Source organism: Aquiflexum sp. (genome assembly GCF_041751335.1).
Classification (GTDB): domain Bacteria; phylum Bacteroidota; class Bacteroidia; order Cytophagales; family Cyclobacteriaceae; genus Aquiflexum.
The window spans coordinates 1-43,505 of sequence record NZ_JBGSXS010000067.1; the positions used below are offsets into that span (position 1 = coordinate 1).

The following is a 43,505-nucleotide window of genomic DNA, read 5'->3' on the forward strand; positions in this document are numbered from 1 at the left end:
TCTTTCGGAATTGGTTATGGGAAGAGTTTTATTACCAAGGAATACAGTTATGATACCGGAGGATATTTGATAACTTCATTAGGAGGAAATATCACGATAAGCAGGAAATTTTCATTGGTTTCGGATCTATTAATCAATACAAAAAGGCGAGCAGTGGCAGCAGGATTACTGGCAGCAAGGGGAAGGTTTAATAATTTTTATATTGAAGGGGGAATTACACTCCCTAGACGACCATTTCCTTATTTAGGATTTGGCTCCAACATTTTAAGGAAATAATCAACCCCAAATCCCCACGGGCACAATCTCCAGCACATGACCAAAAGGATCTTCAAAGTAAAAGCTTTTCTGTTTGTCTCCCCATTCCTGTTCATGGGTGATGGTGATTCCTCTTTCCAACAAAACAGATTTGGTTTTTAGGTAATCTTTTTTTCCCACTTCAAAAGCAACATGCTGCTTTCCAATGGCATAATGAGGGGGGAGATTTTCTTCATCTTTGGTGGCTTCAGGGATAAAGCATAGCAAAACTGAAGTACCACATCTGAAAAAAATATGCCTATTCCCGACCTTGGAGATAATAGGCATCTCTAAAATTTCTCCATAAAAGTTTTCTGCTAAATCAAGATCGGAGATATATAGGCAGGTTTCTTTGATTTGGGTATATATCATAATAAAATTAGTGGTTATCCGCTTCTTTGCCAGTAACCCAATATTCTACTTCAAACAGACCTTCTGCCTGTCCAATAGGTAAGGAAGTCCGAAGTCGGATGTCCGAAGTGCCGGGCATTTTAGTTTCCCAGCGAGAACTATATTGCATTAACATTATATTGGCATCATTGCTTCTATACAGTTAAAATTTACTAAAAATTTATTCTTGGTTCAATGTGAATGTGGGGTATAGCTTTATGTTGTTTTAATGTTTGGATTTTTTGGCTTGAACGGCAAGTACTTATTAAACGAGATTGTTAATTTTCATTATTTCCCTTACCTTGTAGTTTGAAAAAAAATATGAAATATAAACTATACCTTTCAGCCCTTTCTTTATTGTCCTTTTTGCTTTTTTCAAACTGTAATGAAAAAGTTGAAGAATCCGGTGATTCTCAAGAAGCCTTTGTTGTCAGCAATAAAATAAAATCATTTGAATTGCCCGCCGAAATCGGCCATTTCAATATGCAGTCATTTCAGGATGAAAATTCATTTCTCTATTTTTTTGATTATAAAACCAATGCGCTTTTGATTTATTCTTTGGAAAATGATCAATTAGAAAAGCACTTTGTTTTTGAAATGGAAGGCCCTAATGGACTTGGGGGCAATGTCCTTGGTTTTTATGCAGAAAGCCCAAATGAACTTTATTTTTCTACAGGAGTAAATACCATTTTGAAATATGATGGTAATGGAATACTTCAGGAAAAACTTTCCCTGAATACTAAATCCCTCGAAAAGGATGGTGCAAGTTTATTTTCAAATATTTTTATCAAAAACGGGGATGATTTTTATTTTGCGGCATTCCCGATGGTTTTTGCATGGACGGAGTTAAGCCCCGAGGAATTGACTAAGATTCCTAATCTTTTGAAATACAATTTGGATGAGAAAGATTTTATTCCAATGAGCTACTTTCCTGATGAGTTTGTAGGCACTAATCTCAATAAATCTATATTTCCACTTCTGAGCAAAGGTCCGGATGGGACTCCCATGATCAATATGAATTTCAGGAATATTTATCATTTTAAGGATGAGGAGATCCTTTCAAGCCCGGCTGCACATTCCAAGTTTCCCCACGACCCGCCTTTGTCTTCAAGCCCTAATATGTTTGAAGATATGCCCGAAATCATGAGAATGGTGAGTTATACTGATATCTATACATCCTTGATTTATCTGGAAGATCTGGATATGATGGTAAGGGTGGCAAAGTATGAAGATATACCTGAAGGCGAGTTTGGACCTGAAATCCATATTGCCTCCAAGTGGGGTTTGGTTTTTTTGGATGCTGAATTCAATAAAATAGGGGAGTTGGACCTGGAGGAAAACCAATTCAATGGAACCTACGTTTTCGGCAATCAAGAGGGGATTTGGGTTTCCACAGATCACCCTGATAACCCCGAGCTTTCAGAGGATTATTTGAGATTTAGGTTGATTTTGTTGAATGATGACCGATGACCGATGACCGATGACGCGTTTAAATTTTCATCCATCTTTAAAGAGGTTAAATAAACCTTTTTCTAAAAATTCTCTGATATTAATCAAAATGCCCTTTGGAAATATCATCGTTCAATCTACAGAAAAAAATCTCTCACATTTACTCTGATTCCAATTGGAAAATTGACCAGTTTAAATCGTTCGAGCCATGCCTCCGGCAGGAAATCATAAGGCACTTCGGGGAACCTTAGCTCCATCCAGGTCCCGGCAATAAATTACCGGGCTATTACAATCGGTATCGGTCATGTCCGCCTGAATGACCAGTTGGAAAGGCCTACGGCATTCTGCCTTTATATTCTCGCTCCTTGGCTCCCCGATAATCATGGCAGGCTTTAGTTTTTGAGTCCAGCGTCTCCTTAGATGTCTCCTGCCGTCGACATGACAAGGAAAAGTCTCTATCATTCTTTTAACTTTTCTGTTTACCCAAACTTAACAGGTGTCTCTATTTTCTTGGTTCTCGGTTCTCGCATCTCGCCTCTAATCTCTCGCTTCTCGCATCTTGTTTCTTGTTTCTAATTCCCCATCTCGGCTCTCGCTTCTCGCATCTCACCTCTGACCCAACATCGGTCATCGGTCATCCAACATCAATCATCTACCCATTCCCCTCCAAATAAAACCCCTGCAAAATATATTGCAGCTGTCCGTATTCAATCAGGAAAGCGTCGTGGCCGGAGGATGAATGGATTTCGTGGTAGGATCCTTTTTGGACGTGTTTGGCTATAAACTGGGATTCTTCTTTTAGAAACAACAGGTCACGGTCAACTCCGATTGCCAATACTTTTGAGGGTATTTCTGAGAGGGCTTTTTCCATTCCTCCTCTGCCTCTTCCGATGTCGTGGCTGTCCATGGTTTTGCTTAACACCCAATAGGAAAATGCATTGAAGCGATTGGCCAATTTTTGTCCTTGATATCTCAGGTAGGATGAAATGCGGAAATTGTCCAGTTTCTCATCTTTGTCGGATTGTTTCAGTGCAAAATCTTCAGGATGCCTATAGGAGAGCATGGCAATTGCCCGGGCTGCTTCCAATCCTTTTTTTCCGGCATCGGGATGGTTTTGCCCCCAAGTACTGTCCGCCTCGATGGACATTCTCTGCGTTTCGTTGAATCCAATGGTCCAAGGGGAAGTTTTTGGATTGGAGGCAAGGATAATGGTGTTTTTGACTTTGTTTTGAAGTAGGTGCGCCCATTCCAAGGCTACCTGACCACCCAAGGAGCCACCGATAATAGTGTTGGCCTGAGAAATGCCTAAATGTTCACGCAGCTTGTCCAAGGATGCTGCTAAGTCTCTTGTACTGAGGTTGGGGAAATCATAGTAATAAGGTTTACCTGTTTCTGGATTAATGGAAAGTGGATTTGTAGAACCATAGCAGGATCCCAAAAGATTGGCGCAAACAATAAAGTATTTTGTAGGATCATAAAATTTGTCTTCCCCCACAATTCCGTTCCACCATTCCTGTACATTGGCATCTCCGGTAAGCGCATGGATGACCCATACCACATTGTCTTTTGAGGTGGTCAAATGTCCTTGGGTGGTATAAGCAATTTCAAATCCCGGCAGAGATTCTCCGGATTCCAGTTCAAATTCACCTTCATGCTTGTAGGTTTCATGCGCCATATCTATAATCAGGTAATTACTTTCTAAATTCATTGTACTTAACTAATGGGTAATGAAACCTGGCAGGTCTTCAAGACCTGCCAGGTTTATTTTTAAGTTTTAGGCGATACTATCAAAAGCCTGCTGCAAATCTGCTTTGATATCTTCTATATGTTCGATCCCAAGGGAAATTCTTAATTGGGTAGGAGTAACACCTGCTGCAATCTGCTCCTCTTCACTCAGCTGTTGGTGGGTAGTAGCGGATGGTTGGATGATTAATGTTTTAGCATCGCCGACATTGGCCAAATGAGATATCAATGTAAGGTTATTGATGAAATTGGAAGCATCTTCTTTGCTGCCTTTCAATTCAAAACTTAAAACACCACCAAAACCATTTGGAAGGTATTTCAAGGCAAGTGCATGGTAAGGGGAAGATTTTAACCCGGGATAATTTACTTTTTGTACCTGAGGGTGCTTTTCCAACCATTCGGCAATCGCCAAAGCATTGTCCACAGTTCTCTGAACCCGCAGTGACAGTGTTTCCAGTCCCTGTAATAAAAGGAAGGAGTTAAACGGACTCAATGCAGGTCCAAAATCCCTTAATCCTTCAACTCTTGCCCTGATTGCAAATGCGACATTTGGCAATCCTAATGGATTATTATCACCAAAAACTTCCCAGAATTTCAGGCCATGGTATCCCTCGGATGGCTCGGTGAACTGTGCAAACTTGCCATTTCCCCAATTGTAATTGCCTCCATCGACGATGATCCCACCAATGGAAGTGCCATGGCCACCGATCCATTTAGTGGCAGAAGCGGTCACGATGTTGGCACCGTGTTTTAAAGGTTGGAAAAGATAGCCGCCTGCACCGAAGGTATTGTCTACGATTAAAGGCAGGTCATGTTTTTTAGCCAATGCAGCTATTGATTCAAAATCAGGAATATTGAATTCCGGATTGCCTATGGTTTCCAGATAGATGGCTTTGGTCTTGTCATCGATGAGACCTTCAAAATCTTTTGCATGGTTTCCTTTTGCAAACCTTGCTTCGATGCCTATCCTCTTGAATGCGACTTTGAATTGATTGTAAGTACCACCATACAAAAAGGAAGTGGAAACAAAGTTTTCTCCTGTCTGAAGGATATTGTTTAAGGCCAAAAACTGTGCTGCTTGTCCAGAGGCTGTAGCAAGGGCGGCAACGCCACCTTCCAAAGCGGCCATTCTTTGCTCAAACACATCAGTGGTCGGGTTCATGATCCGGGTGTAAATATTTCCAAACTCCTTCAGCGCAAATAAGTTGGCACCGTGCTCGGCTGAGTTGAAGACATAAGAGGTGGTCTGATAGATGGGAACTGCCCTTGAATTGGTTGTGGGGTCAGGTGCCTGTCCGGCATGTAATTGAAGCGTTTCGAATCGGTAAGTTGACATAATTGATGATGTTTATAGGTTAAATTGAAGATACAAATTAGTAAATCCCATAGGATAAATGGGGTTGATGTAAAAGTTTATTTTAACCAACGCATATAACAACAAAACCAACAACATTGGCAAAATGGAGTTGTGATTTGGTAGAAAACTTTGAAATTGGGAATTGCTTTTTTCGGATTCATCATGTCTGGAATTTATATTTCCAACTGGGAATATGCCCATTTGGCAGGAATTGGCACCTTTTCAACGAATCGAATGGTTGCCAGAGGGTCATCGAGCCTGTCTCTAACCTCTTCTGTATAAATCCCAACACTTACATAAAAAGTGCAAGGATGTCACAAAGTAAAATCCGAAAGCTTGTATATGCAAGGGAATGGGGGATTTATTTTCAATATCACCAATGGAAGTGGTAAAGCCCGTGTTGGAACCAATCAGGCATCAGGTTCTTTAGTCATCAAAAATGGAGCTGCAAATACCTTCAGAGGAGAAGTAAGCTCCGGAAAAATTGAAATTGAAAATTTAAGCTGGATTTTCAGTTCAGAGCAAAGAGTAAGAAAATCTGCCATGTCCATAATCGGTAATCAGACAATTTGATTTCGGATTATAGGTATTGGCAGGGTTTTTATTTTTTTACTATTAAAGATTTTTTCAATTATGTAATTGAGGGTGGTTAATCAGATCCCAATAATATGAGAGAATTTTCTAATAAGAACCCTTTGTTGAGCATTAATAATAAAAAATTTGAGGCGATTTGATAACCGGATTTAAGAGCGATTGTCTTAACTTTTATCAACAGCCAAGTGATTGCCTTGGATTATAATTGGTTTTAGAGCTGAATCTCACAAAAGTAATCTGTCAAGGATGTCAATCCTATAAACCTGATTTATTTCAATTTTATAACATCAATTTTTTCTTCAATGCCTTCAACTTTCATTACGTAACCATTAGAAGTCTTGTAAATGATAACTTGAGGGCTGTATGTATAATGGTACATATACGCATATGATGATTGTTGCCAAATCTCACCGTTCATCATTTTAAAAATTGTTTCTCCTTCCCATCCTTCAAAGTTACCATCAATTTTATTCTCCATAACATTTTCTAGTTTTCTACAAATAACCGGATCTTCAAAATCTTCAATGATAAGTTTATAGTCTAATCACTTTTGATAGATTTTCACTTCAGGGCTTAGGGTTAATACTAATTGGAGTGTTAAATCATTCACAATGTAATAATCTCCATTAAGTGTTTTGAATATATATCCCTGTGAAATAGTCCCATTTATACTTCCATATAAAGATGTCGTCTCAATATATTTCCAAGAATTCTGAGCGCTTGAAAGAAACGTTGGGATAGTAAGGAATAACAGAATTCCGAGTGTCTTATTTCTCATCGTTATTCGCAGTTCTTAATTACTTTTTGTAATTTCTTTCTCAAATTAATCCAATTCTCTGAATCCCAATCAGCCGAAATTAGGTTATTAGTATAGGAATTTAAAGTTTTTTTCATTTTTATCAAGAATATTGTGGCATTTATGCTTTTAGTTGAATCTTCAAATATCTTTCCTTTTCTTTGTATTTTCCAGCCACCAGTTGTTTCGGATTGATGTAGAATCCCACACCATACATGCTTATAAAATTGACTTGCATTGTCTTTAAAGTCCACAAACTCTTTTTCTCTAATCAAAAATTGTTTAAAAGCCTCTTCACTTCTATTTTTTGTACTTTCCCATCCATTTTTGTATGATTCAATAGACTCAATCATTAGACAACATACAGCCATTATGCTAAAACCGTTTTTTTGTGTCTTGTCTAAATTATTAATTGGATCTATGTATCTTTCACTAAAAGTTAATTGATGAAAGCAGCAATTTCTTCCTTTTTGGAATTTTCTAAAAGATCTTTTAATTGATCTGAATTAACAGTTGATGATAGTAATGTCATTTTATATACAGACCTCAGTGATACTTTCAATTAAACATTTCGTTAAATTTGATGCACTCTTTGGCAGTTTGTTGTTTACTGGATTTAACCGTAAGGAAGGAGGTAGTTCAATTTGCAATGGTTTCCATCTTTCGTCAGTTATCGTTGCTGATTTTGTTCCTTGAAAATACAGCTTTCTAAAGTCGCCTAATGCAACATACTTATTGAGTTCCTCGTAGCTTGATAATTTGGTTTGTAAATTTGAGGCAAACAATTGTGAAAAATCATTTCTTGTCAAACTACCGGCTGTGATTTCAATTAAATTGTCCGAGATGGATTTAGCACCATGTCCATGAATTTCAATTAAATATTTTGGTGCCCATTGTGCAATCTGCATTGAATAGTCAGTTCTCAGATTCTTGTTAGGGTCAACCCTATAGTTGCAAGCAATAATTGAAGATATTTTTAGTGCCTCAGCAATATGCCTTGCAATAAACCCGCTATTTTCATCTGCGTTAGGATGTTCAACGCAAGGTAGATTTTTTACACCACCAACAGAATGATGGGGAGCTCCAATCACTATATCTTTTCTCTCTCTTTCTTCTGTCAAGAGAATGGATGGAGTTTCAAGAAATAAAATTTGCTCTGTCATTATTATTCTTGTTAATCTAAATCCAAGGGTTGCTGTAAAGAACTTTAAGCATCGTTTTAATTGTTGCTTTGGAAAATTCAGCCAGTTCTTTTTCATAATACTCAGGTCTTTCAAGAAGTTCATTATCGTTTGTGGGGTCGTTAACATGCACCCACTTATTTCTATATTTTCTTAATTCATGAAGTTCTTTTGTCCGTCCACTACCTAAGTTTGCCTTTTCTATCAAGTCATAAAAACTCCAACCTTTTGTTTCTATTGAATTGAAATAGTCGAAACGTAAATGACTTTCTTTAGCGGTTTGTGACGCAAGAATGGACGCAAGGTAAGCACCAAAACAAAAAGCCGTTTCAGCATCCTTGGCTAAAAAAGTAGTCCACTCGGAAAGTACAACTCCTCCTATGAGGAGTTCTTCGTCGAGTTGGTTTATGTAGTCCCATTTTTGTTCTTCTGTCATGTTCATTTACGTCTATGTAATGTTTAAAATGAACCCAAAAATAGCCTATAGGCTATTTTTTCCTCAAAATCGAAAAGAATTCCAGATTTGAATGGTTTCCAATGAATTGTTGATTATTTATAATTATCAAACCTACAAAATCCCAATTTCCCAAAAAATACCCTATATATGGTATTTTTACCAAAATAATTCAAAAGGGAACAATTTACTCATAGGGCAGGCTAATGCTTTGAACCATTATGTTCTATTTTGTGGTGATAGTATTAGAATAAAATTATCAAAGCAGCTACTCACAATTAGTATTAATTTGAGAACTGGTTAGGTTTATTTCCTACCTTAAATATTGGCAATTACCTAAAATAAATAGGATATGCTTAGGGATGACAGCCAGACTTCTCTACAATCTATAAAAATTTGTAATACGGAGGCTGCATTTCATTTATGACTTGGGAATAAGTATCCCCTACAAATGAATCTTTTCTATCTTAACCGCAGTTCCTGAGGAGATTACCATCAGCATACCATCTCTGATAGTCTCATAATCTTGGTCAATGCCAACTATCACATTTGCGCCAAATGCCTAGCCCGGCATTTCCATCTCGGACTTGGTTGTGGCTTTTATGGTGCGAAGAATGGTTGAATGCTTTCCGGATTCAATTTTTAAAACCTGCTTGATGTCGGTGTTAGAGAAGACCTTCAATTTTTATTGAGACCAATTCTAATTGTCCTGTAATTTTTTAACATACTTACCAAAAACTATTTGAAATTCTCTGTCTCTTTTCTATACCTAAACAAGTTGTGTGGCAGATCTGGTTAGAATATTACCAAATTTGTATATTAATTATCATTAAATATATTTGTTTAATAAGCGGTAAAACAATCAATATGACAAACCCCGAAAAAGTCAAAGATTATCAGGACAGGCATGTTCGGTGGGCAAATGAGTCAAGGAAGCAGCTTTCCTTTTACAATAACCTGTTGCTTACATTGTCGGTAGGGTTCTTGTCGATTTCATTTTATAAATACACTTTTAATGGTATTCATTTTTCCTGGGCAAGTTTTGATTGGTCTTTTACTTTTCTTGTTGTTTCAGTCATTGTAATTACTATTTCCATTATGGTCGGCTTGTTTGTGGCAATTAATAGGCTTCAGGATTTTCGGGTAAGCAGGCAAATCAGTTTTACTCGTTTTAGGATTTATAAACATTCTAATGAATTTCTTAAAGAAAGGACACCTGATAAATTTAATTATTGGAAAAGATTGGCCTTGGCATTTTATGATTACCCAACCATTACGATAGAGGAATGTAAAGCGTATAAAACTGCCGGCAGTGCGGAAAGAAAAAATACAAGATTCAAATTCAAAGAACTCAGAAATATTTCTCACAATCTTGGAAGAACCACATGGAAACTTACCGTGCAACAAACATTATGTTTTGCTATTGGTATTGCTTTTTACATATTGAGTATATTGACAAAGTAAATAAAATCCGACTGCTTAAATGAAAAAAATTACAGGTATAATATCGCTAATTGGTTGTTTTGCAGGGATAACATTACTTTTTATTTGGATGTATATGTTTAATTACAGTTATACTAATCATTTAGACTCATTAGCTATTGTTTTCTGTTTATTAGGGATCTATTATGTAGTTGCAACTCGATTTGATTTAGCTTCATCCCCTTCAACTGTTTTAGAAAACCTTGAAAAAGAAAATAATTTTGTACGAAAGCAGATAGAGAAAAGAAGATTGCTTGCAAAACTCGATAACATGGATAAGAAATAACACTATGAAAAAAATTGCGGGTATTGGTTTGTTTATTGCATCATGGGTATTGGTTATTTATTATTTCTTTTTTGGTTATGAATATTTATATGATTATTTAAATGATTATGGAATAGTGGACATTGATGATATATTGTTTATAGCATGGAATACGAGTCTTTCAATTTCATCTGTTTCAGCAATATATTATGTTGTTGCAACCAAATTTGGGAACGAAGTAAACGACAATGAAAAAATTGATATAGAAACTCGAATCATTAAAGCACAAATAGAGAAAAAAGAACTGCTTGCAACGCTTGAAGCTTTAGAGAAAAATGGATAAATGTATCCCACTGGATGTTGAATTGGCGTTTGGCTAGGTGTAATTTGCAATTACACCTTTCTATCCAATTGAATTTGCAATTTTTTTTCGGGAGTTGAATTGAGACTGTGGAAGACATTTGGCTGCGAATTATCCAATTTAAAATTGGTAAGAATAAAAGGGTGTAGTTTCAAACTACCCCCAGTAACCTCCGTAAACCTAAACTTCACCAAGAAGGAGAGTTAAACCTGCCATGTCCATAATCTGTAATCAGACAATTTGATTTCGGATTTGGCAGGTTTTTCATTTTTTTCAACAATTAAAAATTTTTAGAACCCCCTACAAATGAATCTTCTCAATCTTCACCGCTGTACCCGAAGAAGTCACCATCAGCATGCCATCCCGGATGGTCTCATAGTCCAAGTCAATTCCGACAATGGCATTCGCTCCAAAAGCCCTTGCTTGCGACTCCATTTCAGACATGGCAGTAGCTTTGGCTTCACGCAGTACCCGTTCGTATGCACCTGAACGTCCGCCTACAATATCAGTTATACTTGCAAAAAAATCTTTGAATACATTTGCTCCGATAATGGTCTCACCTGAAACTATTCCCAGGTAGGCAGTGATTTTATAACCTTCTAAACTTGGTGTTGTGCTTACAATCATGGTTTTATGGATTTAAAATGGGAAAATTCATCATGCTTTCAACTTCTTTGATATTTGGTGTGATTTTGCCAATGACCCTTTTGGTCCTCAGGTATCTGTTCAGTTCGTATTCGTCATAATCAGGACTTTCTTGATCAAAGCTACTGATCCTGACCCTTCCCCGGGAGTGGATAAATGAATTGTCGCCGATCCACATCCCAACGTGCACGACCCTTTCTTTTTTGTTTCCGGTTGCCTTTTCACCAAAAAACAACAGATCGCCCACTTCAAGGTTTTCCCAACTTTTGTCTTCATCCACTTCTTCACCTTCCCAAATTTGTTGTGATGCATCTCTTGGGATGACCTGACCATTCAGGAAATATATGGTTTTGGTAAATCCGCTGCAATCAACCCCTTTGATGGATGTACCGCCCCAAAGATAGGGAACTCCCATCATGGCTTTGGCAGTTTGGATCAGATTTTCAGAATTGAGTTTTCTGCTTTCGTTCCAAGCTTCAAATGGCATCAATTGGTCATTTTTCACAAAACCAACCCTGCCATCGGGAAGCAGGATTTCCTGATGGTTAGATTCAGTCCACTCAAGGGAGATAATATTCCCTGCAACCAAATCACTGATGATCTCCTTTTCATCTCTATCTGCATAGGCAAAACCACTGTAATCTGTAAAGACTGCTTTTGGAAGTTGGTTCCAGTCAGAAAGTTCTTGCTCATCCATGACCTGAATGCCGCCGGAATCAACCCATGAAATATATTGATCGGGCGTTTGGACCAAATACCAAGAACTTTCTTTTTTCAATACTTTGAGCGGAGTACCCAATAAAGCCTGTGTTGCCAATTCTGCGGAGTGCTTGGCTGCACTTCTGATATTGGCTACGGAAATGGTCACTACCGCAAATGTCTTTCCTTCAAGAGAAAGATCTGGCAGGATTTTTACTTGATCGTCGAACTGTATATTCAAACCATCCAGTTTTCCTTTTAGGATTTGTAAGGCTTCCATCTGATCTGTTTCACCGGAAAGGATACCATTTGACCACTCGATTTCCCAAACAGCTACCCTTTTGTCAGGTGCATATTCAGATTTGATATCAAGGATCAATTTTTCTACCTGTCCACTATTGTCTTCCTGGCATGAAAGTAAAATGATGAATAGGATGAGCGTAAGAAATCTTGAAATATAGTTGGTCAAGGAAATAGCGGTTTAGACGTTTTCGGTATAAAAAAACCGCGGTAAATCTTACCGCGGTCTAAACTTAAATCAGTTTCCGTTTTTTTCCAAACCGGGAGACCTTTCCAAGAACTCCTGGTACAATTTGATATGCCTGTTGCTCATCGGGACGCGGTAGCCATCGATGAATACATGGCTGATCTGTGTTTTGGTTTCAAAAGGATCACCTGTCGAAACAAACAATGTTGCATCCTTTCCTGTCTCAATTGAACCCAATCTGTCCGCTACTCCAAATACTTCCGCAGCGTTGATGGTCACAGATTTCAGTGCTTCTTCTTTGCCCATGCCGTAAGCAGCTGCAAAAGCTGCATTGAAGGGAAGATTTCTAGTGTTCTCTGCATCATTACTTCTGATGACTACTTTTACTCCGGCTTTGGCCATTTTCCCGGGATTGGTATAAGCAGCATCATACCGGTCAGAAGGACGAGTTGGTATAGAAAGCATTGGTCCTGTTACCACAGGTAGTTTGGCTTCAGCGATTTTATCAGCCACTCTCCAACCTTCCGCTACCCCCATTAGGATGGCTTTGACATTTTTGGATTGGATCCAGTCTACAGCAGCAATAATATCAGCAGCTGCATTTACTTCAACCAACAAGGGCAATTCCCCTGCGATTACTTTGGAAAGCTGATCCATTTCCGGGTAAAATTGGAGTTCTGCTTTGGCATTCTTGAGTTGATGATAGGTAGTCGCTCTTTCCCAGATTTCATTTAAGGTTTTTTGGGCTTTTTCGGCTTCTTTTTTGATATCCTCATCAGATCTTCTATCCCATGTACTTCTTCTTGCGGAGGAAGGGAAATTAAGCACAACACCCTTGAACCCGGCATACATCTGATCAGGGGTGTAACCATTGAGATTGATCAAGGCTGCAGTTCCGGGGAATAATCCGCCTGATGGCATTGCCAATGTGGTTGTCACACCACTGACCCTAGTAACTGGAATAGCGACTGAATTGGGATTGACGGCCATCAATGCCTGCATGTTTGGAGTGACCTGACCGATTTCAGCAAAATCCTGGGTTTCAGGTAATGAGTTGACTTCGACAAGTCCCAACCTGCTGCCACCATCCATCATACCGGGATAGATGAATTGGCCGGTACAGTCAATTACCTCGGCATCTCCTGCCAAAAGGTTTTGGCCCACCGCTTCGATTTTGCCATTGACTATCAGCACGCTGCCATGTTCAATGATACCTTTGGTAACGGTTTGAATAGTGGCGTTTTGCAACAGGAATTTCCCGTTTCTAGGCTTAATGAATTCTCCGTCAAATTGCGCATTTGCCAATAACGGCAGCATGATAAGGGAGAATGTATAAAAGATATTTTTAAGATTCTTCATTTTCATTTTTGATTAAGGGAAATTAATGGGTGTGATCGAATAAGTTTCTCCCAAAATTGGTAAAGAAAAAGTCTACACCATGCATACACCTGTGGTCATGTTCTTTGAGGAAAATCGGCTCGATGATATCTGTTGCACTGACCTTAAGTCTCATGTCATTGTCGTCTTCATTGATGTCAAAATACTTGACCCCATCCACAAAGGTCATTTGAGGAATGGCATATACCGAAAGCGGATGTCCCTCAAAAATCACGAGGTCAGCCTGTTTTCCGACTTCAATGGAACCCACTTTTTCAGCGATACCCAATTGTTTGGCAGGATTGATGGTGATCAAAGCCAATGTCTGATCATCATCCAATTGACCGTATCGTTGGGCTTTGCCAGCTTCATGGTATAAGTGCCTGATCAATTCCCCTGAATCCGAATTGATGGATGTGATCACACCGTTCTCAGTGAGGATGGCAGCATTGTAGGCAGTTGAATAATATACCTCAAACTTGTAAGCCCACCAATCCGCAAAGACCGATGCTCCCATGGTATATGCTGCCAATTCAGGAGCGACCTTAAAACCTTCATTGACATGGGAAAACACAATGTTTTTAATCCCAAAATCCCTGCAGGTATTGATCAAAGCATATATCTCATCCGCCCTGTAAGAGTGGCAATGTATAATGACTTTCCCATCAAGGATATCTACAAGTGTTTGCAATCTCGTGTCATATTTTGGAGGGATCGGTGTTGCTCCTTTTTTCTTAAGGTCAGTATTGTAGGTTTCCCAGGATTTTTTGTATTGAATGGCTTCATTAAAACCATTTCTAATTACTGCTTCTACACCCATTCTGGTCTTGGGCTGAATTCCATTACCTCTACCATGAACCCTAGTCGGATTTTCACCCAATGCAAACTTAATCGTTCTTGGCGCTTCTTTCATAAAAAGGTCTTCAGGATTTACTGATCCATATCGGTGTTTCAAGGTGATATTCTGACCACCAATTGCATTTGCAGAACCGTGCATGGCATGTGAGATAGTGACACCACCGGCCAAAGCCCTGTAAAGTCCAACATCATAAGGATCAACCACGTCTGCCATTCTCACCTCAGATGTGATCGGGGCGGTTGCCTCGTTTACCGCATCCAAGGCTACGTGGGAATGGGCATCTATAATACCTGGCATCAGGTATTTTCCTTTTGCATCAATAGTTTCCACATTGGAGGCTGTGAGGTTTTTTCCGACTCTTCGGATGATGCCGTTTTCCACCAATACATCAGTATCTTCCAATGTTCCATTAGTGATGGTCAGTACAGTTGCACTCTTGATCAGAACAGAACCTTTTGGAGTCTGTGCTTTGGCAACCAATACAGCCAACATCAAAAAGGAAATAAGTATATATTTTAATTTTTTCATCTTAGCTCTTGATTAACGCTTACTTTGATTAGGTTTTTTTGTGGCATTGAAGGGATAGCTTCCAAAATCTGCCATAGACATGTTTCCAGAAAATTGGTCATTATCGACTTCACCTTTAACAGTCACTTCGAGGGACATACCACCTACTTCTACATCATATAGAAATGTAAGCGTTTTCCCGGAAATGCTGATGTTTTTCATTTCTGAGGTGGCAGTTCCACTTCCTGAGGGATTGGTGTATGTTATTGATCCTGAGTAGAAATCCTCTTCCTTTTTGATGGTCATTAGTCCACCTGAACTGCCGCCAGCAGTGTCTGCAGTATATTCCCATTCCCCTTCAATTTTAGCTGGTCCGTTTTCACCATTATCATTCCCGTTTCCAGCTTTTTTGGTTTTGATTTCGTAATCAAAAATAAATCCATCAGCTACTACATGTTTGATATGTGTCTCCTCAATGAACATTGGTTCTGTAAAAATGACCATATTGGCCAGTTTTCCTTTTTCTAAAGTCCCGGCAAACTTTGAAATCCCGAGGATGTTTGCTGGATTGGTGGTCAAAGCGGCCAAAGCAGCGTTTTCACTCAGGCCATTATCAACCATCAATTTCAGGCTTTTAGTGAGGTCTGAACTTTTCCCACCCATTGAAGTAAAGCCGAAAGGAATCTCTGCTTTTTCTAAAATTCCAGCTTGTTTCAAAATATTATCATATGCTTCCTGAGCTCTATTGGTCCTTGCCTTCATTTCATCCGAAAGGTCTTCAGTTTTTGCCTTGGTGATTTTATCATCGGGTAATTTCAGGCTTAATAATACATGTGCCTTGGCAGCCTTGATTTCATTGATGACCATGTCAGCCTCGGTGACGCCTACCAAGACTAGCCTAAAACCATTCTCCTTTTGAAGGGAAAGTGCTCTTCTTATTTCAAGGTCATTGGCAACTTCAAACATGATCGGGATGCTCTTGTCAATAACAGGATAGAAAGCCTGCAAAGTTTTGTTCATCTCAGGTCTATTCAGGCCGTTGTTGGAAGCAAAAAGTCTTTGATGTTGGCCTGAATATTCAGCATTTTTATAAAGGTCTCTGAATTTCGCCATGATACCCAATTGAGTACCTGGATAGGCACCTCTTCCTCCTCCAACACTTCGGAATTTGGCATTGAGCGCGGTGTTCTTTGCTAAAATATTGGTGGAAGCATTTCCTCCCAAGACCACTACTGCGGCTTTTCCTGGCAACATTCCGCCATCAGGAATGATTTGAGCAATGGTAAATCCACTTTTTCTCCAATCACTGATCTGACTGTTTTTGAAGTCGAAATTGTCAAGCACATTTCTCCAAGGGGTTATACCCGCATTTTCGTCCGGTGGATTGGAGGGGTCAAAATTGGAGGGTCTTTCTGGATCAGCAGGCTTTGAAACACCCGAACTGCTTGCCCCATCGATAAATCCTGGATAAATATATAGGGAGTCCCCATCAATCACCTGAGCATCATTTGGGATACGAACATTTGTTCCAACGGCCTCTATCAGACCATTTTTGATCAAAATCGTAGCGCCTGAAATTGTCTTGCCGGGTGCTGTGGTAATGGTTGCATTTTTGATAGCGTAGGTTCCGGTTACTCTTCTTTCCCCTGAGGGATCACTTTGGGAATAAAGTGGATTATAAGCAAGAAAAAAGAAGATAAACAATAAGCTACTGAATACTTTTAACTTAGGGTACATATTCATAGAAATAGTCTAAAATTGAATAATTTAATGACTTGTAAGCTAACAAAAGAAAATTTTTCAAAAAAAGTTATTTTTTTTAGAAGGCAATTAAGGTTAAGAACGGCAAAAAGATTTCTGCATAATGCATTTTAGTTCTTTTGTATTTTTTGATAAAATATTTAAAATATTTCGGGTCTGATTGGGCTTGTTTTTTTGCTTTTTTTACGACTATCTTTAAACCATAAAGTCACCCAAAATTCTTTAAAATGAAAAATGTTTTGATTATCGAAGACGATAAACTGATATCGAGTTTGGTACAGTTTAAGTTAAGAAAGGAAGGATACAATGTTACCATTACAGAAGATGGGATTGCTGGTATGGATGCAATCGATCTTTTGGAAACCGACCTCATTATTACTGATGTCATGATTCCTTTCAAAAACGGGATTGAAATCATCCACCATGCAAAAAGGGTAAGCCCTAAAGTCCCGATCATTGTCCTTAGTTCGTTGGGAGAAGAGGAAGCTACTGTAATGGAGGCATTCAATCTTGGTGTATCTGATTTTGTACCAAAACCATTCAATCCGAATGAACTTGCCATGCGGGTTAGAAGATTAATTAACAATTGATAGATGGTAAATGAAGCTGGACCGAGAAGCATTAAAAAACTTATATTCACCCTTGTTTTTTTAAATCTTTTCTTGCCCGGTAACCTTGTTGCACAGGACAGCAGTATCACTGTTTCTCATTTGCAATCTGTTTTGGAAAATGTAGAAGAAATTCCAGGTTTGGAGTTTATCATATATTTCAGGACACTCAATGATACTACTGATCTAACTCTTCTGAATTTAAGTCAGCACGCTGACTCTGTTAATTTTTGGTTTTCTGATACCATTCTTCTTTACAATGAAGCTAAAGAATTGAATGCTGATTTGTCCCTTTCGAATGAAGGCGTAGGGTCGATCAATTATTTATTATATAAAAGAGAAGTTAGTGAATCCGGTGTCGCTGAATATTTAGGTAATATGATCAGGAATGAACTCTTTGATCCAACGGGCATTGTCAACAATTCATTTGGTAATGAAGGTGAACTGGTGTTAATGGGGACAAATACCCCTTTCCGGCCATTTTATAAGTTAAAGATTAAGATATTAAGCGATGTCAAAATGCTATTGCTCTTGGCATGTTTGAGTATGTTTCTGATTGCATCTCTAATACTGGTGTTTGTGATGTTTATCATCAAATCAAAGAAAAGGCGAAAAGAAGTCCTGACCCTTAGGTTTAAAAACTTATGCTATGGCCCAATTTCAGATATTCTTTTTGATGATGATCCTGAGAGGCTGAATCAGTTGAAAAGGGAAGATTTGGTTGCTATGTTTCCGAAAGGACACCTTAATATTGACCTCTTCAAAGATGTGATGATTCAGGAGATTATCAGCCTAAACAAAAATATGAAAGGCAATTTCAAAGCCCGTTTGAAGCTGATCTACAGAAAGTTGGAACTTGATAAGCATTCCATCAAAAAACTTTCTTTGAAGAGATGGGACGCTATAACAGCAGGTATTGTTGAAATTAACGAAATGGATGTCATTGAAGCAGTACCAATGGTAGAGAAATTCACATCCCATGATAATTTTTATATCAGGTCCAATGCTGTTGCGACCATGTTGAACATTTCAAATGATATGTCTCTAAAGGTTTTGGCAGATCAACGCTATCCTTTGTCCAAATGGCAACAAATGAAATATTACAGGATCATCAAATACATCAATAATAAAGGAATTGTTAAATTCCATTTACTTTTTGAATCAAAAAATGAATCTGTAAGGGTTTTTGGTATCAAGCTGGTCAGATACCTGGGTTTGGTTGACAGACTTTCAGAACTCCAAAAAATGTATCTGACAGCGTCAATTAATGAGAAAATCGAGATATTGAAATGCTATGATAAATTTAACCATATAGATGGTCTGGAAGATGTCCATAGAGACCTTAGTACAACTGATAAGACACTTTTTTTGAATGTTGTTAAGGTATTGAAAAATTTAGGTTCTGAGGTTTCCCAGATTGTTTTGATGGAATGGTTCCGGAAAACGAAGGATTTTGAATGCAGATTGAAAATATTGGAAGCAGTAAATTCACTTAATCCTGATTTGGTCACCTTACGGGATTTTCCAAAAGAGGATAAAGAAGTAAATCAGATGATAGCCCATCTTAAAGATCCCATTCTCAATCATGTATAGTATTTTATTCAATATCTTGATTGAAATAATGGGTATACTTTTTTTGGTATATAGTTTTTCCATTATCACCATATATCTGGTGATCGCAGCTTTGTCTGGCTTGGAGATGAGGGACCATTTACGGAAAAATAAATTTGCCGATTATTTGGATGTCATCACCAGCCCAATCTCTCCAGGGATATCCATCATTGCCCCAGCCTACAATGAGGGTAAAAATATCGTTCAAAATGCCAAAAGTCTGCTGACACTTCACTACAGTAGATATGAAGTGATTCTTGTAAATGATGGTTCTAAAGATGATACATTAGAAAGAATGATCGAAAGTTTTGAATTGGTAAGAACGGAATATGCTTATAATTATCAAATTGATTGCAAAAAGGTTAGAGGCGTATACAAATCCACCAACAGATCATTTTCAAAACTTACTTTTGTCGATAAAGAAAATGGCGGAAAAGCTGATGCACTCAATGCAGGGATCAATGTTGCCCAAAATGAAATTCTGTCCTGTATTGATGTAGATTGTATACTTTCCAGTGATTCTTTGACCAAAATGGTCCGTCCTTTTATGGAGGAGACCAACAGGAAAGTCATTGCCGTCGGAGGAGTCATTGGTGTGGCTAACAACTGTGATGTGAAAGACGGGACAGTAACAAAATACAGGGTGCCTGACACCTTACTGGGAAGGTTTCAGGTAATCGAATATTTCAGGGCATTTCTAATGGGCAGGATGGCATGGACAAGGATCAATGGTCTCATGTTGATATCAGGTGCTTTTGGTTTTTTCAATAGGGAATTGGTGTTGAAGGTCGGTGGGTATTTCCCAAAAACAGTAGGGGAAGATATGGAATTGGTGGTCAGGATGAGGAGATATATGTATGAAGTAGGTATTGCCCATAAAGTCGGCTTTGTTCCTGACCCATTGTGCTGGACGGAGGTGCCTGAAACCAAGGGGGTGCTATCCAGACAAAGAAACCGGTGGATGCGGGGAACCATAGAGACCTTGCAGCTTCATCAAAAAGTAAGCTTGAATCCCAAATATGGTGTCTTGGGTATGGTATCTTATCCCTTTTGGTCCATTTTTGAAAAGTCAGCACCGATAATTGAGTTTATTGGGATTATCTATACCATGGTGATGATTTTCACTGGCGATATCAGTGCTTTGTATTTCTTAGCGCTTTTTATACTTATATATTGTTTTTCTATTTTGATTTCCTCCTTTAGTATTTTGTATGAAGAGGTTGCTTACAATAATTATAAAGATAAAACGGATTTGAAAAAACTTATCAAAACCATTATTCTGGAGCCATTTCTGATTCATCCACAATTGGTGTGGTGGGGACTGAAAGGGCATTGGCACTTCATCAAAGGAAAAGGAGGCTGGGGCGAAATGATCCGGACAGGTTTTAAAAAGGCCACTGATAAACAAAAAGTAAGTGCTGTGACACCCTAAAGAAATACATAGATGAATCGATATATAATTTTATATTCTTTATTGTTGGTGTCTATGCTGATGTTTTCGCTATCACAAGCAAAAGCCCAGGAAACCTTTGACCCAGATGAATTATATTTTGAAGCAAGGACTTTGATATTGGACGGTAAAAGAGAGGAGGGAAGAGAAATCCTTAGAAAAGTGCTTTCCAAATACCCGACTTATGCTGATGTTTTGGTTTTGATGGGAAGGTCTTATAGTTGGGATGGGCAGTATGATTCAGCAGGAATCTATTATGAAAGCGCCCTTGTTGCGAGCCCTGAATATGAGGATGTATATATTGCCTACATAGATAATTTATTTTGGAGTAGCAATTATGAAAGGGCTTCAGAGGTACTTAAGATCGGTATCGAAAAAATCGGACCATCATCAATGGCTTTAAAATACAGAAAATCAAGATGGTATTATTACCGGGAGTCCTATAAAGAAGCACTTAATCTTGCCAATGAAGTTTTTGCAAAAGCTCCAAAAACTGAGGGGATTTTGGGATATTTACAGACCTTAAGAAGGCTCACTCGGGTCAACGCTGTTGGAGCTACATACGACTATGATTCCTTTGCGGGGGCTATTAGTCCATGGAATACTTATTCTGTTTATGGCAGGACAAGGACTGATATTACAGGTTCCTTGATTGCAAGAGTTACCCATTCCCAGAGGTTTGATGATAGCGGAACACAGTTTGAGTTGGATGCTTATCCTTCTTTGGGAAAAAATTCCTACGGCTACCTGAATGTCGGCTTTTCAGAAGCTTTCTTTTTTCCCAAGTTCAGATTTGGTACAAGTGTATTTTGGAATTTGCCAAAAGCCTATGAAATAGAAGCGGGGTATAGGTACCTTCAATTTTCGGAAGCGACGACACATATCATCACTTCCTCTTTTGGAAAATACATCAGCAATTGGTGGCTCAACCTGAGGCTGAACTTTATTCCCGGATCTGAAGGTTCATCAACCAGTGGTAATTTACAGGTGAGATACTACTTCAGCGGACCCGAGGATTTTTTCAGTTTACAGGCCTCTACGGGAGTTTCACCGGATGAGGAGAACAGAGACTTCCAATCCCAATTATTGAACTCTTACAGGGTGCGGGCAGGTTACCAACACTTATGGACTCCAAGATGGATGGGATTTGGTTTTGTGGGGTATTCCAGAGATGAAATTTCCAAAACCAATTTCAGAAACAACCTCAATATTTCAGTTGGTACTGAATTTAGATTCTGATGAAAAAATTCTGGGCAAAATATTTTCCTGCAGAATTGAGGCTTTTGTCCTTTTGGTTTTTTCTGGCCCTATTGTTTTTTGTAGCAACGCCCATGTTGAGTTTGGGGATTTGGTATATCACTCCATCTAGTCCATTTGGAGTAATAGTAATCAATAAAACCGTTCCCAATCAGGAATATCAGGAGCACCAATCCATTCATTGGCTGCTCAATCACTTTAAGTATACCAAACAAGATGGTGGGTTTTATGAGAAGTCAAAAGACTATTTTGGCTTCTTTCCTGGTGGAAGCCTCGAGGAATCAAGCATAAGCGATTTTTCTTCAATATCAACCGAGGTTATGGACAAACTGTTGGAGGAAAACTCATTAATATATTTTGCAGATACTTATGGTGTTTATGAAAACGACTTCAATGGACCTGTAATGGAAGGACCTTCCAAGAGGTTGTATGGAGGTATGGATCAATCTGATATCACACTTTTAAAGACAGCCTTTGAACAAGAAGTCGACATCGTTGCCGAATTCAATACCATCGCAAGTCCGACTGGTAAGGCAGTAAGGTTGGAATTTGAAAACCTTGCTGAAATCAAATGGACAGGGTGGATTACTAGGTATTTCGATGAGCTGGATACTTTATTGAATAATGATCTTCCAAGGTGGCTGATCAATGGATATGTCACCCAACATGATGGAATTTGGGGACTGACCGGTCCAGGAATGGTTTTTGTCCATGAAAATGGCTCATTGGAGATATTGCTTTTTGGTGAGGATTTTATGAGTAATGTTCCAAGTATTGTTTCAACTGCAAAAAACCAAAAAAAGTACGGGATACCTGAAATAGTAAAATACCCATATTGGATTGACGTGAATTTGGTGAGTAGGGATTATGAAGTGATTTCTTATTATGACTTACTTCCAACGGAGGAAGGCATGGATAAACTTAGGGGAATGGGTGTTCCTAGGTATTTTCCTGCAGCAGTCGTAAAAGAAAATGGAAAAGGTAAGTTTTACTATTTTTGCGGAGATTTTGCAGACAATCCCGTGAGTGGAAGTTCTTATAAGTTTTTTGGGATTTCCAAGTTATGGAGAATGTTTTTGCAGGCAGAGGATTATTCCCAGAGAGACAGTTTTTTCTGGAATTATTATTATCCCTTGATGAAAAATATCATTAAGGATTCCGATGCCCGGCGAAGCAACAATGACAAAAATTAAGGACACGTCACGCTGGACCCGGATAGCGGTCGGGAGAAGAGTCTCATGAGGAACAGGAAATGATAAACATGAACATAAATAGAACTTTTTGAGATTCCTCTTACCTCGGAATGACAGGTAATATGATGTCATAACCAATTCAGAGCGTTTAAAAATGTAGGGCACTAGCAATGAATAAAGTGGCACGATCTTCTGTCTCCCGTCTTCCGTCTTCTGTCTTATCACCAAAACTTACCTCACAGGCAAATAAACCCTCAAGGAATCAGGGATGATTCTGTTGTTCTCAGTAGCATAGCGGTTTGAGTTTCTATAATTTTCAAATTCCCGAGACAACTTTTCTTTCAACTTGATATCTGTGATTGGCTCCATATCCATGTTGTCATAAAGCCTATATAGTTGGTTGTCAGACAACACATATTCATTGCTAAGATAGTCAATCAATTGGTTTTTATTTCTCATCAAAGGATTGGTGATGTTGGACTGAAATACAGAGGAGGTATCCATTACATAACCTTTCCAGGCAGTCAATGATGGTAAATCCAGTTCATAGTGGGTTTTTAGAAAGCCCAAGAGGGTAGGGGTGATTTCAAAATGGGTGGTGATCCCATGCATTCTTTTTGGCCGCTGTATCTTTTCAGAAAAGATCATTATGGGTACATGAAACCTGTCCATGGTAGTTGCCAATGGGATTTCCGGTAGTCTGTGATCTCCTGTTATAATAAATATGGTGTTTTCATATTTGGGCATTTTTTTATATTCCTCAAAAAACTCCTTGATGGCCTCATCCACATAGAGGATGCTGGCATACATGCTTTTGTAATTCCTGTAGCTGTTTTCCTGCACAGGATTGGCTCGCAGGGTGTTGGAGATATAGTTTTCAAATAAGTCAAAATACTTTTGTTCATCTGGAATTAGAAATGGATCATGAGAAGTTTGGGTCTGAAAAACTGACAGCTGGGGTTTGTTGATCTCCCTCGGGATCTTTCTCATTCCATTTTCAAACATGGCCTTGTCGGGATAACCCCAAGAGAATCCTGATTTCGAAGGAGTCTCTTCAAAATCTGCATCAAAGGATGACAGATCCAATATCCTATCCACTTTTTGATATTCCAAAAACGAGGACACATTGTCGAACTTTTTATCTGCTCCGATATGATAATTGGTATAATAGCCGTTATGCTTCAATAAAGAAAACAAAGTCAGGTGAAGGGGAAAATCAGGTGCCTGCTCCATAAATCCCTTTTGGGCAAAAGGAAGTGCACCAAAGATGCCAGTAAGTACACCAAAGGTTCTTCCTGTTGTGGACAGCCCGTTTTTCCAATAGAGAGAATGATTGCTCAGCGAATCTAAAAATGGGGTAAAACTTCCTAAATATGCTGCTTCACCGGAATAGGCTTTTCCTAATCCCTCCACGATGATAAAGACCAGGTCGGGGATAGTGTCAAATTCAGCGAAATAGGGGCTTAATACATCGGGATAATTGTTTTGATGTAGGAAAGGATAATTTGGCTCCACAAAAACTTTTTCTACCAATAAATTTGCTTTAGTTGGTGGAGATAAATAAAAGTCAAAAAACAAATAATCTCTGTTTGTAAAGTAATTGTAGGACTGATTGTAAAAATATTGGGATTTGTTGATTTTCAGGTTTTTCTCGATTTCACTAATTTGCTGTTTATTGTCCAAAGGCAAAAAATAAAAAGCCAAAATATATCCATAACAAATTGTCGTGAAAGTTGCAGCAGAGTTGAAATTCAAGGGAAGCCATTTGCCTATACTGATTACTCCATAAATTAGCCCAAATGCAAATACAGCTGCTCCAAGGTTTAATAAGTTGAATTCCCCTGATGCTTTAACCGTGGCAATTACATCGCTCACAGAATATGCATAGAGATCCTCACCCAAAGGCAAAAGCATTTTTGTAAAATAGAATATTAACCCTGCCTGAAGTAAGATTAAAAGCGTAGCAAAGGATTTAATCAGTATTTTACTAAATTTTGGGAATACTAGCCCCAGAAGAATGTAGATAATCAATAAAAAACCCAAAACATAAAAAACCCACAGTAGGTCGAATACAAATCCTGCCATGAGGATGGATTTGTATTCGAATCCTAAATTGTGAATTCCAAAAACTACTTTTGTTTCAATAAACCTGAATACAAGAAAAATCATCAAAAATGGCATTCCTATTTTCCAGAAATTGATAAAAGAAGCTTTGAGATCGGCTATTAAATCTGAGCTAATTTGTGCTTGGGTAGACATTGGGTGAAAACTTATAAATAACTCAAGGAACAATACAAACGATTTTTTTCTAAAATTCCTATCTTGCGAGATTATAAGAAACATATGAAAAATAAAAGTGTCTTACTGAAAGAACTGTACAAGAATATTTCCACTACCGGAGCGATCACTTTCAGCTCCACTTCTCTGGTCAACAAAATGCTTTCTTATGCTGAGTTTAAAGGAGCAAAGTTGATAGTGGAGCTTGGAGGTGGCGATGGAAGCATCACAAAAGGAATTGTGGAAAGAATGGAGAAAGACACTGTTTTGTTGGTGTTTGAAATCAGCAAAGCTTTCTGCGATAATCTCGAAAAAGAATTCCCTCAGGAAAATGTTAAAATAATCTGTGATTCAGCAGAACATATAGATAAATACCTCAATGGTGAAAAAGCAGACATGATACTTTCATCTTTGCCACTTAGTCTAATCAACAAGGAATCCCGTGTTGAAATCTATAAAAAGAGCAAAGCAGCCATAAATGGACATGGAAAGTTTATCCAAATTTGTTATTCCTATCTGTTGAAGTATCAGTTTGCGAATTATTTTTCTGATATCAAAAGCCATTTAACCATCAAGAATTTTCCGCCCACGTTTATTTTAGTGTGCCATTGACCAGTTTATTCATGCCTAGACTAGAGGTTTAAATTCTTACCATGACTCAAAGTCATGGCATGAATTAATCATGTTGCAAAAACGCCAATATATAGAACCCAATATCCTCGAAATAGCCATCATGGAAATGTGTCGGCTGAGAAAGGAAGATAGTTTTTTCCTAGTTGATGTCGTAAAATGGATTTATCCCCAACATTGGCATTATTTTTTAAAAGATGCGGAGAGAGCAATGATGGAATTGTACAGATCGGGAAAAATCATCGTTTTGGAAAATGATTACGCTATTGTTTCCGATCTAGAGTCAATAAGTTTATATAGGATTAAAGCAATTGTGAAAACTTCTTGAGTCCTCGAGATGTTATGCAATAAATCAAGTTGATATGAAATCATTACAATTTATGATGGGGCTGCTCTTCCTTGCCACTTTGGCATGTGCACAGCAAGCGCCATCCCAAAGACAAAAAGACATGAAGGATTTACCAAAAACTTCCGTACAAGTTCCCGAAGGATTCGACGTTGCCACATTGGGAGGTGGTTGTTTCTGGTGTACAGAAGCGATTTATCAGGATTTAAAAGGCGTGGAGAGGGTCGAGTCCGGCTACAGCGGAGGCCATGTAGACAAACCGACTTACAAGCAGGTGACTTCAGCAACCACAGGACATGCAGAGGTTATCCAGGTGCTGTTTGATCCCACTGTTATCACTTACGGTGAAATATTGGAAATTTTCTGGTCTACACACGATCCGACTACACTTAACAGACAAGGGAATGATGTAGGACCTCAGTACCGGTCAGCTGTATTTTTCCATTCGGAAGATCAAAAAAATGAGGCAGAATTTTATGTAAAGAGACTAGCTGAGTCAGGAGCTTTTAATAGGCCGATTGTAACTGAAATTACGCCTTTCAGCAACTTCTATGTTGCGGAAAATTACCATCAGAATTATTTCAATGACAATGGTATGCAACCTTACTGTCAGTTTGTGATCAGACCAAAAGTCGATAAATTCAAAAAGGCATTTGCTGAAAAACTTAAAGATTAAGTTTTTGTTTGCAGTTGGATTACAGCCTTCCGATATTTAGTTTTGATAAATTAAAAACCAAAGCATTATGAAAAAGAACATTTTCTATTCCTTTGTTGCCATTATCCTATTATGGTCTTGTCAGCCCCAACCTGTTGAAAAAACAAATGAAGAAGTTGATGTAGACACACCTACAGGTTACTTTGGTGAAGAGATCAACGATTCGGGTGTAGTTTCCTTAACCCAATTGGTGAGCGAACTTCAAGCCAATGATGAATTTGCGGGAAAAGTAGCAGGGGAGATCAAGGAGGTATGTGCCATGAAAGGATGTTGGATGACAATAGACCTTCCAAATGGTCAGACCATGAGGGTAACATTCAAGGATTATGGTTTTTTTGTCCCCAAAAATTCTCAAGGATATCCGGTTATCATTGAAGGAGTGGCAAGTAAGAAAGTAACTGATGTGGCCACTTTAAGACATTATGCAGAAGATGCAGGCAAGTCCAAGGAAGAGATTGAATCAATTACTGAACCGAAGCAGGAATATGCTTTTGAGGCGGTTGGAGTAATCATCCGTGATGATGCCTAGAACTGTTGGTTTACCTAAGTTAATTTTAGAATAATATGGCAATTGCTTTGGATAATCTCAGGGTAGGAAGAATATATGAATTCACCAATATGGGTGAGAAGCGCAAGCTTGAAATTCTAGCCAGGTTATCAGGAGAAAATTTTAAAGTAAAGGACCTTGAAACTACTGAGGTTTATACCATAGAGGAATTGTTGCGTTGGGGAAAAGGGAAAGATTATGATTTGGACGAGGTGATAGGAGAAGATTTCCGGGGACTTGTTCCGAAAAGATTTTAAAAAAAGCCCTAGGAGAAATCCCACGGCTTTTTATTTGAACCACAAAAGAAACAAAAGGGAACAAAAGACTATGTCGCCAAAGCGGATATCAGGAACTTTTGTATTCTTTTGTCACTTTTGTGTCCATTATTTTTTTTTTTAAACAATAAAGCCAGTCAATCCGGTGCACAATAACGTAATTGGAGCAGTCGTCATGCTGATCCTTCAGCCGTAATCTTGATCCCACTGCCTTTCCACAGTAGATTCCCCGAAATTCTACGTGGCAGGCTTTCACTTCGCTGAAAGGTTTTTGTGAATTAAAAGATACCCAAAGCTCGTTCAGAATGACGCTGACTTCTTCCTCTTATTCTCCTCGCTTTATCTCCATTTCCCCCAATCTAAAATCTACAACTTTTATTCTTCATCCTGTCATCCTTTATCCTTCATCCTTCCTCCTTCCTTCTTTCTACCCTCCTAATGAAAGGTCTTAAACCCAGGTTCATAGATGATCCTGATAAATGAACTGAGGCCCTCCCGAGCTCTATTGATCGGAATACCGGTAACGATACCCACCATTAGGTTTTCGGCAAGGCCAACTCTCATCTGTGGTCTCATTATGGCTTCCAATTTCCCATTGTGTATCTCCTTGTTGACTTCAATTCCAATGAAATTTCTGGTTCCTGCAATCATATAGTGAAGATTGGTGTGGATTTCATAACTGAATTCGCTTCTTTGATTAAATCCCTTTTCAATTCGCGGACCTGTATAAATAAGGCTATGGTAATTACGCCCCCACCTTTTAGCAGCAATAAAAAAGGGATTGAAGACATTTCCTTTGAAAAGATCACCACGGCCAATTCTGTTAAGATCCACAAACTCAAACTCATGGATATACCCAAGTGCCAAACTGGTTTTGACTTTTTCTGATACCAGAAAAGACCATTGGGTGGCTAGCTTCAGGGATTCGATCCTATTGGCAGGTTGGGTAAGGTCAGATGGAAGATCTTCTCTTTTGCTAAAGAGTGTCACAGGAACTTCAACTTCGAATCCCAATCGGTCTATTGGTGCCCATTCATATTCCACCAGCAACTCATATTCATCAAAATCCCGTTTGTCTGTCATTCCCATTCCTACGTTCCACTCTTTTTCTCCTTTCCGTGCTCCAAGGTCCCGAATAAGATCGATGTATAGTGGTTCAGCGTGGAGGACCTTTGGTTTTTGATTTTGTTTTGATTCTTCAAACTCAGCTAAAAAAATACTGTCCAAAACTATTCTTTCTAATTTGATGCTATCAATTTGATCATTTTGTGCGGCAATCTGCCCGCGGCTCAATAATATGATTGCCAGCAATATATATATCCTTTTCATTTTTATGATTTGAAGGTTTTTTGTTGTTAATAAAAGCTATATATCCCAGCTACTGAATAGGGGATAGTGAAAAATCAAGCAATTAATTTGGGTGGAGGGGAGGATTGCTCTAAATCAATTTCTTTAAAAACACCTTCGTAATAAAAAGATTTTGTGATGCTATTTTTATTTGATTTTTGAATTTGATAAGTGAAGTTCTTTTCCAGTATAATTTTGACATCTATCAACTTTCTTTTTTCATGAGGAACTTCAGTATCAGGAATCGTTTCATCATCCATTTCTAGGACGTATTCCAATACAAATTCAGTAAGGGAATCGATGGGGTCATAATTTTCCAAAACGGTAGAATCCATGGCAGACGCATGGTAAAAATTTGCTGAAAGATTGATGAAATTGATCAAGAGCAGGTAATTGATCCATTTCAAAAGGTGATATCGCTTCATTGCCAACAACATCTTGCAAATATAGCCAAATATTAAGAAAATTGATTTTGAAGGATTGGATATAGAATAAGGTATTCATTTTTTGAAATTTATAAATATTAAAATAGTTGAGTGATATTTAGTGTTTTTTTTATTTACGCTAAACTAATTCAAACTGGGGATTATTGTTTCACATTACCAATCCCATAAGTGACCAAAATCACTTTTGTTCGTCCTATATTGGTTATATTTGCCCCAATTAAGTACGATTTATGAAAATAAGGTCTTTAGGAGCAGCAATGCTTCAGGGTAAGTGTCCAAAATGCAGGGAAGGGAATATTTTCCCTAATTCAATATTTAGTTATAGGAAATTAACAGTGGTCAATGAGCGATGCCCCAATTGTGATGCAGTATTGATTCCCGAGCCTGATTTTTTCTATGGAGCGATGTACATCAGTTATGCATTTTCAGTAGCATTGGTTATCACTGTGATGATTATTCTCACTTGGCTTTTTGATGATCCTGAAGTAATGACCTATATCTTAACCGTGCTTGTTGCGAATGTTATTCTCCTTCCACTCATGCTGAGGTATTCAAAGATTCTTTATTTGTATGGGTTAGGAAAATTGAAGTATACACCGATTAAAGAATAATAAGGTTTATACTACTTATCTTATCTTTATTAAACCCACATGTCCTTCTGAACGCCAATTGCTTTTAGCATAAAATTGTGCAGTTCATAATTCTTTACAAATCCTGGTAAACTTTCAGATCCCGGGCCGTACATGGCCAATTCTACATAGTCTCCCGAATGGTTGTTGCCTGCCCATTGAATGGAGTTGTGAGGGGATTGCATGGAGGCCAATGACATAAATGGTAGGTTGTTTGGGTTGTACAGTCCATCTGCATCTCTGACATAATTTTTCAATAGAATTTGGGCATCCTCTGTTCTAAAGTTGATTTGCTGATGCTCCATAAATATGTCAATGACTTGTTGTGTACTGAAATCAGGATTGATCTGGTTCAATACCCATTCATTGGAAGCGTTAGTAGTATAAACCTTTTCGAAATTTTTTTCGGTTAGGCCACTGGGAAAAAGTCCCGGGTTACTATTCCCATGATCTGTAGTAATTATTACCAATGTTTCTCTATCCTTTTGTGCAAAATCCATTGCAACTGACAAGGCATCATCAAAGTCAACTTGATCATAAAGCAAAGCGGGCCCATCATTTCCATGAGCCGCCCAATCTACTTTTCCTCCCTCTACCTGCATCACAAATCCATTTTTATTTTTACTCAATACATCAATAGCCTTTTTGGTCATGTCAGCCAGGCTGGGAACAGATGAATTCAAAGTTTCATTGTTGACTCGGTCGACAGCATAAGGAAGTCCATCATCTGCAAATACACCAAGAATAGGTTTGTTTCCCTTCAAACTCATCATTTCAGATTTATTTCTGACAACATCAAAACCTGTTTGACGGTATGCTGTAAACAAATCTTTCTGATCTGACCTCTTTTCGGAGCTAAAGAAATTGCCCCCGCCTCCCATCATTACATCAAACTTTAATTTCAGATAATCCTCAGCAATATCAGCCATTGCATTTCTGCTATTGTTATTGACACAAAAAGATGCTGGAGTAGCGTGGGTAATCTGAACAGTGGTTACACAGCCTACAGCCTTACCCAATGATTTAAACTTTTGAAGAATTGGGACAGGTTTTTCACCATTTGGTCCAATATTTAGCGCTCCGTTTTTGACCCTCATGCCACCTCCCCAAGCAGAACCAGCCGCAGCAGAATCGGTCACAAAAGAACTTGCTGAAGCAGTATCCATCAAAGATCTTCTGACAGTGCTGCTTTCATACAAGTTGATCCATTTTGATGGTCTACCTTCTTTATGTCTTAACAGGATGTCTGCCATATTCAATGTACCTGTACTCATGCCGTCGCTTACAAGGAATATGATGTTTTTTGCCTGACCTTTTTTCTGTTCGATGCTGTTGGCCATTACAGGATAAGAGCCAATAGCTCCTAAACCTAAAGTTGTCAGAAATCCATTTTTGAAGAAATCCCGTCTTTTCATAAATCTTATATTTTTTGGGTTTATACCAGTTTTAGTTTTTAAAATGTAAATGTAGTTTTTCGAAAATAGCCGCAGTTAAAGTAAGGATTAGCATTTTGTTATTAAATCATAAAGTCATCCAATGGTTAAATACTTGTTTTAAGTTTTTTATCCACTATCAAAACATTTCATTCTTTTTGTTCGTCAAGTTGGAAATGGAAATTTCAAGAATATGTAAAATTATAGTTGAAAAAATAAATATAGTTTTAGTTTTGCAGTTTGTTAATTATAATTTTATATAAAATATGCGTTGGATTAAATTATTGCCAATATTAATTGTCTTAGTTTTACTTTTTACAAATGAAGTTTTCGCACAATATTCACCGCCCACACAATCGGTCTTTGTTGAATTAGGAGGGCCTGGAATAGTTTATTCTTTTAATTATGATTTCAGGTTTGATAAAGACAGGTTGGATTCTTGGGGAATGAGGGTAGGTGCTGGTGGATACGCAAGAACTGATTCTTGGTCAGGGGGAAGGGACGGGAATGCCCTTTTGACTGTTCCGGTTCAGGTAAATAAGTTGTTTGGAAGATCTGTCCACTTTTTTGAAGTTGGAGGAGGGGCGACTTTTATTTATTATAGAAATCAATATTCAGGATGGGGCAGTTCAGGATCTCAGGTCAGAAAAGATTTTGATTTTATTCTAAATTCCGGCGATACTCCGGCTTTAATGGGAACATTAAATTTCGGCTATAGAAAAATCCCAGTTGATGGAGGATTTACTTTTAGGGCAAACTTGATTCCTGTTTTCAACAGAAATGGATTTTGGCCTTTATGGGCAGGTGTTGGATTTGGATATGCATTTCATTAATACATATAAATAATTAAGATTATGAAAAATTTCCTTTTGATCTTATTGATAGCAGTTCTCCCTTTCATGGCATTTGCCCAAGAAAAACCTGTTACACAGTCAATTTACCTTGAATTAGGAGGTGCTGGATTACCTTATTCATTTAATTATGACTTCAGGTTTGACAAAGATAAAATTGATTCGTGGGGAATGCGCGTAGGAGCGGGGGGATATGCTTTTTCAGGTGGCGATTCGTTTTTTTCAGCACCAATTCAGGTTAACAGGCTATTTGGTAAAAATGGTCATTTTTTTGAAGTCGGAGGTGGTGCCACATTTATGGCATTTAAAAGTGCGACCTTTTCCTATTGTCAGAATGGCAGCTATGATCCTGTTACGGGAATTTGGGTCTGTTCCGAAACTTATACTTCCCGTGATGATTTCACCGAATTTATATTAGAAATTGATGGCTCACCCAATGTTATGGGAACCTTAAATTTTGGTTATAGGAGAGTACCAGAAGATGGTGGGTTTATGTGGAAAGTCAATTTAAATCCTATTTTCAACAATAGAGGTTTTTGGCCACTTTGGGTAGGTGTTGGATTTGGATATGCTTTTTAAGTCGGGAAGTTGACAGTTTGAAGTCCGAAGACATAGTAAGTAATTCTCAGTGAGCAGATTTCAGTAAACAGTTTGCAGTAAGCAGTAAGCAAGTCCCAATGGACATCTCGGATCGATATTTTTAAGCAGCTTTTAAATCAGTTTGCAGTTTTTACCGATAGAAAAAGGATATAAATAAAAGAGAAACGGACAGTAAAGGGCTATCTAATCTGTCCGTTTCCTTTGATGATCCATTTGTAGCTAGTCAGCTCATTGAGGGCCATAGGGCCTCTTGCGTGTAGTTTTTGGGTACTGATTCCTATCTCAGCTCCAAGCCCAAATTGATTGCCATCAGTAAAAGCTGTGGAAGCATTTGCATATACTGCAGCAGCATCTACCATCTTTAGAAATTGATCAATATTATTCTGGTTTTCAGAAATGATAGCTTCACTGTGTTTGGAACTAAATTCTGATATATGGTTCAGGGCTTCATCCAAATCCGATACTGTCTTGATGGACATCTGAAGTGACAAAAACTCGGTTCCAAAATGTTTGTCATTCGCCATTTCGACTCCAGGTGTTCCCTTAATATTCTCAAAGGATTTTTTATCTGCATAAATCTTCACACCTGATTTAATAAGTGGTTCCACAAGTTCTTGTAGTTCTTTTATTCGACTCTCGTGAATAATTAAACAATCAAGACTATTGCATACACTTGGCCGTCTGGTTTTCGCATTGTGAATAATTGCTTTTCCTTTTGTGAGGTTACCGGTTTCATCAAAATAGGTATGCACTATGCCTGCTCCGGTTTCAATGACAGGGACTTTGGCATTTTGCCTTACAAAATCAATTAGCCCTTGACTGCCTCTAGGAATGATAATGTCCACAAATCCGACAGCCTCCAATAAGGCTTTGGTACCTGCTCTATCTACTGGCAATAATTGATAGGCGTCTTTAGGGATATTATTGAGTTCAAGAGCTTGGTGAATGATGGATATAATTGTGCTATTGGAATGTTCCGCATCAGTGCTTCCTTTCAGCACAAGACCGTTTCCGGATTTAAGTGCTAAACTGAATACGTCAAAGGTAACATTTGGCCTTGCCTCATAGATAATTCCCAAGACTCCTAATGGCACTGAGATTTTTTGAAGTTCTAGGCCATTCTCTAAAATTTTGCTTTCCAAGACCCTGTTAAGAGGAGAGGACAGGGATTCGACTTGGGTAATTTCATTACAAATATTTTTAATTCGCTCTTCAGAAAGCAAAAGCCGGTCATATTTCGGATCATTGGGATCCATTTTGGCCAAGTCTAGGCGGTTTGCCTCCAATATTAGATTTATATTGTCAAGGGTTATTTCTTTGAGGGACCTTAGGGTTCGGAGGATTTCTTCCTCAGTGAGTATTGGTAATTTTCTTGTTGCGGATTTGACGGACTGGAAAATTTGCTGATAATCAGTCATGCTGGAATAGGTAGAGATAATCATAGTGGATAAATGGTTTTTGGTTTTTTAGCCCCAATACCTGAGAACCTGTGGCGGAGTTATATTCAGATTTTCCAAGACCGATTTTTTCACCTTTTTCATCAATGATCCGAATGATATCTCCTTTTGAAAATTCCCCTGATGTCGAAACTACACCTACAGGAAGCAGGCTGATGATTTTTTCTGATACTAAAGCTGATTTTGCACCTGCATTGATCACTACCTCACCTTTATAATATTGCTCACCATGGGCAAGCCATTTTTTTTGACTTTGTTTAGAGGACTTTGGTTCAAAAAAAGAATAAGGCATTTTGTCCTCTAAAATCCCTAGTAGTATATGGTCTTTTTTACCATTGGCTATAATGACTTGGATTCCAAGATCTGCTGATTTTCTGGCCATGGTAAGCTTGGTCAACATGCCACCCCTTCCGAATGAAGATTTGGTAGGGCTTACAACAGATTCAATTTCAGGCATTTTTGGTCCAATTATTCGGATCAATTTAGAAGCAGGGTCGGAGGGAGGCCCGTCAAAAACGCCATCTACATTGGTCATCAGCATCAAAGTATCTGCGTTGACCATGGCTGCGGCTAAAGATGCCAATTCGTCATTGTCAGTAAACATCAATTCTGTAATGGCCACAGTATCATTTTCGTTCAATATGGGGACTATTCCTTGGGATAACAGGCCAAGGATACAGTTTCTCATATTCAGATAATGTTTTCTATCCCTAAAATCTTCCTTGGTAACCAGGATTTGTGCCACTTGATGTCCATTTTCGGCAAAAAGATTTTTGTATTTTTTAATCAGGGCAATCTGACCTACTGAGGCCCAAATCTGTTTTTTGAGGACCGGGTTCAGTTTTTCCTGAAGGGATATTTCCTGCCTTCCGAAGGCTACAGCACCTGAGGTCACCAATAAAATCTTGATTCCTTTTTCGATCAGAACGGAGACCTGTTCCACCAAATGCTCCATACGGGTCTCATCAGGTTGCCCAGAATCAGTGGTAACCACATTTGAACCTATCTTAATAACTGCACAATGAATTGGATGCATGGTTTATTGTGAAATTGACACAATAATAGGTCAATAATTAAAAAAATACTAAAGAAGATCAGATTTGATTATAGTTGTTATTGCCTTATCCTTAATTTAATTTGTAGGTTTATGTATTCAAAAAAATGAGATATGGCTAGTAATGTATTTGGAGAAGAGTTGATGCTTTGCAGTTCTGAACCAATGACAGGATATTATAGAAATGGATGTTGTGAGACAGGGGCTGATGATTTGGGAACGCATACTGTTTGTGCAGTGATGTCGGATGAATTTCTCCAATTCAGTTTTAAAATGGGAAATGACCTGATTTCTCCCAGACCAGAGTATTCCTTTCCCGGATTGAAGGAAGGGGACAAGTGGTGTCTATGCGCAAGCAGATGGATGGAGGCTTATCGGGCCGGGTGTGCACCAAAAGTAATATTAGAGGCGTGCAATGAAAAAACCTTACAATATATTTCTTTAGAGGAGTTGGTTAAGTTTTCTTATTCTTGAAAGTAATCATTTAAGGATTATTTTTTTCGTTTCAACGTGGTGGTTATTATAGATTTTGACCAAATAGATACCCTTATTTAACCCACTAAGATCAATTTCAGTATTTCTTCCGGAATGGTTTTTTAAAGTGTAAACCAAACTTCCTTGAGGATTATATATAGAAATGGTAGCGTTGTTGAAATGTTGATTTTCGGCTAAAATGTTGACTTTACCTTGAGTGGGGTTGGGGTATACTTTAACTCCAAAATTTTCTCCCAAATAGTTCATTGTTACCCCAACCACATTAAAAGTCTCTGATTTGCCATCAAAGTCAGTTTGAGTTAGCCTGTAGAATTGTCTTCCAAGAACGGGGTTTTCATCAATAAATTCATAGGAGAGAATGACCTCAGAATTTCCTGCACCATCCATTAATCCTATTGGGAACCAATTTTGACCATCCAAGGATTTCATAATTGTAAAAAAAGCATTGTCCTTTTCGGTGGCTGTTGACCATGAAATCTTAATTTGTCGGTCATTGATAGCGATAGCTGAAAACTGAAGAAGTTCAATTGGTAGGATCCTAAAAGTTTGTCCCAAGGTAAAAATACCATTGGACCAATTTGAAATTGGTGTTTGATTTCTAACTGAACCTGACGAACCATTTCCACTCAATCCATTTGCGCCCAAATTAACCCATTCAAATCCATTCCATTGGGTGAAAATAAATTCTGAGTAATCTACAATTGGGCAAGTGCGGCCCTCAGACCAAGATAGTGTAACTGTTGGATTTGAAGTGCCATTAGTCCTATCAAACTCCCAGAATTCACATTCATTGACAATTCCAATACTTGACTCTTTACTTTCCCGATCATATGGCACCAAATCAGGATTGACACGAAAATACCTCCCTGTGAAGTGAAAAGCATTGGAACCACCTCCTCCAAATCCAGAAGTTGTCAAAGGCGCATAAAATCCATCATTTCCAAAGGGGTAGGTGAAAGCGGCATTGCCGATTTTTCGGATCCTACCATCTATATGACTGGTATTTGAACCGCCATTTACAGTCGAACCATCAATAAAGGTGATGAGGTTTTCATTGTTTTCAATGATTCCATTATTCAATGTCATCGTCACGCCTAGGTTAAATGGCACCAAAACCTCAAGATTTCCTGAGGTATTCATACTAAGCCTCCTAATGGTAGGTAGATTTGCCGAATCCCCCAAAAGCTGCTGACTTGTATTGCCCATGATATTAACGGTCCCATTGTTCAATCCAAATGTTATAGGGTTTGTCGAATCCAAGGTTGAAATATTTCCGGAAAAATTACTTACCCCAGTTCTCACCGGATCAAATTCACCAGCCCCATTTCGATTGAATGTTGCATTACCGATAAAATTATCACCAATTGGAGCCGAGTTTGACATTCTAATTCTTCCGGTGCCATTGGTAGTTATATGGATATTTCCAAAAGTGTTATTTCCCTGCCAATCATTATGGACCGATCCATTTTTAACCAAAATGGTATTTGTTCCGGAAACAGTACTAAATCTGTTCCCACCTATCATCACAATTCCACCATCCGATATAAATATATTATTTCGGGCAAAATGGCTATTGTTTTGAAATGTTAGACTATTGATTCCTGTATTTGAAGTAATGACAGATAAATCTCCCAGAAAAGATACGTTGTTGGATAAAAAAGTGTCTGGATGGAAGCTTCCATTTGGTGCTGATGCTCCTTGTGTGAAATTTCTGATTTCCAGGACCCCATTATTGAATTCACTAGTTTCTAATCCACCCTCTAATAATAGAGAAGACCCTCCATTTCGACCAAAATAAAATCCCCCTGTACCAGAATTATTAATAGTCACTGTCGATCCAAAAGTATTTGTCCCGTTCCTGGCTATATCAAATTCTCCTGCACTATTGTTGGTAAATAAAGAGGTTGAGATAAAATTATCCCCTTGTCCATTATTGGTCATTCGGATATAGTTTGCCGTATTTTTGACAAAATGTACTGTACCGAAAGTATTACCACCATTCCAAGAAACATATCCTCCTCCGTTTTTTTCAAAGAATGAATTTGTTCCGGTATTGGTGCTGAACTGAGAATTTCCGCCTAATGTGAGTTGCCCATTTGAGATAAAACTGTTATTGGATGCGAATCTATTATTTGCCTGTAGATTCATATCTCCCGAAGTGGTAACCGTAAAATCACCTTCAAAAGAATTGTTGCCGGCTGTAAAAGCATCAGGTCTAAAAGAACCATTTGGGATATTAGATAATTGAGTGAAGTTTTGAATATTCAATGTCCCACGATTGAAATTTGTGGTGGTTAATGCTCCACTTTGTAATTCATTAGTCCCTCCATTAGACCCGAAATTTATAGAACCTCCTGCATGGTTATTGTTTATGGTGATTTGGGCTGCATAAGTATTTGTACCAATTCGGCCAATGTCGATAGTGTTGTTGCCGTTATTGTCAAATTCACTTGTTCCTAAATAAGTATCACCGGTAGAATTTGCGAGTCTTAAGAGGTTGTTACTGTTGTTTGTGATACTGACATTACCGTTAAAAGTATTGCCTCCTTGCCAGATTAGATTTCCAGAGGCATTCTCTACCAAAATAAAATTACCTGTATGGTTTCCTCCGACCCATGTAACATTTCCACCTCCATTTCTGATTATTGTGGTGGTTTTTCCAGGATCACTAAAAGTATTTCCTCCATTTGTAATACTTATATTTCCGGCTGCAGCAAATGAATTGTCTCCTCTAAACATACTGCCACCTAAGAAAGTTATCTGTCCAATGGCAGAAATTGAAAAATCACCTTCAAATGTACTGTCCGAGACTTCGAAATTTAGGGGATTGAAAGGTCCATTTGGCGAATCCTCTATTTGAGTAAACCTTCTGAAGGTCAAGGTTCCATTTGTGAGGTTGTTAGTATTTATTCCACCGTGACTCTGCACAATAGTACCTGTTTGGGTAAGTGTACCACCAAATCTTATGTTCCCGGCTCCGTTATTATCAATAGTTATTTGGTCGGAGAATATGGTATTCCCATTAAAGGCAATATCCATAGTACTTGTGCCATTATTGACAAAGTGAACAGTGCTATTAAAGATATTCCCAACCGAATTAGACATTCTAAAAACGTTATTGGAATTATTTGTGATGAAAGCAGGTCCATTAAAAGTATTATCTCCTTCCCAAGTCATGTTACTTGAAGCATTATCAATAAAAATAAAATTTCCAAATGAATTTCCTTGACCCCAAGTAGCATTCCCACCTCCATTTCTGGTTATAGATGTAGTACCTGCCAAATTACTGAAGTGATTTCCACCATGGGAGATTAGAAACTGACCACCAGAAATAAATTCATTATTTGAGGCAAATGTATTTGCCCCTGAAAGTGTTATAGTTCCAGACGTGGTAACAGAAAAGTCCCCTAGAAAAGTTGAATTGGATACTGTAAAATTATTTGGTCTAAATTCTCCATTTGGCGCTGTACTTTGTTGTGAGAAGTTATTGATGGTTAAATTTCCGGTATTAAAGTTTGAAGTAACCAAGACTCCATTAACCAAAGAAGATGTTCCTCCTCCTTGTCCAAAATTCAATTGGTTATTGGGTGAAGTATTATTTATAGTTATTTCTTGGTTAAAAGTATTGACACCATTATAAGCAATTTCAAGAATTCCTGTCCCATTTTTATTGAAAACTACCGTAGAGTTGAACGTGTCGCCGACTGAAGATGCTAACCGAAGTCGGCTGTTATTTAAGTTGGTTATTGTAGTAGGGCCATTGAAAACATTTCCACCTCCTAAATTATTGTTTCCACCTCCATTTTTAATAATCGTAATTGTTCCATTAAACACCATATTCTGCATCTCAGAAATATTCCTTGATGTTTGAATGCTTCCATTTGATATGGTACCACCTGTAAGGTTGACATCCCTTACATTTAAATCGAATCCCGATAAATCCAAAGTACCGGCTGAAACGAAGAGATCCCGAATGGTTAAATTAGTAGGTAAGATAGGCTGATGTGGGGCAGAACTATTGTTTATGAAAACATCGTTTCCCGATCCAGGAACGGATGCGGGAGTCCAATTGCCGGCAGTATTCCAATTGCTGCTTAGATTACCTGTCCAAGTTTGAGCTTGGCAAATGGTATTTATGCACGAATACAGGAAAAGAATAGAAATAATATTTCTCATCTTAAAAGATTGGTAAAAAGATTATTTGAAAGGTTTTTAATCCTTTCAGATGGGTGATAATTTTTTATATACAAGAAAAAAATTCTTGTATACTGTTCTTTGTATTATATTAAAGTACATTTAGGTGATGGTTAAAAGTAGTAAATAACATTGAAATAAAAACAAAAAATATTAAAAAAAATATATTCAAATTAAAACCATCGTTTTAATTTAAAGTAGCGAACCATGACCAAAGTGGTAATTAAGAAAAATAGCCAAATAATAAGATAGCCATATTCCCATTGTAGTTCAGGCATGAATTCAAAGTTCATTCCATACACGCCAGCAATAAAAGTCAATGGAATAAATATGGTAGCGATAATGGTTAAAGTTTTCATTACTTCATTTTGCTTGAGGCTGATATTGGACATAAAGATTTCTACAAGGGTAGTAATGCTTTCTCGCTGCATTTCAAGGTTTTCCATAATTTCTACGGTTTGTTCGTAGATGTCATTGATAAAGGGATTGGTTTTTCTTTTGATCAATGGGTTTTCTGACTTTCTCCAAGCTGCGATCACTTCTCTGGTAGGCCAGATTATTTTCTTGATTTCCTGTAGGGCTTTTCGTTTTAGATAGACATCCGCCAACCTGATTTTATGGGAGTCACTGATGATTTCATCTTCAATTTCCTCAATAGTGTTATCCATCATTTCAAGAATCACATAATATTGATCAATGATAGCATCCAATAAAGTATAGGTAAAATAATCAGTCCCCATTTTTCTCATTCGGCCATGGGGATTTTCCAATCTTACCCTTATTTGGTCAAAAATGTCATAAGAGTTTTCTTGAAATGAAATGATAAAGTTTTTACCAAACACAATACTGACCTGTTCTATTTCCAATGCCGTAATGTCTTTTTTTGTATAGATCATTTTCGACACCAAAAATATAAAATGATCAAATTCCTCCAATTTAGGCCTTTGCTGATTGTTTTTGATGTCTTCTAGTGCAATGACATGGATATCAAACAATTCTGCAATTTCTTTAAGTAAGTTTTCATTATGCAAGCCACAGACATTGAGCCAGAATTTTTTTTCTGAATCCAGAAAAGGTTGGATTTGGTCTACAGCAGTGAGGTGATGTTTTTCGAAATGATTTTCCCCAAAAGAATACAATTCCATACTTATTTGTTGATCGAGGGCAGTTTTTGAGTCCATTTAAATGATACTTTTGATTTTTTCAGGTGTCAGTGGCTTTTCAATGAAACCTTCCACACAATCAAATTCTTTGGCTCTTTGCCTATCCAGAAAATCTATTGAGCTGGATAAAACAACAATTTTATCTTTTCTTTTTTTGAACTCAATCAAGTATTGGTTTAAAAAATCCCACCCATTCATTACTGGCATATTGATATCCAAAAAAATCAACGTATGCTGATCTGAACCTAAAGTCCGGATTTTTTCAATGGCTTTCTCAGCTTCAAGAAACTCTTCAATTTTAGGAGATATGCCCAATTTTGATAATAACCTTTTATTTATAAGGTTATTGATTGGGTCATCATCTACTAAAATAATTGAATAAAATGAGCTCATGCGGGGTTAACATTGACTTTCAAAAGCAATGGATACTAATGAAGTAATTCAAATATAATCACTCTAAATTAAAACTTACTTTCAATTAAAAAAATAAGAGGTCATGATTTCCTTTTGAGAATTAAAAGAATAAAAAAAGAGGGGCCTCAGGCCCCTCTTTTATTGGTTGTTTGAAATTACATCATTCCACCCATTCCGCCTCCGCCCATTGGCGGCATGGAAGGGGAATCTTCCTTCACATCGGCTACCACACATTCAGTAGTAAGTAGCAATGCTGCAATAGAAGCGGCATTTTCAAGTGCCAATCTTGTAACCTTTGTTGGATCAATTACTCCCGCTTCAAACAGATCTTCGTAAACGTCTGTTCTTGCGTTGTATCCGAAATTACCTTTATTTTCTTTGATCCTATTGATCACCACAGAACCTTCACGACCAGCGTTTTCTACGATTGTTCTCAAAGGAGCTTCAATAGCGATCCTGATAATGTTGACACCAGTATCTTGATCTTCATTTTCACCTTTTAAGTTATCCAAAGCAGATGAAGCCCTTACAAAAGCAACTCCTCCACCTACAACAACACCTTCTTGAACAGCTGCTCTTGTTGCATGAAGCGCATCGTCAACTCTGTCTTTTTTCTCTTTCATTTCAACTTCAGTAGCTGCTCCAATGTGGAGAATAGCAACTCCACCAGATAATTTGGCAAGTCTTTCCTGAAGTTTTTCCCTGTCGTAATCAGAAGTTGTTTTTTCAACTTGTGCTTTGATCTCTCCGATTCTAGCTTGGATAGCAGAAGATTCTCCAGCGCCATTGACAACAGTAGTGTTGTCTTTGTCTATATTGATTTTCTCTGCAGTACCTAAGTAATCCAAAGTAGCATTTTCTAATTTATAGCCTCTTTCTTCAGAAATAACAGTTCCTCCTGTAAGGATGGCAATATCTTCCAACATTGCTTTTCTTCTGTCTCCGAATCCAGGCGCTTTCACAGCTGCCACTTTCAAAGCGCCTCTGATTTTGTTGACCACCAATGTAGCCAAAGCTTCACCGTCAACATCTTCAGCGATGATCAACAATGGCCTGCCTGATTGTGCTACTGGTTCCAAAACCGGAAGAAGTTCTTTCATAGAAGAAATCTTCTTGTCATAGATCAAAATGTATGGATTCTCCAATTCCACTTCCATTTTCTCAGTATTGGTCACGAAATATGGGGAAAGGTATCCTCTGTCAAATTGCATTCCGTCAACAGTCCTAACTTCGGTTTCTGTACCTTTTGCTTCTTCGACAGTGATAACACCATCTTTACCAACTTTTTCCATAGCATCGGCAATCATTTTACCGATTTCCTCATCATTATTGGCAGATACAGTTGCTACCTGTTGTATTTCTTTGCTGGTAGAGATAGTTTTGGAATTTGCCTTCAATTGTTCAACTATAGCTCGTACAGCCTTATCAATGCCTCTTTTGAGATCCATTGGATTGGCACCTGCAGCTACGTTTTTGATACCTGCATTAAAAATTGCTTGGGTAAGCACGGTAGCAGTTGTTGTTCCATCACCTGCATTGTCAGCGGTTTTAGAAGCAACTTCTTTTACTAGTTGAGCCCCCATATTTTCGATTGGCTCAGCCAATTCAATTTCTTTTGCTACGGTAACACCATCTTTGGTGATAGTTGGAGCACCGAATTTTTTGTCAATAATGACATTTCTTCCTTTTGGTCCAAGGGTTACTTTTACTGCGTCAGCAAGAGCGTCAACGCCTTTTTTCAATCTGTCTCTTGCGATAGTGTCGAAAAACAGTTCTTTAGCCATTTTTTTGTTTTTTTAGGTTTTTGATTGT

Annotated in this window: 44 protein-coding genes and 1 riboswitch; of the genes, 20 read left to right on the forward strand and 24 right to left on the reverse strand. The window is 38.1% G+C overall.

Annotated elements, in window-relative coordinates; genetic code table 11:
- On the forward strand, window positions 1-276 hold a 276-nt coding region (locus ACEW8U_RS03975; RefSeq protein ID WP_373520737.1), incomplete at its 5' end, for a hypothetical protein.
- On the opposite strand, the gene ACEW8U_RS03980 is transcribed toward ACEW8U_RS03975, so the two are convergent.
- Both ACEW8U_RS03980 and ACEW8U_RS03985 read right to left on the reverse strand, forming a co-directional pair.
- Entirely contained in the window at window positions 277-666 is a 390-nt protein-coding gene (locus tag ACEW8U_RS03980) for a VOC family protein (protein ID WP_373520738.1), read from the reverse strand. It abuts the gene before it with no gap.
- A gap of 7 nt (window positions 667-673) precedes the next feature.
- Window positions 674-814 carry a hypothetical protein gene (locus ACEW8U_RS03985; protein ID WP_373520739.1) on the reverse strand — a complete coding sequence of 47 codons (141 nt, stop codon included), beginning with the start codon at window positions 812-814 and terminating at the stop codon, window positions 674-676.
- Window positions 815-1,005: 191 nt separating this feature from the next.
- On the opposite strand from ACEW8U_RS03985, the gene ACEW8U_RS03990 reads away from it, so the two are divergent.
- A complete protein-coding gene (locus tag ACEW8U_RS03990) occupies window positions 1,006-2,154 on the forward strand; it encodes a DUF4221 family protein (protein WP_373520740.1) in 1,149 nt (382 codons plus the stop codon).
- Window positions 2,155-2,785: 631 nt separating this feature from the next.
- Here ACEW8U_RS03990 and metX read toward each other — a convergent pair.
- Both metX and ACEW8U_RS04000 read right to left on the reverse strand, forming a co-directional pair.
- Window positions 2,786-3,841, reverse strand: coding sequence for a homoserine O-acetyltransferase (metX, locus tag ACEW8U_RS03995; protein WP_373520741.1), 1,056 nt, complete (start codon window positions 3,839-3,841; stop codon window positions 2,786-2,788).
- A gap of 66 nt (window positions 3,842-3,907) precedes the next feature.
- A complete protein-coding gene (locus ACEW8U_RS04000; protein WP_373520742.1) occupies window positions 3,908-5,212 on the reverse strand; it encodes an O-acetylhomoserine aminocarboxypropyltransferase/cysteine synthase family protein in 1,305 nt (434 codons plus the stop codon).
- A gap of 191 nt (window positions 5,213-5,403) precedes the next feature.
- Window positions 5,404-5,518, reverse strand: a riboswitch (SAM riboswitch).
- Window positions 5,519-5,575: 57 nt separating this feature from the next.
- On the opposite strand from ACEW8U_RS04000, the gene ACEW8U_RS04005 reads away from it, so the two are divergent.
- Window positions 5,576-5,806: a hypothetical protein gene (locus ACEW8U_RS04005; protein ID WP_373520743.1), complete on the forward strand. Its 231-nt coding sequence runs from the start codon at window positions 5,576-5,578 to the stop codon at window positions 5,804-5,806.
- A gap of 289 nt (window positions 5,807-6,095) precedes the next feature.
- On the opposite strand, the gene ACEW8U_RS04010 is transcribed toward ACEW8U_RS04005, so the two are convergent.
- The 5 genes from ACEW8U_RS04010 to ACEW8U_RS04030 all read right to left on the reverse strand — a co-directional run bounded on the left by ACEW8U_RS04010 (window position 6,096) and on the right by ACEW8U_RS04030 (window position 8,805).
- A complete protein-coding gene (locus ACEW8U_RS04010; RefSeq protein ID WP_373520744.1) occupies window positions 6,096-6,305 on the reverse strand; it encodes a hypothetical protein in 210 nt (69 codons plus the stop codon).
- Window positions 6,306-6,607: 302 nt separating this feature from the next.
- Window positions 6,608-6,976: a hypothetical protein gene (locus ACEW8U_RS04015; protein WP_373520745.1), complete on the reverse strand. Its 369-nt coding sequence runs from the start codon at window positions 6,974-6,976 to the stop codon at window positions 6,608-6,610.
- Window positions 6,977-7,156: 180 nt separating this feature from the next.
- On the reverse strand, window positions 7,157-7,882 hold the full coding sequence (locus ACEW8U_RS04020; protein WP_373520746.1) for a hypothetical protein: 726 nt from the start codon (window positions 7,880-7,882) through the stop codon (window positions 7,157-7,159).
- Window positions 7,803-8,240, reverse strand: coding sequence for a hypothetical protein (locus tag ACEW8U_RS04025; RefSeq protein ID WP_373520747.1), 438 nt, complete (start codon window positions 8,238-8,240; stop codon window positions 7,803-7,805). Before ACEW8U_RS04025 ends, ACEW8U_RS04020 begins: the two co-directional genes overlap by 80 nt.
- A 463-nt stretch (window positions 8,241-8,703) precedes the next feature.
- Entirely contained in the window at window positions 8,704-8,805 is a 102-nt protein-coding gene (locus tag ACEW8U_RS04030; protein ID WP_373520748.1) for a heavy metal-binding domain-containing protein, read from the reverse strand.
- Between the two features lie 320 nt (window positions 8,806-9,125).
- On the opposite strand from ACEW8U_RS04030, the gene ACEW8U_RS04035 reads away from it, so the two are divergent.
- From ACEW8U_RS04035 to ACEW8U_RS04045, 3 genes are read left to right on the forward strand one after another with little or no spacing between them, the layout of a single operon-like run.
- Window positions 9,126-9,722, forward strand: coding sequence for a hypothetical protein (locus tag ACEW8U_RS04035; RefSeq protein ID WP_373520749.1), 597 nt, complete (start codon window positions 9,126-9,128; stop codon window positions 9,720-9,722).
- Between the two features lie 19 nt (window positions 9,723-9,741).
- A complete protein-coding gene (locus ACEW8U_RS04040) occupies window positions 9,742-10,026 on the forward strand; it encodes a hypothetical protein (RefSeq protein WP_373520750.1) in 285 nt (94 codons plus the stop codon).
- A 4-nt stretch (window positions 10,027-10,030) separates the two neighbouring features.
- Window positions 10,031-10,348, forward strand: coding sequence for a hypothetical protein (locus ACEW8U_RS04045; protein WP_373520751.1), 318 nt, complete (start codon window positions 10,031-10,033; stop codon window positions 10,346-10,348).
- 318 nt (window positions 10,349-10,666) lie between these two features.
- Here the strand turns inward: ACEW8U_RS04045 and ACEW8U_RS04050 are convergent, their stop codons facing one another.
- The 5 genes from ACEW8U_RS04050 to ACEW8U_RS04070 all read right to left on the reverse strand — a co-directional run bounded on the left by ACEW8U_RS04050 (window position 10,667) and on the right by ACEW8U_RS04070 (window position 16,683).
- Complete coding sequence (locus tag ACEW8U_RS04050; protein ID WP_373520752.1) at window positions 10,667-10,993, reverse strand: YbjQ family protein; 327 nt, start codon at window positions 10,991-10,993, stop codon at window positions 10,667-10,669.
- Window positions 10,994-10,997: 4 nt separating this feature from the next.
- Window positions 10,998-12,179, reverse strand: coding sequence for an NlpC/P60 family protein (locus ACEW8U_RS04055; RefSeq protein ID WP_373520753.1), 1,182 nt, complete (start codon window positions 12,177-12,179; stop codon window positions 10,998-11,000).
- Window positions 12,180-12,248: 69 nt separating this feature from the next.
- Window positions 12,249-13,556 carry an amidohydrolase family protein gene (locus tag ACEW8U_RS04060; protein WP_373520754.1) on the reverse strand — a complete coding sequence of 436 codons (1,308 nt, stop codon included), beginning with the start codon at window positions 13,554-13,556 and terminating at the stop codon, window positions 12,249-12,251.
- 22 nt (window positions 13,557-13,578) lie between these two features.
- Entirely contained in the window at window positions 13,579-14,961 is a 1,383-nt protein-coding gene (locus tag ACEW8U_RS04065) for an amidohydrolase family protein (RefSeq protein WP_373520755.1), read from the reverse strand.
- A 12-nt stretch (window positions 14,962-14,973) separates the two neighbouring features.
- A complete protein-coding gene (locus ACEW8U_RS04070) occupies window positions 14,974-16,683 on the reverse strand; it encodes an amidohydrolase family protein (RefSeq protein ID WP_373520756.1) in 1,710 nt (569 codons plus the stop codon).
- 245 nt (window positions 16,684-16,928) lie between these two features.
- Here ACEW8U_RS04070 and ACEW8U_RS04075 point away from each other — a divergent pair, with 245 nt between their 5' ends.
- From ACEW8U_RS04075 to ACEW8U_RS04095, 5 genes are read left to right on the forward strand one after another with little or no spacing between them, the layout of a single operon-like run.
- Window positions 16,929-17,291 (forward strand): response regulator transcription factor, encoded by a 363-nt coding sequence (locus ACEW8U_RS04075; RefSeq protein WP_373520757.1) that lies wholly within the window; start codon window positions 16,929-16,931, stop codon window positions 17,289-17,291.
- Between the two features lie 3 nt (window positions 17,292-17,294).
- Window positions 17,295-18,902, forward strand: coding sequence for a hypothetical protein (locus ACEW8U_RS04080; RefSeq protein ID WP_373520758.1), 1,608 nt, complete (start codon window positions 17,295-17,297; stop codon window positions 18,900-18,902).
- Window positions 18,895-20,352: a glycosyltransferase family 2 protein gene (locus ACEW8U_RS04085; RefSeq protein WP_373520759.1), complete on the forward strand. Its 1,458-nt coding sequence runs from the start codon at window positions 18,895-18,897 to the stop codon at window positions 20,350-20,352. The genes ACEW8U_RS04080 and ACEW8U_RS04085 overlap by 8 nt, the downstream gene beginning before the upstream one ends.
- Before the next feature lie 12 nt (window positions 20,353-20,364).
- Window positions 20,365-21,609 carry a YaiO family outer membrane beta-barrel protein gene (locus tag ACEW8U_RS04090; protein ID WP_373520760.1) on the forward strand — a complete coding sequence of 415 codons (1,245 nt, stop codon included), beginning with the start codon at window positions 20,365-20,367 and terminating at the stop codon, window positions 21,607-21,609.
- A complete protein-coding gene (locus ACEW8U_RS04095) occupies window positions 21,609-22,820 on the forward strand; it encodes a hypothetical protein (protein WP_373520761.1) in 1,212 nt (403 codons plus the stop codon). Before ACEW8U_RS04090 ends, ACEW8U_RS04095 begins: the two co-directional genes overlap by 1 nt.
- A 231-nt stretch (window positions 22,821-23,051) precedes the next feature.
- Here ACEW8U_RS04095 and ACEW8U_RS04100 read toward each other — a convergent pair whose 3' ends face one another.
- Window positions 23,052-25,079, reverse strand: a complete 2,028-nt coding sequence (locus ACEW8U_RS04100; RefSeq protein ID WP_373520762.1) for an LTA synthase family protein — start codon at window positions 25,077-25,079, stop codon at window positions 23,052-23,054.
- Window positions 25,080-25,163: 84 nt separating this feature from the next.
- Between ACEW8U_RS04100 and ACEW8U_RS04105 the strand changes: the two genes are divergently transcribed.
- The 5 genes from ACEW8U_RS04105 (at window position 25,164) to ACEW8U_RS04125 (ending at window position 27,592) form a co-directional block, all read left to right on the forward strand.
- On the forward strand, window positions 25,164-25,709 hold the full coding sequence (locus ACEW8U_RS04105; protein WP_373520763.1) for a class I SAM-dependent methyltransferase: 546 nt from the start codon (window positions 25,164-25,166) through the stop codon (window positions 25,707-25,709).
- A gap of 70 nt (window positions 25,710-25,779) precedes the next feature.
- Complete coding sequence (locus ACEW8U_RS04110; RefSeq protein WP_373520764.1) at window positions 25,780-26,055, forward strand: hypothetical protein; 276 nt, start codon at window positions 25,780-25,782, stop codon at window positions 26,053-26,055.
- Between the two features lie 121 nt (window positions 26,056-26,176).
- On the forward strand, window positions 26,177-26,749 hold the full coding sequence (gene msrA / locus ACEW8U_RS04115; RefSeq protein WP_373520780.1) for a peptide-methionine (S)-S-oxide reductase MsrA: 573 nt from the start codon (window positions 26,177-26,179) through the stop codon (window positions 26,747-26,749).
- Between the two features lie 67 nt (window positions 26,750-26,816).
- Window positions 26,817-27,317 carry a DUF4920 domain-containing protein gene (locus ACEW8U_RS04120; RefSeq protein ID WP_373520765.1) on the forward strand — a complete coding sequence of 167 codons (501 nt, stop codon included), beginning with the start codon at window positions 26,817-26,819 and terminating at the stop codon, window positions 27,315-27,317.
- Between the two features lie 35 nt (window positions 27,318-27,352).
- Entirely contained in the window at window positions 27,353-27,592 is a 240-nt protein-coding gene (locus ACEW8U_RS04125; protein WP_373520766.1) for a hypothetical protein, read from the forward strand.
- A gap of 453 nt (window positions 27,593-28,045) precedes the next feature.
- Here ACEW8U_RS04125 and ACEW8U_RS04130 read toward each other — a convergent pair whose 3' ends face one another.
- Together ACEW8U_RS04130 and ACEW8U_RS04135 are read right to left on the reverse strand one after the other, a co-directional pair.
- Window positions 28,046-28,939, reverse strand: coding sequence for an HAEPLYID family protein (locus ACEW8U_RS04130; protein ID WP_373520767.1), 894 nt, complete (start codon window positions 28,937-28,939; stop codon window positions 28,046-28,048).
- A gap of 74 nt (window positions 28,940-29,013) precedes the next feature.
- Window positions 29,014-29,382 (reverse strand): hypothetical protein, encoded by a 369-nt coding sequence (locus tag ACEW8U_RS04135; RefSeq protein WP_373520768.1) that lies wholly within the window; start codon window positions 29,380-29,382, stop codon window positions 29,014-29,016.
- A gap of 251 nt (window positions 29,383-29,633) precedes the next feature.
- On the opposite strand from ACEW8U_RS04135, the gene ACEW8U_RS04140 reads away from it, so the two are divergent.
- A complete protein-coding gene (locus ACEW8U_RS04140) occupies window positions 29,634-30,014 on the forward strand; it encodes a DUF983 domain-containing protein (RefSeq protein WP_373520769.1) in 381 nt (126 codons plus the stop codon).
- Window positions 30,015-30,043: 29 nt separating this feature from the next.
- Here ACEW8U_RS04140 and ACEW8U_RS04145 read toward each other — a convergent pair whose 3' ends face one another.
- Window positions 30,044-31,447: an alkaline phosphatase gene (locus ACEW8U_RS04145; RefSeq protein WP_373520770.1), complete on the reverse strand. Its 1,404-nt coding sequence runs from the start codon at window positions 31,445-31,447 to the stop codon at window positions 30,044-30,046.
- Between the two features lie 284 nt (window positions 31,448-31,731).
- On the opposite strand from ACEW8U_RS04145, the gene ACEW8U_RS04150 reads away from it, so the two are divergent.
- Complete coding sequence (locus ACEW8U_RS04150; protein WP_373520771.1) at window positions 31,732-32,298, forward strand: hypothetical protein; 567 nt, start codon at window positions 31,732-31,734, stop codon at window positions 32,296-32,298.
- A gap of 21 nt (window positions 32,299-32,319) precedes the next feature.
- Entirely contained in the window at window positions 32,320-32,895 is a 576-nt protein-coding gene (locus ACEW8U_RS04155) for a hypothetical protein (RefSeq protein ID WP_373520772.1), read from the forward strand.
- Window positions 32,896-33,095: 200 nt separating this feature from the next.
- Here the strand turns inward: ACEW8U_RS04155 and ACEW8U_RS04160 are convergent, their stop codons facing one another.
- On the reverse strand, window positions 33,096-34,358 hold the full coding sequence (locus tag ACEW8U_RS04160; RefSeq protein WP_373520773.1) for a glutamate-5-semialdehyde dehydrogenase: 1,263 nt from the start codon (window positions 34,356-34,358) through the stop codon (window positions 33,096-33,098).
- On the reverse strand, window positions 34,327-35,409 hold the full coding sequence (gene proB, locus ACEW8U_RS04165; protein ID WP_373520774.1) for a glutamate 5-kinase: 1,083 nt from the start codon (window positions 35,407-35,409) through the stop codon (window positions 34,327-34,329). The genes ACEW8U_RS04160 and proB overlap by 32 nt, the downstream gene beginning before the upstream one ends.
- Before the next feature lie 132 nt (window positions 35,410-35,541).
- Between proB and ACEW8U_RS04170 the strand changes: the two genes are divergently transcribed.
- Window positions 35,542-35,901, forward strand: coding sequence for a DUF2237 family protein (locus ACEW8U_RS04170; RefSeq protein WP_373520775.1), 360 nt, complete (start codon window positions 35,542-35,544; stop codon window positions 35,899-35,901).
- Window positions 35,902-35,907: 6 nt separating this feature from the next.
- On the opposite strand, the gene ACEW8U_RS04175 is transcribed toward ACEW8U_RS04170, so the two are convergent.
- The 4 genes from ACEW8U_RS04175 to groL form a co-directional block, all read right to left on the reverse strand.
- Window positions 35,908-40,098 (reverse strand): T9SS type A sorting domain-containing protein, encoded by a 4,191-nt coding sequence (locus ACEW8U_RS04175; protein ID WP_373520776.1) that lies wholly within the window; start codon window positions 40,096-40,098, stop codon window positions 35,908-35,910.
- 191 nt (window positions 40,099-40,289) lie between these two features.
- The gene (gene corA / locus ACEW8U_RS04180) at window positions 40,290-41,297 is read right to left on the reverse strand and encodes a magnesium/cobalt transporter CorA (protein ID WP_373520777.1); all 1,008 of its coding nucleotides are present in this window, start codon (window positions 41,295-41,297) and stop codon (window positions 40,290-40,292) included.
- The gene (locus ACEW8U_RS04185; protein WP_373520778.1) at window positions 41,298-41,672 is read right to left on the reverse strand and encodes a response regulator; all 375 of its coding nucleotides are present in this window, start codon (window positions 41,670-41,672) and stop codon (window positions 41,298-41,300) included.
- A 176-nt stretch (window positions 41,673-41,848) separates the two neighbouring features.
- Window positions 41,849-43,477: a chaperonin GroEL gene (gene groL, locus ACEW8U_RS04190; protein ID WP_373520779.1), complete on the reverse strand. Its 1,629-nt coding sequence runs from the start codon at window positions 43,475-43,477 to the stop codon at window positions 41,849-41,851.
- Between the last annotated feature and the right edge of the window lie 28 nt (window positions 43,478-43,505).

Excerpts from the sequence above, each read along its gene's own strand:
- ACEW8U_RS03980 (WP_373520738.1), bottom strand. The coding sequence starts at position 666 with ATGATATATACCCAAATCAAAGAAACCTGCCTATATATCTCCGATCTT.
- ACEW8U_RS03985 (WP_373520739.1), bottom strand. The coding sequence starts at position 814 with ATGCAATATAGTTCTCGCTGGGAAACTAAAATGCCCGGCACTTCGGAC.
- ACEW8U_RS03990 (WP_373520740.1), top strand. The coding sequence starts at position 1,006 with ATGAAATATAAACTATACCTTTCAGCCCTTTCTTTATTGTCCTTTTTG.
- metX (WP_373520741.1), bottom strand. The coding sequence starts at position 3,841 with ATGAATTTAGAAAGTAATTACCTGATTATAGATATGGCGCATGAAACC.
- ACEW8U_RS04000 (WP_373520742.1), bottom strand. The coding sequence starts at position 5,212 with ATGTCAACTTACCGATTCGAAACGCTTCAATTACATGCCGGACAGGCA.
- ACEW8U_RS04005 (WP_373520743.1), top strand. The coding sequence starts at position 5,576 with ATGCAAGGGAATGGGGGATTTATTTTCAATATCACCAATGGAAGTGGT.
- ACEW8U_RS04010 (WP_373520744.1), bottom strand. The coding sequence starts at position 6,305 with ATGGAGAATAAAATTGATGGTAACTTTGAAGGATGGGAAGGAGAAACA.
- ACEW8U_RS04015 (WP_373520745.1), bottom strand. The coding sequence starts at position 6,976 with ATGATTGAGTCTATTGAATCATACAAAAATGGATGGGAAAGTACAAAA.
- ACEW8U_RS04020 (WP_373520746.1), bottom strand. The coding sequence starts at position 7,882 with ATGAAAAAGAACTGGCTGAATTTTCCAAAGCAACAATTAAAACGATGC.
- ACEW8U_RS04025 (WP_373520747.1), bottom strand. The coding sequence starts at position 8,240 with ATGACAGAAGAACAAAAATGGGACTACATAAACCAACTCGACGAAGAA.
- ACEW8U_RS04035 (WP_373520749.1), top strand. The coding sequence starts at position 9,126 with ATGACAAACCCCGAAAAAGTCAAAGATTATCAGGACAGGCATGTTCGG.
- ACEW8U_RS04040 (WP_373520750.1), top strand. The coding sequence starts at position 9,742 with ATGAAAAAAATTACAGGTATAATATCGCTAATTGGTTGTTTTGCAGGG.
- ACEW8U_RS04045 (WP_373520751.1), top strand. The coding sequence starts at position 10,031 with ATGAAAAAAATTGCGGGTATTGGTTTGTTTATTGCATCATGGGTATTG.
- ACEW8U_RS04050 (WP_373520752.1), bottom strand. The coding sequence starts at position 10,993 with ATGATTGTAAGCACAACACCAAGTTTAGAAGGTTATAAAATCACTGCC.
- ACEW8U_RS04060 (WP_373520754.1), bottom strand. The coding sequence starts at position 13,556 with ATGAAGAATCTTAAAAATATCTTTTATACATTCTCCCTTATCATGCTG.
- ACEW8U_RS04065 (WP_373520755.1), bottom strand. The coding sequence starts at position 14,961 with ATGAAAAAATTAAAATATATACTTATTTCCTTTTTGATGTTGGCTGTA.
- ACEW8U_RS04070 (WP_373520756.1), bottom strand. The coding sequence starts at position 16,683 with ATGAATATGTACCCTAAGTTAAAAGTATTCAGTAGCTTATTGTTTATC.
- ACEW8U_RS04075 (WP_373520757.1), top strand. The coding sequence starts at position 16,929 with ATGAAAAATGTTTTGATTATCGAAGACGATAAACTGATATCGAGTTTG.
- ACEW8U_RS04080 (WP_373520758.1), top strand. The coding sequence starts at position 17,295 with ATGGTAAATGAAGCTGGACCGAGAAGCATTAAAAAACTTATATTCACC.
- ACEW8U_RS04085 (WP_373520759.1), top strand. The coding sequence starts at position 18,895 with ATGTATAGTATTTTATTCAATATCTTGATTGAAATAATGGGTATACTT.
- ACEW8U_RS04090 (WP_373520760.1), top strand. The coding sequence starts at position 20,365 with ATGAATCGATATATAATTTTATATTCTTTATTGTTGGTGTCTATGCTG.
- ACEW8U_RS04095 (WP_373520761.1), top strand. The coding sequence starts at position 21,609 with ATGAAAAAATTCTGGGCAAAATATTTTCCTGCAGAATTGAGGCTTTTG.
- ACEW8U_RS04100 (WP_373520762.1), bottom strand. The coding sequence starts at position 25,079 with ATGTCTACCCAAGCACAAATTAGCTCAGATTTAATAGCCGATCTCAAA.
- ACEW8U_RS04105 (WP_373520763.1), top strand. The coding sequence starts at position 25,164 with ATGAAAAATAAAAGTGTCTTACTGAAAGAACTGTACAAGAATATTTCC.
- ACEW8U_RS04110 (WP_373520764.1), top strand. The coding sequence starts at position 25,780 with ATGTTGCAAAAACGCCAATATATAGAACCCAATATCCTCGAAATAGCC.
- msrA (WP_373520780.1), top strand. The coding sequence starts at position 26,177 with ATGAAGGATTTACCAAAAACTTCCGTACAAGTTCCCGAAGGATTCGAC.
- ACEW8U_RS04120 (WP_373520765.1), top strand. The coding sequence starts at position 26,817 with ATGAAAAAGAACATTTTCTATTCCTTTGTTGCCATTATCCTATTATGG.
- ACEW8U_RS04125 (WP_373520766.1), top strand. The coding sequence starts at position 27,353 with ATGGCAATTGCTTTGGATAATCTCAGGGTAGGAAGAATATATGAATTC.
- ACEW8U_RS04130 (WP_373520767.1), bottom strand. The coding sequence starts at position 28,939 with ATGAAAAGGATATATATATTGCTGGCAATCATATTATTGAGCCGCGGG.
- ACEW8U_RS04135 (WP_373520768.1), bottom strand. The coding sequence starts at position 29,382 with ATGAAGCGATATCACCTTTTGAAATGGATCAATTACCTGCTCTTGATC.
- ACEW8U_RS04140 (WP_373520769.1), top strand. The coding sequence starts at position 29,634 with ATGAAAATAAGGTCTTTAGGAGCAGCAATGCTTCAGGGTAAGTGTCCA.
- ACEW8U_RS04145 (WP_373520770.1), bottom strand. The coding sequence starts at position 31,447 with ATGAAAAGACGGGATTTCTTCAAAAATGGATTTCTGACAACTTTAGGT.
- ACEW8U_RS04150 (WP_373520771.1), top strand. The coding sequence starts at position 31,732 with ATGCGTTGGATTAAATTATTGCCAATATTAATTGTCTTAGTTTTACTT.
- ACEW8U_RS04155 (WP_373520772.1), top strand. The coding sequence starts at position 32,320 with ATGAAAAATTTCCTTTTGATCTTATTGATAGCAGTTCTCCCTTTCATG.
- ACEW8U_RS04160 (WP_373520773.1), bottom strand. The coding sequence starts at position 34,358 with ATGATTATCTCTACCTATTCCAGCATGACTGATTATCAGCAAATTTTC.
- proB (WP_373520774.1), bottom strand. The coding sequence starts at position 35,409 with ATGCATCCAATTCATTGTGCAGTTATTAAGATAGGTTCAAATGTGGTT.
- ACEW8U_RS04170 (WP_373520775.1), top strand. The coding sequence starts at position 35,542 with ATGGCTAGTAATGTATTTGGAGAAGAGTTGATGCTTTGCAGTTCTGAA.
- ACEW8U_RS04175 (WP_373520776.1), bottom strand. The coding sequence starts at position 40,098 with ATGAGAAATATTATTTCTATTCTTTTCCTGTATTCGTGCATAAATACC.
- corA (WP_373520777.1), bottom strand. The coding sequence starts at position 41,297 with ATGGACTCAAAAACTGCCCTCGATCAACAAATAAGTATGGAATTGTAT.
- ACEW8U_RS04185 (WP_373520778.1), bottom strand. The coding sequence starts at position 41,672 with ATGAGCTCATTTTATTCAATTATTTTAGTAGATGATGACCCAATCAAT.
- groL (WP_373520779.1), bottom strand. The coding sequence starts at position 43,477 with ATGGCTAAAGAACTGTTTTTCGACACTATCGCAAGAGACAGATTGAAA.